At 60.3% G+C, this 57,671-nt stretch carries 47 protein-coding genes and 1 riboswitch (2 of these 48 only partly in view); of the genes, 24 read left to right on the plus strand and 23 right to left on the minus strand.

Going from position 1 to position 57,671, the window contains the following annotated elements; translation table 11 throughout:
* The 3 genes in view from HGP12_RS15395 to HGP12_RS15405 are tightly spaced (at most 21 nt apart) and all read left to right on the plus strand, a layout consistent with a single transcriptional unit that may run on beyond the window.
* On the plus strand, nt 1–1,047 hold the 3' portion of the coding sequence (locus HGP12_RS15395) for an aldehyde dehydrogenase family protein (protein ID WP_168841708.1). 417 nt of this gene lie to the left of the window's left edge; 1,047 of the gene's 1,464 nt are visible here — the last part of the coding sequence; the start codon falls outside the window, past its left edge; its stop codon occupies nt 1,045–1,047.
* An 11-nt stretch (nt 1,048–1,058) separates the two neighbouring features.
* Nucleotides 1,059–2,099: a tartrate dehydrogenase gene (locus HGP12_RS15400; RefSeq protein ID WP_168841707.1), complete on the plus strand. Its 1,041-nt coding sequence runs from the start codon at nt 1,059–1,061 to the stop codon at nt 2,097–2,099.
* Nucleotides 2,100–2,120: 21 nt separating this feature from the next.
* Nucleotides 2,121–3,578 (plus strand): NAD-dependent succinate-semialdehyde dehydrogenase, encoded by a 1,458-nt coding sequence (locus HGP12_RS15405; protein WP_168841706.1) that lies wholly within the window; start codon nt 2,121–2,123, stop codon nt 3,576–3,578.
* An 89-nt stretch (nt 3,579–3,667) separates the two neighbouring features.
* Here HGP12_RS15405 and HGP12_RS15410 read toward each other — a convergent pair whose 3' ends face one another.
* The gene (locus tag HGP12_RS15410) at nt 3,668–4,942 is read right to left on the minus strand and encodes an NAD(P)/FAD-dependent oxidoreductase (RefSeq protein WP_168841705.1); all 1,275 of its coding nucleotides are present in this window, start codon (nt 4,940–4,942) and stop codon (nt 3,668–3,670) included.
* 14 nt (nt 4,943–4,956) lie between these two features.
* A complete protein-coding gene (locus HGP12_RS15415; RefSeq protein WP_168841704.1) occupies nt 4,957–5,625 on the minus strand; it encodes a haloacid dehalogenase type II in 669 nt (222 codons plus the stop codon).
* A gap of 325 nt (nt 5,626–5,950) precedes the next feature.
* On the opposite strand from HGP12_RS15415, the gene HGP12_RS15420 reads away from it, so the two are divergent.
* The 7 genes from HGP12_RS15420 to HGP12_RS15450 all read left to right on the plus strand — a co-directional run bounded on the left by HGP12_RS15420 (nt 5,951) and on the right by HGP12_RS15450 (nt 14,352).
* Entirely contained in the window at nt 5,951–6,790 is an 840-nt protein-coding gene (locus HGP12_RS15420; protein WP_168841703.1) for a GNAT family N-acetyltransferase, read from the plus strand.
* Nucleotides 6,791–6,803: 13 nt separating this feature from the next.
* Nucleotides 6,804–8,180 (plus strand): aspartate aminotransferase family protein, encoded by a 1,377-nt coding sequence (locus HGP12_RS15425; protein WP_168841702.1) that lies wholly within the window; start codon nt 6,804–6,806, stop codon nt 8,178–8,180.
* Between the two features lie 230 nt (nt 8,181–8,410).
* Nucleotides 8,411–9,127, plus strand: coding sequence for an HAD-IA family hydrolase (locus tag HGP12_RS15430; RefSeq protein ID WP_168841701.1), 717 nt, complete (start codon nt 8,411–8,413; stop codon nt 9,125–9,127).
* A 63-nt stretch (nt 9,128–9,190) separates the two neighbouring features.
* The gene (locus HGP12_RS15435) at nt 9,191–10,801 is read left to right on the plus strand and encodes an ABC transporter substrate-binding protein (RefSeq protein WP_168841700.1); all 1,611 of its coding nucleotides are present in this window, start codon (nt 9,191–9,193) and stop codon (nt 10,799–10,801) included.
* A 94-nt stretch (nt 10,802–10,895) separates the two neighbouring features.
* Nucleotides 10,896–11,846 (plus strand): ABC transporter permease, encoded by a 951-nt coding sequence (locus HGP12_RS15440; RefSeq protein WP_168841699.1) that lies wholly within the window; start codon nt 10,896–10,898, stop codon nt 11,844–11,846.
* Nucleotides 11,843–12,694, plus strand: a complete 852-nt coding sequence (locus HGP12_RS15445; RefSeq protein WP_168841698.1) for an ABC transporter permease — start codon at nt 11,843–11,845, stop codon at nt 12,692–12,694. Before HGP12_RS15440 ends, HGP12_RS15445 begins: the two co-directional genes overlap by 4 nt.
* A gap of 2 nt (nt 12,695–12,696) precedes the next feature.
* Nucleotides 12,697–14,352, plus strand: coding sequence for an ABC transporter ATP-binding protein (locus tag HGP12_RS15450; RefSeq protein WP_168841697.1), 1,656 nt, complete (start codon nt 12,697–12,699; stop codon nt 14,350–14,352).
* Nucleotides 14,353–14,375: 23 nt separating this feature from the next.
* Here the strand turns inward: HGP12_RS15450 and HGP12_RS15455 are convergent, their stop codons facing one another.
* Nucleotides 14,376–14,852 carry an Lrp/AsnC family transcriptional regulator gene (locus HGP12_RS15455; protein WP_007536030.1) on the minus strand — a complete coding sequence of 159 codons (477 nt, stop codon included), beginning with the start codon at nt 14,850–14,852 and terminating at the stop codon, nt 14,376–14,378.
* Between the two features lie 225 nt (nt 14,853–15,077).
* Here HGP12_RS15455 and HGP12_RS15460 point away from each other — a divergent pair, with 225 nt between their 5' ends.
* Together HGP12_RS15460 and HGP12_RS15465 are read left to right on the plus strand one after the other, a co-directional pair.
* Nucleotides 15,078–16,403, plus strand: coding sequence for an FAD-binding oxidoreductase (locus HGP12_RS15460; RefSeq protein WP_168841696.1), 1,326 nt, complete (start codon nt 15,078–15,080; stop codon nt 16,401–16,403).
* A 59-nt stretch (nt 16,404–16,462) separates the two neighbouring features.
* Complete coding sequence (locus HGP12_RS15465) at nt 16,463–17,371, plus strand: LysR family transcriptional regulator (RefSeq protein ID WP_168841695.1); 909 nt, start codon at nt 16,463–16,465, stop codon at nt 17,369–17,371.
* 31 nt (nt 17,372–17,402) lie between these two features.
* Here HGP12_RS15465 and HGP12_RS15470 read toward each other — a convergent pair whose 3' ends face one another.
* From HGP12_RS15470 to HGP12_RS15485, 4 genes are read right to left on the minus strand one after another with little or no spacing between them, the layout of a single operon-like run.
* Nucleotides 17,403–18,773: an NAD(P)/FAD-dependent oxidoreductase gene (locus HGP12_RS15470; RefSeq protein WP_168841694.1), complete on the minus strand. Its 1,371-nt coding sequence runs from the start codon at nt 18,771–18,773 to the stop codon at nt 17,403–17,405.
* Nucleotides 18,770–19,093: a (2Fe-2S)-binding protein gene (locus tag HGP12_RS15475; protein WP_168841693.1), complete on the minus strand. Its 324-nt coding sequence runs from the start codon at nt 19,091–19,093 to the stop codon at nt 18,770–18,772. Before HGP12_RS15475 ends, HGP12_RS15470 begins: the two co-directional genes overlap by 4 nt.
* Nucleotides 19,090–21,078 (minus strand): hydantoinase B/oxoprolinase family protein, encoded by a 1,989-nt coding sequence (locus HGP12_RS15480; RefSeq protein ID WP_168879166.1) that lies wholly within the window; start codon nt 21,076–21,078, stop codon nt 19,090–19,092. The genes HGP12_RS15475 and HGP12_RS15480 overlap by 4 nt, the downstream gene beginning before the upstream one ends.
* 6 nt (nt 21,079–21,084) lie before the next feature.
* Nucleotides 21,085–23,166 (minus strand): hydantoinase/oxoprolinase family protein, encoded by a 2,082-nt coding sequence (locus HGP12_RS15485; protein ID WP_168841691.1) that lies wholly within the window; start codon nt 23,164–23,166, stop codon nt 21,085–21,087.
* Nucleotides 23,167–23,378: 212 nt separating this feature from the next.
* Between HGP12_RS15485 and HGP12_RS15490 the strand changes: the two genes are divergently transcribed.
* The 3 genes from HGP12_RS15490 to HGP12_RS15500 all read left to right on the plus strand — a co-directional run bounded on the left by HGP12_RS15490 (nt 23,379) and on the right by HGP12_RS15500 (nt 27,657).
* Entirely contained in the window at nt 23,379–24,515 is a 1,137-nt protein-coding gene (locus HGP12_RS15490; RefSeq protein ID WP_168841690.1) for an NAD(P)/FAD-dependent oxidoreductase, read from the plus strand.
* Nucleotides 24,516–24,809: 294 nt separating this feature from the next.
* A complete protein-coding gene (locus tag HGP12_RS15495; RefSeq protein ID WP_168841689.1) occupies nt 24,810–25,304 on the plus strand; it encodes a hypothetical protein in 495 nt (164 codons plus the stop codon).
* Entirely contained in the window at nt 25,267–27,657 is a 2,391-nt protein-coding gene (locus tag HGP12_RS15500) for a putative bifunctional diguanylate cyclase/phosphodiesterase (protein WP_246703401.1), read from the plus strand. Before HGP12_RS15495 ends, HGP12_RS15500 begins: the two co-directional genes overlap by 38 nt.
* A gap of 49 nt (nt 27,658–27,706) precedes the next feature.
* Here the strand turns inward: HGP12_RS15500 and HGP12_RS15505 are convergent, their stop codons facing one another.
* Complete coding sequence (locus HGP12_RS15505) at nt 27,707–28,738, minus strand: AraC family transcriptional regulator (protein ID WP_168841688.1); 1,032 nt, start codon at nt 28,736–28,738, stop codon at nt 27,707–27,709.
* 262 nt (nt 28,739–29,000) lie between these two features.
* Between HGP12_RS15505 and HGP12_RS15510 the strand changes: the two genes are divergently transcribed.
* Both HGP12_RS15510 and HGP12_RS15515 read left to right on the plus strand, forming a co-directional pair.
* Entirely contained in the window at nt 29,001–30,152 is a 1,152-nt protein-coding gene (locus HGP12_RS15510; protein ID WP_168841687.1) for an ROK family transcriptional regulator, read from the plus strand.
* A 220-nt stretch (nt 30,153–30,372) separates the two neighbouring features.
* Nucleotides 30,373–30,801 (plus strand): DoxX family protein, encoded by a 429-nt coding sequence (locus tag HGP12_RS15515; protein WP_312862895.1) that lies wholly within the window; start codon nt 30,373–30,375, stop codon nt 30,799–30,801.
* A 55-nt stretch (nt 30,802–30,856) separates the two neighbouring features.
* Here the strand turns inward: HGP12_RS15515 and ribB are convergent, their stop codons facing one another.
* From ribB to HGP12_RS15550, 7 genes are all read right to left on the minus strand, one after another.
* Nucleotides 30,857–31,483, minus strand: a complete 627-nt coding sequence (gene ribB, locus HGP12_RS15520) for a 3,4-dihydroxy-2-butanone-4-phosphate synthase (RefSeq protein WP_168841685.1) — start codon at nt 31,481–31,483, stop codon at nt 30,857–30,859.
* Nucleotides 31,484–31,596: 113 nt separating this feature from the next.
* A riboswitch (FMN riboswitch) is annotated at nt 31,597–31,742 on the minus strand.
* A gap of 105 nt (nt 31,743–31,847) precedes the next feature.
* The gene (locus tag HGP12_RS15525; protein ID WP_168841684.1) at nt 31,848–32,630 is read right to left on the minus strand and encodes a glucose 1-dehydrogenase; all 783 of its coding nucleotides are present in this window, start codon (nt 32,628–32,630) and stop codon (nt 31,848–31,850) included.
* A 76-nt stretch (nt 32,631–32,706) separates the two neighbouring features.
* A complete protein-coding gene (gene tpiA / locus HGP12_RS15530) occupies nt 32,707–33,444 on the minus strand; it encodes a triose-phosphate isomerase (protein WP_168841683.1) in 738 nt (245 codons plus the stop codon).
* 4 nt (nt 33,445–33,448) lie between these two features.
* Nucleotides 33,449–34,237 (minus strand): SDR family oxidoreductase, encoded by a 789-nt coding sequence (locus HGP12_RS15535; RefSeq protein ID WP_168841682.1) that lies wholly within the window; start codon nt 34,235–34,237, stop codon nt 33,449–33,451.
* A gap of 19 nt (nt 34,238–34,256) precedes the next feature.
* A complete protein-coding gene (locus tag HGP12_RS15540) occupies nt 34,257–35,735 on the minus strand; it encodes a sugar ABC transporter ATP-binding protein (RefSeq protein ID WP_168841681.1) in 1,479 nt (492 codons plus the stop codon).
* A 28-nt stretch (nt 35,736–35,763) separates the two neighbouring features.
* Complete coding sequence (locus HGP12_RS15545) at nt 35,764–36,693, minus strand: sugar ABC transporter substrate-binding protein (RefSeq protein ID WP_168841680.1); 930 nt, start codon at nt 36,691–36,693, stop codon at nt 35,764–35,766.
* A 117-nt stretch (nt 36,694–36,810) separates the two neighbouring features.
* Nucleotides 36,811–37,791 carry an ABC transporter permease gene (locus HGP12_RS15550; protein ID WP_168841679.1) on the minus strand — a complete coding sequence of 327 codons (981 nt, stop codon included), beginning with the start codon at nt 37,789–37,791 and terminating at the stop codon, nt 36,811–36,813.
* 212 nt (nt 37,792–38,003) lie between these two features.
* Between HGP12_RS15550 and HGP12_RS15555 the strand changes: the two genes are divergently transcribed.
* The 4 genes from HGP12_RS15555 to HGP12_RS15570 all read left to right on the plus strand — a co-directional run bounded on the left by HGP12_RS15555 (nt 38,004) and on the right by HGP12_RS15570 (nt 42,333).
* Nucleotides 38,004–38,813 carry a transketolase gene (locus tag HGP12_RS15555; RefSeq protein ID WP_168841678.1) on the plus strand — a complete coding sequence of 270 codons (810 nt, stop codon included), beginning with the start codon at nt 38,004–38,006 and terminating at the stop codon, nt 38,811–38,813.
* On the plus strand, nt 38,813–39,769 hold the full coding sequence (locus HGP12_RS15560) for a transketolase family protein (RefSeq protein WP_168841677.1): 957 nt from the start codon (nt 38,813–38,815) through the stop codon (nt 39,767–39,769). The genes HGP12_RS15555 and HGP12_RS15560 overlap by 1 nt, the downstream gene beginning before the upstream one ends.
* Nucleotides 39,770–39,891: 122 nt before the next feature.
* The gene (locus tag HGP12_RS15565) at nt 39,892–41,358 is read left to right on the plus strand and encodes an FGGY family carbohydrate kinase (RefSeq protein WP_168841676.1); all 1,467 of its coding nucleotides are present in this window, start codon (nt 39,892–39,894) and stop codon (nt 41,356–41,358) included.
* 21 nt (nt 41,359–41,379) lie between these two features.
* On the plus strand, nt 41,380–42,333 hold the full coding sequence (locus tag HGP12_RS15570) for a sugar-binding transcriptional regulator (RefSeq protein ID WP_168841675.1): 954 nt from the start codon (nt 41,380–41,382) through the stop codon (nt 42,331–42,333).
* A gap of 129 nt (nt 42,334–42,462) precedes the next feature.
* Here the strand turns inward: HGP12_RS15570 and HGP12_RS15575 are convergent, their stop codons facing one another.
* The 3 genes from HGP12_RS15575 to HGP12_RS15585 all read right to left on the minus strand — a co-directional run bounded on the left by HGP12_RS15575 (nt 42,463) and on the right by HGP12_RS15585 (nt 47,535).
* Nucleotides 42,463–43,182, minus strand: coding sequence for a response regulator (locus HGP12_RS15575; RefSeq protein WP_168841674.1), 720 nt, complete (start codon nt 43,180–43,182; stop codon nt 42,463–42,465).
* 133 nt (nt 43,183–43,315) lie between these two features.
* Nucleotides 43,316–46,465: an efflux RND transporter permease subunit gene (locus tag HGP12_RS15580; protein WP_168841673.1), complete on the minus strand. Its 3,150-nt coding sequence runs from the start codon at nt 46,463–46,465 to the stop codon at nt 43,316–43,318.
* Nucleotides 46,465–47,535, minus strand: coding sequence for an efflux RND transporter periplasmic adaptor subunit (locus HGP12_RS15585; RefSeq protein ID WP_246703418.1), 1,071 nt, complete (start codon nt 47,533–47,535; stop codon nt 46,465–46,467). The genes HGP12_RS15580 and HGP12_RS15585 overlap by 1 nt, the downstream gene beginning before the upstream one ends.
* A 231-nt stretch (nt 47,536–47,766) precedes the next feature.
* Here HGP12_RS15585 and HGP12_RS15590 point away from each other — a divergent pair, with 231 nt between their 5' ends.
* The gene (locus HGP12_RS15590; protein ID WP_168841671.1) at nt 47,767–48,450 is read left to right on the plus strand and encodes a response regulator; all 684 of its coding nucleotides are present in this window, start codon (nt 47,767–47,769) and stop codon (nt 48,448–48,450) included.
* Between the two features lie 2 nt (nt 48,451–48,452).
* The gene (locus HGP12_RS15595; protein ID WP_168841670.1) at nt 48,453–49,742 is read left to right on the plus strand and encodes a HAMP domain-containing sensor histidine kinase; all 1,290 of its coding nucleotides are present in this window, start codon (nt 48,453–48,455) and stop codon (nt 49,740–49,742) included.
* Nucleotides 49,743–49,764: 22 nt separating this feature from the next.
* Here HGP12_RS15595 and HGP12_RS15600 read toward each other — a convergent pair whose 3' ends face one another.
* The 4 genes from HGP12_RS15600 to HGP12_RS15615 are packed head-to-tail and all read right to left on the minus strand — an operon-like array spanning nt 49,765 to nt 56,203.
* Nucleotides 49,765–50,985 (minus strand): alpha/beta hydrolase, encoded by a 1,221-nt coding sequence (locus HGP12_RS15600; protein ID WP_246703402.1) that lies wholly within the window; start codon nt 50,983–50,985, stop codon nt 49,765–49,767.
* 12 nt (nt 50,986–50,997) lie between these two features.
* Entirely contained in the window at nt 50,998–54,048 is a 3,051-nt protein-coding gene (locus tag HGP12_RS15605) for an efflux RND transporter permease subunit (protein ID WP_168841669.1), read from the minus strand.
* 11 nt (nt 54,049–54,059) lie between these two features.
* Complete coding sequence (locus HGP12_RS15610; protein ID WP_168841668.1) at nt 54,060–55,130, minus strand: efflux RND transporter periplasmic adaptor subunit; 1,071 nt, start codon at nt 55,128–55,130, stop codon at nt 54,060–54,062.
* Nucleotides 55,127–56,203 (minus strand): efflux RND transporter periplasmic adaptor subunit, encoded by a 1,077-nt coding sequence (locus HGP12_RS15615; RefSeq protein ID WP_168841667.1) that lies wholly within the window; start codon nt 56,201–56,203, stop codon nt 55,127–55,129. The genes HGP12_RS15610 and HGP12_RS15615 overlap by 4 nt, the downstream gene beginning before the upstream one ends.
* A gap of 106 nt (nt 56,204–56,309) precedes the next feature.
* On the opposite strand from HGP12_RS15615, the gene HGP12_RS15620 reads away from it, so the two are divergent.
* On the plus strand, nt 56,310–56,927 hold the full coding sequence (locus HGP12_RS15620) for a TetR/AcrR family transcriptional regulator (RefSeq protein ID WP_168841666.1): 618 nt from the start codon (nt 56,310–56,312) through the stop codon (nt 56,925–56,927).
* Between the two features lie 102 nt (nt 56,928–57,029).
* Here the strand turns inward: HGP12_RS15620 and HGP12_RS15625 are convergent, their stop codons facing one another.
* A protein-coding gene (locus HGP12_RS15625; protein ID WP_246703403.1) for an ATP-binding protein crosses the window boundary here: on the minus strand, nt 57,030–57,671 show its 3' portion. Its footprint extends 423 nt past the window's final position; only the last 642 of its 1,065 coding nucleotides appear in the window; its start codon lies off the right edge, out of view; it ends in the stop codon at nt 57,030–57,032.

Consider the following 57,671-nt stretch of genomic DNA (forward strand, 5'->3'; position numbering starts at 1 on the left):
GGCAATATCGGCATGATCATGACGGAGCCCTATGGCGTGGTCGGCGCCATCACGCCTTGGAATTTTCCGATCAACATGGCCGCCTGGAAACTTGGCCCGGCGCTGGCCGCGGGAAACGCTGTTGTCCTGAAGCCGTCAGAAATGACGCCGTTTTCATCCATCTATCTGGCAGAACTCGCCGTGCGTGCCGGCCTTCCCGCCGGCCTGATCAATGTCGTGCTGGGTGACGGCATGACGACCGGCCAGGCGATCACCGGCCATCCCGACATCGCCAAGATCAGCTTTACCGGCTCGACCCGGGCTGGATCGGCGATCATGGAGAACATCGCCCGCACGGGTGTAAAGCCGATGACGCTTGAGCTTGGCGGGAAGAGCCCCCAGATCGTCTTTGCCGATGCGGACCTCGACAAGGCCGCGGCGGCCATTACCGCCAGTATCATCGGCAATGCCGGCCAGGCCTGCGTCGCCGGATCGCGGCTCATCCTGGAGAAGAAGATCGCGGCCGAACTGACCGAGGCCATCCGGAACCGGATGAAGGGCGTTGTCCCAGGTCCCACCTGGGATGCCGCAAGCCGGTACTCCCCCATCATTTCGGAAAAACAGAGACAGCGCATCGATGCGATCGTCTCCGCCACTATCGAAGCCGGCGGAGAATGCCTTGCCGGCGGCACGCGCATGGACGCACCGGGCTATTTCTACGCCCCGACACTGATGGCCGGCATCGATCAAAATTCTCCTGCCATCATCGAGGAGATCTTCGGTCCCGTGCTGACGCTCCAGACATTCGAGGACGAAGAGGAAGCCCTGCAACTCGCCGACCATCCATGCTACGGGCTCGCGGCGGGCCTCTTCACCCGCGACCTCTCGCGCGCCATCCGGCTGACCCGTCGTCTGCAAGCCGGCACCGTCTGGGTCAATCGCTATAACCGTTCGCGTGACCACATCCTGCCGACCGGCGGCTACAAGCAATCCGGTATCGGCAAGGATCTCGGCCGTGAGGCATTTCAGGCCAATCGCAAAAGCAAGAGCGTTTTGATCAGTCTTTGAGGACAGCGAACATGAAAGCCTACAAGATCGCATTGATACCGGGTGACGGCATCGGCCGCGACATGACCGCCGCGGCCTGGTCGGTTCTGCAAAAGGCGGCGAGCACCCGCGGCTTTACGCTCGACGGCACGGAATTTCCCTGGTCCTGCGCCTTCTACAAGGAAACCGGCGCCATGATGCCCGCCGATGGTATCGCAACGCTGCGCGGCTTCGATGCCATTCTGCTTGGAGCCGTCGGCTGGCCGGCCGAAGTGCCGGATGCGGTATCCCTGCACGGGCTGCTGCTGCCGATCCGCAAGAACTTCGTGCAATATGCGAATATTCGCCCTCACCGCCTGCTGCCGGGCGTCCAGGGGCCGCTCAAGGCGTCGGCCTTCGATATTCTCTGCATCCGCGAAAACACCGAGGGCGAATATTCCGGCGCCGGCGGCCGCATTCATCAAGGCACGCTCGACGAAGTCGCGGTCGAGACGTCGATCTTCACCCGCAAAGGCGTCGAGCGCATCCTGCGTTTCGCCTTCGAGCAGGCAAGAACTCGCCGCGGCAAGCTCGCCTCGGTGACGAAATCCAACGCCCAGAAGCATTCGATGGTCTTCTGGGACGAAATCACCCGGCAGCTCGCGCCGGACTATCCGGATGTCGAGGTCACGAGCTATCACATCGATGCCATGGCTGCCCGCATGGTCATGGCACCGGAAACCCTCGACGTGGTTGTCGCATCCAACCTCTTCGGCGACATCCTCACGGATCTCGGCGCAGCAATCCAGGGCGGCCTCGGTTTCGCGGCATCAGCCAATATCAACCCCGAGCGGAGTGCTCCGTCGATGTTCGAACCCGTGCACGGGTCCGCGCCCGATATTGCGCATCTCGGCATCGCCAACCCGATCGCAACGGTATGGTCCGGCGCTATGATGCTTGAACATCTGGGCGAGCAGGATGCGGCAAATGCCATCATGGCGGCGATCGAAGCGACGACCGCAAGCGGCATCGGCACGGTTCCGGGCAAAGACCGGACCGATGCGATCACAACCGCACTGCTTGCCGCAATCTGAAGTCTCATCGAGGATCCGAACATGCAAAATCTGAAAGTGCCATCCCTGTTCCGCCAGCAGGCGCTGATCGGGGGCGACTGGCTTCCCGCTCGCTCGGGCAAGACCGTCGCCGTCATCGATCCGGCAACGCAGGCCATCATCGGAACGGTGCCGGATATGGGCGGCGACGAGACCCGGGCCGCAATCGAGGCCGCCGAGGCGGCCTATGGCCCCTGGAGGAAGCGCACGCATGCCGAGCGCGCGGCGCGGCTCGAAGCCTGGCATGATCTGATGCTCGAGCATATCGACGATCTCGCGCTGATCCTGACGATCGAACAGGGCAAGCCGCTTGACGAAGCCCGTGGTGAAATCCGCTATGGCGCCTCCTTCGTCAAATGGTTCGCGGAAGAAGCGCGCCGCGTCGGCGGCCAGACCATTCCCTCGCCGACGCCCGACCGGCGCATTCTCGTGCTGAAGGAACCGGTCGGCGTTTGCGGCATCATCACGCCCTGGAATTTCCCGAATGCGATGATCACGCGCAAGCTCGCGCCGGCGCTCGCGGCCGGCTGCACGGTCGTGGTGAAGCCTTCCGAATTCACCCCCTACTCGGCTCTGGCGCTCGGCGTGCTTGCAGAGATGGCTGGCATCCCGGCCGGCGTCATCAATATCGTCACCGGCATGCCGTCCGAGATCGGCGCCGAGATCCTCGCCAACGCGACCGTGCGCAAGATTTCCTTCACCGGCTCTACGCCCGTCGGCTCGCTGCTGATGCGCGGTGCGGCGGCCAGCATCAAGCGCCTTTCCCTCGAGCTCGGCGGCAATGCTCCGTTCATCGTCTTCGATGACGCGGATCTCGACCTTGCCGTGGAGGGAGCGATCGTCTCCAAATTCCGCAACGGCGGCCAGACCTGCGTCTGCGCCAACCGTATCCTGGTCCAGGCTGGCGTCTACGAGGCTTTTGCCAAGAGGCTCGCCGACCGCGTCGATGCCATGAAGGTCGGTCCGGGCACCGAAGCCGGCGTTGCGATCGGTCCGATGATCAACGAAGCGGCGATCGCCAAGATCAACCGCCATGTCGAAGACGCGCTTTCGAAGGGCGCGACGATCATCACAGCCAAGCGGGACCTACCGGCCGGCCCGCAATATACCGCGCCGATCGTCCTGACGGGGGCCACCGCCGCCATGCAGCTCGCCGCCGAGGAGACCTTCGGACCGGTCGCGCCGCTCTTCCGCTTCGAGACGGAAGACGAGGCAATCACTATTGCCAATGGTACGCCCTACGGACTTGCGGCCTATTTCTATACCGAAAGCCTGAAGCGCGCATGGCGGGTGGGCGAAGCCCTTGAATTCGGCATGGTCGGGCTCAATACCGGCTTGATCTCCACGGAGGTCGCGCCGTTTGGCGGCGTCAAGCAATCGGGCCTCGGACGCGAAGGCTCGCAGCTCGGCATCGAGGAATATCTGGAAACAAAGGCCTTCCACATTGGTGGCCTCAGCTGAGCTCCGGCATGTGGGATTGAAAAGGGGGCGCAAGTGCGGCCCCTCTCTTTTGCGCTGATGATTTCGTCAAAACCCGCCACCGGCTGATATCACTGAAATTTGTCGAGCGTTTTGTAATACAAGCCGACCAGGGGCAGGAACCACGGCTTACCGAAATGGCCGGGAACAGCCGGCCAATCGAGCCCCTTGAGCGGATTGCGGTCCGGCCTTCCCAGCATCGCATCGGCAATCGTCATGCCGAGATGCGTGGAAAGCTGCGCGCCATGACCTGAATAGCCCATGGCGTACCAGATGCCGTCATGATAGCCGGCGCGCGGATAGCGGTCCTTGGTGATGTCGACGAGACCGCCCCAGCAATAGTCGATCTCAACCCCGGTGAGCTGAGGAAATATGCAGGCGAGGCTCTCGCGCAATATCGCACCGCTCCTGGCATCGGAACGCTGGTCCGACGTTGCGGAGAACCGGGCGCGCCCACCGAAAATCAGCCGGTTGTCGGGTGACAGGCGCCAGTAGTTGCCGATGTTCATCGTGTTCACGCAGGTGCGGTTGCCGGGCATTGCCGAGGCCACTTCCGCGTCCGTCAAGGGCCGGGTCGCGACGATGAAACTGCCGACCGCCATGATACGACGGCGGAAGTAACTGAAATTGGCCATCGTATAGGCCCCGGTCGCGATCAAGACCTGGTCCGCCGTGACGGTGCCCTTGGTGGTCTTGAGGACGTGCCTGCCGCCTGATTGGCTGCGTTCCGTCAGGACAGCGCCTTCCATGATGACCGCACCGCGGCGCCTGGCGGCCTCGGCCAGTCCGGCGACATAGCGCCCCATATGCATCATGGCGCTTTTCTTCGAAAGCATCGCGCCATGGAACGGCGAACCGATCTCGTCCTTGAGATCGGTCGCTGAAAGCAGCGCGGTGTCGGGATCGACCTCGGCATGCACTGCTTCGAAATTCCTGGCCAGGCCTTCGAAATGCTGCGGCTTGGAGGCAAGCTTCAGCTTGCCCGCACGACGGAAATTGCAGTCGATCCCTTCTTCCGCGATAATCGCTTCGAGCGTGTCGATCGACGCATCGAATGCGCGATAGAGCGCGATCGCCCGCTCCTTGCCCAATTGCGCCTTTGCCGCAATGTAACTATGCGCCAGACCATTGTTCAGATGGCCGCCATTGCGCCCGGACGCGCCGAAGCCGACGGTCTCGGCCTCCAGAACAAGAACCTTCGCACCCGCGATGGCGAGCTGGCGAGCAGCACCGAGCCCGGTGAAGCCGCCACCCACGACGACGACATCATAGTGTCCCTCGACGGGACCGATAGCCGCCCCGGTAAAGCGGGGCGCCGTATCGTGCCAATAAGAGGAATATTTCATCTGGTCGCCCTTTCTCAGAGCCCCACCACGCCCGGCAGGCCGGAAATGTCGGCGATTTCGACATAGCCATAATAGGGATTGGCCGGCTCGTGACCACGGTTGACCCAGACCTTGTTCTTGATGCCGAGATCGTGAGCCGACATGAGGTCATAGCGGAAGGAGGACGAGCAATGCAGAATATCTTCCGGGCCGCAGCCCAGCATGTCGAACATGTATTCGAAGGCCTGGAAGCGCGGTTTATAGGCATTGGCCTGCTCCGCCGTATAGACGGCGTGGAAGGGCGCCCCGAGCTTTGCGACATTTGACATGATCTGGCTATTCATCGCGTTCGAGAGGATGACGAGCGGAATATCCTTCGCGACCTTGGCGAGACCAGCCGGAACCTCGGCATGCGGACCCCAGGTGGGTACGCGCTCATAAACCATCCTGGCGTCTTCCTCCTTGAAGGCGACGCCGCTGCGCTTGCAGGTCCGCTCGAGCGAATTGTGCACCACGTCCGCATAAGGCTTCCAGTCGCCCATGATCTCGTCGAGCCGGTAAGCGGCAAAGTTGTTGATGAACTGCAGCATGGCCTGTTCATTCAGACGATCGCCATAGAGATCGCGGGCAGCTTCCGCCATCTGGAAATTGATCAGCGTTCCGTGGCAATCGAAGGTGATATATTTCGGGCGGAAGGTGGTCATGCGCTTCGTCCTTGCGTGCTGCCCCTCGAGGCGATTGGTGGATACCAAGATAATAGGATTGCTTTCGGCATTGGAGCCCACTGATTTTGCAAGGTTCGGAGCAGAAAGTTTCGTATAGCGGCGCTTGTTTGGCATTTGCTTGCAGGGACGACCGACAAAGGCGCCTTTCGCGGTCACTCTCGGGACCGCCATTAGCGAGGGTAACGGCATAAGATGCGGCAAGGGTGAGCAGCTACGGCGAAAGATACCGTCAAGGACATCGCCTTCAGATAATCTTCCGGCACCGACGCTCCGACACTTGGACAAAAGAAATACGAGGAGCGTCATGCAGGAGCGACAGATAGAAATCAGGCCTTTCGGTTCGGAACATTTGGATGCCGCGGTCCGCTTGTCGCAGGAGGCCGGCTGGCCTCATCGCCCGGATGACTGGAAAGTCGCCCTGGACCTCAGCAAAGGTGTCGTTGCCATTGGGGCTGACGATGACGTCGTCGGGACCACGCTCCTGACACCCTACGGAACCGACTGCGCTACGATCAATATGGTGATCGTCGCTGCGAGCATGCGCGGACGCGGGCTGGGGCGACGCCTCATGGAGGCCGCCTTGGCTCTCGCGGACGACCGCCCCTTGCGCCTCATCGCGACCGCCGATGGTCTGCCCCTCTATGAAAAGCTGGGGTTCCGCCAGACTGGTGCCGTCGTTCAACACCAAGGTCCTGTTACGGCAATTGCGAAACCGCGAAACACCGAAGCGGCGACCAAGGCCGATATCCTGGCAATTACAGCGCTCGACCGCGAGGCTTTCGGCGCCGATCGTTCCGCTCTCATTGCGCGGTTTGCCGATCTGGGTGAATTCGCGATCATCCGCCGCAACGGCAAAGTCGCCGCCTTCGCCTGCCTTCGTCCCTTCGGCAGAGGCGAGGTCGTGGGGCCGGTCGTCGCACCAAATGTCGAAGACGCGAAATCGCTCCTGTCCCACTTCATGAGCCGGAAAACCGGCGCGTTCCTGCGCGTCGACACCGGCGCGGAAACTGGTCTTGGACCATGGCTGGCCAGCCATTCGCTTGTCCATGTCGGTGGCGGCATCACCATGGCGAACCCCGTTATCAAGCGCAGCAATTCCTCGACCGTCACCACTTTCGCCCTCGCCAATCAGGCGCTCGGCTGATCCGGAGAAGACCATGTACAGCAATTCCCTCATCGAGCTCGATCGCGCCCATCTGGTCCATCCGGTAGCCTCCTATCGCGGCCATGAGCAGCAAGGCGTGCGGGTGCTTTCATCCGCCAAGGGAGCGACGATCACCGATGCTCAAGGCCGCCAGCTGGTGGATGGTTTCGCGGGTCTTTGGTGCGTCAACGCCGGCTACGGTCACGAAACGATCGTGGAGGCGGCGGCTCGCCAGATGCGCGAGCTTCCCTATGCGACAGCCTATTTCGGTCTTGGCTGCGAATCGGCCATCCGCCTTGCCGCCGAGCTCGCCGAACGCGCGCCCGGCGACCTCAACCACATCTATTTCACACTGGGCGGCTCGGATGCTATCGACAGTACCGTCCGCTTCATCCGGTACTACTGGTATGCGCGCGGCCAACCGCAACGCGATCAGTTCATCTCGATCCAGCAGGGCTATCACGGCTCTTCGACGGTCGGTGCCGGGCTGACCGCCCTCCCCAACTTCCATGCCGGCTTCGGCGTTCCCCTCGACTGGCAGCACAAGATTCCGTCACCCTATCCCTATCGCAATCCCGTCGGGCAGGATGCGAACGCCATCATCCAGGCGTCTCTCGCCGCACTCAGGACGAAGGTCGACGCGATTGGAGCAAACCGCGTCGCCGCGTTCTACGCCGAACCGATCCAGGGCTCGGGCGGGGTGATCGTCCCGCCGAAGGGATGGATGAAGGCCATGCGGGGCCTCTGCAAGGAGCTCGACATTCTCTTCGTCGCCGACGAAGTGATCACAGGCTTCGGCCGGACAGGCCCGCTTTTCGCCTGCTCCGAAGACGAGATCGTTCCCGACTTCATCACCACGGCGAAAGGGCTCACCTCCGGCTACGTTCCAATGGGCGCCGTCTTCATGGCGGATCACGTCTATCAGGTCATTGCCGACGGAGCGGGAGCTTCCGCCGTGGGGCATGGCTACACCTATTCCGCCCATCCGGTCAGTGCCGCCGTCGGCCTGGAGGTATTGAAACTTTACGAAGGCGGACTGCTCGAAAACGGCAGAAAAGCCGGCGCGAGGCTGATGGCCGGCCTTGAAAGCCTGAGAGATCATCCCCTGGTGGGCGACGTCCGCGGCCGAGGCATGCTGGCTGCGATCGAGCTGGTCGTGGACAAGGCCGCAAAGACGCCGCTGCCCGTTGAGACCCAGCCGTCACGACGGATTTTCGACCGAGCCTGGGAAAACGGCCTGGTGGTCCGCGCCTTCAACAACGGCGTGCTGGGGTATGCTCCGCCGCTTTGCTGCACGGATGCCGATATCGACGCGATCATCGAACGAACGGAAAGAACGCTTGATCAGACACTCGAAGATCCCGACGTCCGTCGGGCGCTCAGGGACTGAACCCGCCAAGACCCGGGACCGATATACCGCGAGCAGGCGTTTTTCAGAATTTTGTGCCGCATCACTAGTCCGATTCGGCGCAAACGGCGCGGTCGAAGTGCCAAACTTGTCCTTAATGAAGGTCCATCCCGGCAAATTCGGGAACGTCAGAAAACAAGTGGGCCTGGGAACAGCATAACCTTCCGCAAGGCGGCCGCCCGGTGCCGCCAGCAAGCAGACTGGGGTAAGACATGACTAAGTCATTGGCAGAATTCAAATATATGAGCTTCGACGTTGTCGGAACGCTGATCGACTTCGAAGGCGGCCTGAAAGCCTGCTTCAACGAAATTGCAGCTGAGGCGAAGGTGACGATCGACGGTGAGGAGGCGCTCGCTCTCTATCGCGCCGCCCGCTACGCCGAGGATGCGGATCTGTTTCCCGATGATCTCGTGCGTGTCTATCTCGCCATCGCCCCGAAACTCGGTTTGCCGGCCGACGAGACCTATGGTGAGCGCCTGCGCGATTCCGCCAGACTATGGAAAGCCTTTCCCGACAGTGCCGAAGCTTTGGCGCAGCTTGCCCACAAATATCGGCTTATCGCCATGACGAACGCCCGCCGTTGGGCCTTCGAACATTTCTCGGCGGAACTTGGACATCCCTTTCACGCTGCCTTTACCGCCGACGACACCGGCACCGAAAAACCCGACCCGGCCTTCTTTCACAAGGTTTTCGACTTCGTGGCCGGCGAGAATGCCGGCAAGGACGACATTCTCCACGTAGCGCAGAGCCAGTACCACGATATCGGCGTATCCCGGCAATTGGGGATGACGAATTGCTGGATCCAGCGCCGGCACGCGCAGCGCGGATATGGCGGCACCATCGAACCGGCCGAATTCACCACGCCGGATTTCCACTTCAAATCCATGGCCGAACTCGCCGAAGCCGTGAGGGCGCTGCAGGCAGCCTGACCGGCCGTCACCATCGTCGCATCCAATAAAAAGCAGACTGCCAACCAGAAAAAGGGGAATGACATGAACGACAAGATCATGAACTGGACTGCCTCGGATGACGCAATGGTCGAGAATGCCATTCGTCGGGGCGCCACCCGCCGCGAACTTCTCACCATGCTTCTGGCGGGCGGCGTCGCCATGTCGGCGGGTGGCCTGGTGCTCGGCCGCGCGTCGAATGCCGTCGCGGCCACGCCCAAATCCGGCGGCCATCTGAAAGCGGCCGGCTGGTCGTCCTCGACCGCCGATACGCTCGATCCTGCCAAGGCCTCGCTGTCCACGGATTATGTGCGCTGCTGTTCCCTCTACAATCGCCTGACCCTCATCGATAAAGCCGGCGTGACGCAGATGGAGCTTGCCGAAAGCATCGAAAGCAAGGACGCCAAGACCTGGACGGTCAAGCTGCGCAAGGGCGTGACGTTCCATGACGGCAAGGAGCTGACGGCCGACGACGTCGTCTTCTCGCTCAAACGCCATCTCGACCCCGGCGTCGGCTCGAAAGTCGCCAAGATTGCCGCGCAGATGAGCGGCTTCAAGGCTGTCGACAAGTCGACGGTCGAGATCACCCTGGCCGACCCGAACGCCGACCTGCCGACCATTCTCGCCCTGCATCACTTCATGATCGTCGCCGACGGCACGACCGACTTCTCGAAAGGCAATGGCACCGGGGCGTTCGTTCTCAAAACCTTCGATCCGGGCAATCGCTCGGTCGTGGAGAAGAACAAGAACTACTGGAAATCCGGCCAGCCCTATCTCGATTCCTTTGAATTCTTTGCGATCAGCGACGACAATGCCCGCGTCAATGCACTGCTTTCGGGCGACATTCACTACGCCGCTTCGATCAATCCACGCGCCATGAAGCTGATCGACGGCCAGTCGGGCTTTACGCTGTCGAAAACGACCAGCGGCAATTATACCAATCTCAACATGCGCCTCGACATGACGCCGGGCAACAAGAAGGACTTCATCGATGGCATGAAGTCCCTGGTCAATCGCGAGCAGATCGTCAAGTCGGCCTTGCGCGGCCTTGGCGAAGTTGCCAATGATCAGCCCGTTTCCCCCGCCAACATCTATCATAACAACGATCTGAAGCCGAAGGCCTTCGATCCGGACAAGGCCAAGTTCCATTTCCAGAAGGCAGGCGTGCTCGGGCAATCCATTCCAGTGATAGCCTCGGACGCGGCAACCTCGTCGATCGACATGGCGATGATCATCCAGGCGGCCGGCGCCAACATCGGCATGAAGCTCGACGTCCAGCGCGTTCCCTCCGATGGCTATTGGGATAATTATTGGCTGAAGGCGCCGATCCATTTCGGCAATATCAATCCGCGCCCGACGCCCGACATCCTGTTTTCGCTTCTCTATGCTTCGAACGCACCGTGGAACGAGAGCCAGTACAAGTCGGAAAAATTCGACAAGATGCTTATCGAAGCCCGCGGCTTGCTGGATCAGGCCAAGCGCAAGCAGATCTACGCCGAAATGCAGGTGATGGTCGCTGAAGAAGCAGGGACCATCATCCCGGCCTATATTTCGAATGTGGACGCACTTTCGAGCAAGGTGAACGGATTGGAAGCCAACCCGCTCGGTGGCATGATGGGTTACGCAATGGCGGAGTATCTATGGCTCGATGCCTAGCGGCCGTTGAACCTCCCCGGACGGCGCAAAGCCGCCCGGGGACCTCCGCTCACGAACGCCGTTCGTTTCGTAGATCGCCGCAGGAGCATTGCCTTTGAGATCCGAGGTCTCCATTCTTGTCCTAAACCGGCTCTTCATCGCGGTCATCACCTTGCTGATCGTGTCGTTCGCCGTCTTTTTCGCAACCAGCATGCTGCCGGGAGACACGGCCTCCATCCTGCTCGGCCAGGCGGCGACGCCCGAAGCGGTTGCCGGCCTGCGCAAGGCAATGCATCTCGACGATCCTGCGATCCTGCGATTCCTGGAATGGCTGATGGGCCTGATGAAGGGCGACCTCGGCACCTCTTATGCAAACAATATGCCCGTTGCGGAGCTGATCGGACGCCGCCTGACGGCGACGCTGGAGCTTGCCGCCATCACGACGCTCGTCTCGGTCCCGCTTGCACTCCTGCTTGGCATTACTTCGGCCATGCTTCGCGGCTCCTATTACGATCGGGCCGTCACGATCATTTCCATCGGCGTCATATCAGTACCCGAATTCATGGTCGCGACGCTTGCCGTGCTGTTGTTCGCCGTTTATCTGCGCTGGCTACCGGCACTGTCTTCGATCAGCGAAGCACATAGCGTCTTCGACCTTCTGAAGATCTATGCCATGCCGGTCATTTCGCTGACCTTCGTCATATCGGCCCAGATGATCCGCATGACCCGGGCGGCGCTGATCGAGACGCTAAAGACACCCTACGTGGAAATGGCCCTGCTCAAGGGCGCCTCGCGCGGTCGCATGGTGTTCAAACACGCATTGCCCAATGCGCTCGGGCCGATCGTCAACGCGATCGCGCTTTCGCTCTCTTATCTCGTTGGCGGCGTAATCATCGTCGAGACCATCTTCAACTATCCGGGTATCGCCAAATTGATGGTGGACGCAGTCGCGACCCGCGATCTCCCGCTCATCCAGAGCTGCGCGATGATCTTTTGCCTTGGTTATCTCCTGCTGATCACCGCCGCCGATATCGTCGCAATCCTGTCAAACCCGAGGCTGCGATGACCACGAATAGCTTGCTTCGCCGCACCCCCTCCCTTCTTGGCTATAATGTCAGCCTCGTTGGCATCGTGGCCTTCGCCGTCATCCTTGGCTGGACGATCGTTGCATTGTTCGCACCCTATATGCTTCCGTATTCCGTCGGCGACATCGTCGATACGGACTATTTCGGCCCGATAAGCCGACAATTGTGGCTTGGTTCGGACTATCTCGGCCGTGACATGTTCTCGCGCGTGCTGATGGGCGCACGCTATACGGTCGGCATTTCATTGGCTGCGGTCGCGCTATGCTGCTTTTGCGGCGTGACGCTCGGCATGATTGCCGCGGTTATCGGTGGATGGTTCGACACGATCCTCAGCCGGTTTCTCGATGCCCTGAATTCCATTCCAAGCAAGCTTTTCGGCCTGGTCGTCGTTGCCGCCGTCGGCTCGTCCATTCCGGTGCTGATCATCACACTCGCGGTCATCTACACGCCCGGTGCCTATCGCTTTGCCCGTGCGCTTGCCGTCAACATCAACACGATGGACTTCATCACGGTTGCACGCACCCGCGGTGAGAGGGTCGGCTACATCATCGGCTCGGAAATTCTGCCGAACATTATTCGCCCTGTTCTGGCGGATTTCGGCCTGCGCTTCGTCTTTGTCGTGCTCCTGTTGTCCGGTCTTTCCTTTCTCGGCCTCGGCCTGCAGCCGCCCTATGCCGACTGGGGTGCGCTGGTTCGCGAAAATATCGGCGGACTGCCCTTCGCCGCCCCGGCCGTGCTCGTGCCCTCTTTTGCCATTGCCAGCCTCACCATCAGCGTCAACCTGCTGATCGACAACCTGCCGCGCAGGATCAGAGACAGGAACGCATGACGATGGCCAATCTCGTAGAAATCAACAATCTGAAGGTCGAGGCTACGACCGATTCCGGTCGCATTATCGAGATCATCAAGGGCGTCAGCTTCGATATTGCCAAAGGCGAGATCGTCGCGCTCATCGGCGAAAGCGGCTCGGGCAAGACGACGATCGCGCTGACGCTCATGGGGCATGCGCGGGAGGGCTGTCGCATCTCCGGCGGCGAGGTCCATGTCGATGGACAGGACATGGCTGCCCTTTCCGAAAGCGAACGCTCGAAGGTCCGCGGTACCACGGTCGCCTATATTCCGCAGAGCGCGGCGGCGGCCTTCAATCCGGCCACGAAGATCATCGAGCAGGTGATCGAGGTCACCCGCATTCACCGGCTGATGCCTCCCGACCAAGCGCGCCAGCGCGCCATCGAGCTCTTCCGGGCGCTGTCGCTGCCGGATCCGGAGACGATCGGCGAACGATATCCGCATCAGGTCTCCGGCGGCCAGTTGCAGCGCCTGGCGGCGGCCATGGCCCTGATCGGCGAGCCCAAGCTTGTCATTTTCGATGAGCCGACCACCGCACTCGACGTCACGACGCAGATCGATGTGCTGAAGGCGTTCAAATCCGTCATCCGTGCCGGCGACATTGCCGGCGTCTATGTTTCACACGATCTGGCGGTCGTGGCGCAGATCGCCGATCGTATCGCCGTACTCAAGGGCGGCGAAATCCAGGAACTGGCAGCGACGGACGCACTCCTTGCCCGGCCGAGCCACCCCTATACGCGCGAGCTGCTGGCCGCCGTCGAGCCGAAACAGGCCTTCCGTAGCAGCAGCGTGAACGGCTCGATAACGCCTGTGCTGAGAATCGACGGCCTGGTAGCGGGCTATGGCGATATCCAGGCCAACGGCCTGCCGGCGGTCTGCGCGGTTCAATCCGTGAGCCTGGAGGTGGAGAAGGGCAGAAATCTCGGCATTATCGGCGAATCCGGATGCGGAAAGTCGACGCTGGCGCGTGCAATCGCCGGCATATTGCCCGCCATATCAGGCAGCATCGGCTTCAATGGTAGCGAGATGAACCGCGCCGCGAAATTGCGCTCGCGCGATCAGCTGCGGGAGATGCAGATCGTCTTTCAATATGCCGACACGGCGCTCAATCCGGCAAAATCGATCGCCGATATTCTCGAGCGGCCTCTGGCCTTCTATCACGGGATGGACCGCAAGGCTCGGGAGGCAAGAGTCGACGAATTGCTCGACATGGTGCGACTGCCCCGCGCGCTTCGCTATCGCTATCCGTCGGAATTGTCAGGCGGACAGAAGCAGCGCGTGAATTTCGCCCGCGCGCTTGCCGCCGAGCCGCGCCTGATCATCTGCGATGAAATCACATCCGCTCTCGACACCGTCGTTGCGGCGGCGATCATCGACCTGCTCAAGGAACTGCAGCGTGAACTGCATTTGTCCTACATCTTCATCAGCCACGATCTGTCGGTGGTCGAGGCGATCTGCGACGAGATCGTCGTGATGTATGGCGGCAGAAAAGTCGAACAAATCACACGCGAAACCGCGAACGCGCCTCGCCACCCCTACTCCCAGCTGCTGTTCGGGTCTGTTCCGAAGCTCGATCCGACCTGGCTGGACAATCTTGTCCAGGATCCGGAACTCAAGCGTGAATATGGCCATGGCTAGCCGGACCCATCACCGGCGTGCCTCTACATGGGAAACAGGCTGGTCAACGGCATATGCGCCTTGACGATCGGCGACTTGAGCACCACGAAGCTGAAATACTTGTCGATGCCGATATCCATGTCGGTCAGGCGCTCCATGATCGTCTGATATTCTCCGATGCCGGCCGTTACGAACTTCAGCATATAATCGTAGCCACCTGAGACGAGATGGCATTCGACGACTTGATCGACCTTCTCCACCGCCGAGAGGAAACGCGCGAAGTCGATCTGCCGATGGTTCTTGAGTGTGACTTCCGTAAACACAGTGAGTGTCTGGCCTAGTTTTCCGATATTGATCTGGGCCGAATATCCCTCGATGTAGCCTTCCTGCTGCAGCTTCTTCACTCGCATCAGACAGGGGCTCGGCGACAGGTTGACCAGTTCCGCCAGTTCGACATTGGTGATGCGGCCGTTCTTCTGAAGTTCGTACAGGATCTTGATGTCGATGCGGTCGAGCTTCATCGCCAAATCTTTCCCACATGAGGCAGCATTTTATGCTGCGAATTTTCCAAGATCGAGCATAACACCATGGCCTATCTTGTCTATTTCATTCTGCATGAATCGGCCCGGCACAATAAGCCGCTTGGTTCGCCATGAGCAGAATCTTATGCCGCATGGCGCGGTTGTGCGGCAGCTTCATGTCCGATCATTTCGTTATGCTGTCGGCTCGATAGGAGACCCGCATCCATGCCCGCACCGCTTACACTTGTCGAAAACTCTGCCGAATTGCCGACCTCTGCCGACGTCGTCGTCATCGGGGCAGGTATCGTCGGCGTTTTTACGGCCTATTATCTGGCCAAGCGGGGCCTCTCGGTCGTTCTCCTTGAGAAAGGACGCGTCGGCGCCGAACAATCCAGCCGCAACTGGGGCTGGTGCAGACAGCAGAACCGCGATGCCCGCGAGCTGCCGATGGCAACAAAGAGCCTCGAGCTCTGGGACCAATTCGCCGCGGAAACAGGAGAGAATACGGGATTTCGCCGCTGCGGCCTCTTCTATCTAAGCAACAGCGAGGAGGAGCTTGCCGGATGGGCCCGCTGGCGCGACTTTGCGCGCGGTGTCGGCGTGACCACGCATATGCTCGACAGCGCTGAAGCCAGCACGCGCGGTAAGGCGACCGGCCGCAGCTGGAAGGGCGGCGTCTTTTCCCCGACCGATGGCATTGCCGATCCGTCCAATGCCGCGCCGGCGGTCGCTCGCGCCCTGATGAAACTGGGGGGGTGCCTCCGCCAGAACTGCGCAGCGCGCGGCATAGAAACCGAAGGCGGAAAACTCTCCGCGGTCGTTACCGAGCAAGGCACGATCAAGACCCGGATTGCCGTCCTGTCCGGTGGTGCCTGGGCGTCGTCCTTCTGCCGCCAGCTCGGCGTCCGTTTCCCGCAGGCATCGATCCGCTCATCGATCCTTTCCGTCAGCGCCGGCGACGGCGAACTTCCAGATGCTCTTCATACCGCATATGTTTCGGTCACACGCAGAGGCGATGGCGGCCATACGCTCGCGATCAGCGGGCGGGGCCGCGTCGATCCCACGCCGCAGAACATTCGGTTTGGGGCACAGTTTCTGCCGATGTTCGTTCGCCGCTGGCGCGCGCTTTCGCTCGGCGGCGTCGAGGGCTTTCGCAGCGGCCACGAAAACTTGTCGCGCTGGCGCCTGGATCGGCCGTCGCCAATGGAGCGGATGCGCATCCTCGATCCGGCCGTCGACAAGGGCACGATCCAGCTGACCTATGACCGCGCGGTCGAATTGCTGCCTGCGATCGCAAGCCGCCGCATCACCGCAAGCTGGGCCGGCTACATCGATTCGACGCCGGACGGCGTGCCCGGCATAGGCGAAGTCACAACCATACCAGGCTTGGTGCTGGCTGCCGGTTTCAGTGGCCACGGCTTCGGGATCGGACCGGGAGCCGGCCACCTGATCGCCGACATCGTCACTGGTGCCACGCCGATCGTCGATCTGAAACCCTATCACCCCGACCGCTTCCTGCAATCCGCATGGGGCAAGGTGGCGGACTTCTGAAATGGTTCGTCCGTGCTAGACTTCGCCGGCAACCAAACCAGACAACACGGAATTTCCTCATGCAGGCCCGTCAGCTCGAAGTCTTCTGCATGCTCATGCGATCCGGGACGGTGACCGGCGCTGCCGCCATGCTCAACATCACGCAGCCGGCGCTGAGCCAGATCCTGCTGCATGCCGAAGACCAGCTGGGGTTCAAACTCTTCAACCGCGTGCGCGGCAAGCTGGTCCCCACACGGGAAGCCGAAGAACTATATCCGGAGGCCGAACGCATCTTTTCCGAGCTCGGAGCGCTTCGGCGCCGAACGACCGACATGCGCTTTGGCCGGACCGGGCTGATTAGGATCGCCGCAACGACGCCACCGGCCATGTCGATCGTTCCCAAGGCGCTTCTTGCCTTCAGGACCACCTATCCGGATATCGTCGTCCGTTCGCTGATCGCACCGCTGGTCAACGTCGTCGATATGATCCGCAATGGCGACGCCCCGCTCGGCATCGTCATGAACAACATCGCGCGGCCCGGCATCGATGTCGAAACGCTCGGATATGCCGAGCTCATCTGCATTGTGCCGGAAGGGCACCATCTCGCCGCGCGCGACAGCATCACCTTTGCCGATCTTCAGAACGAAACCCTGATTTCCTACCGCGCCGACACTTTTCCCGGCCAGCTGCTCGCCAATGCCGCAGCGATGGAAAATCAGTCGTTCAATCCCGCGATCGAGATCGATATTTCCATTACCGCCTTGCCCTTTGTCCGCAACGGCTTTGGTGTCGCGATCGTGGATGGTCTCCTGCCATGGGAACAGTTTCCGGGCCTCGTGCGCCGGCCGCTCATCCCACGAAAGACAGTCCCGATCGCCGTGCTGACCAGCCGGGACCGTCCCTTGACGGGCAGCCACCTTACGATGCGCGACTATCTGCGCCGGGCCTGTGCCGGCGTATTGAAGGATGGCGACGCTGTGTCGGAGTAAAATCGCGCTCATACAGTCACAGCGAGCCTGCTCAGCTCTCGTTGATCCAGGATCCGATCGGCAGCGGGCGAACCGGCGCCTGCTCGCGCAGACGACCGACATCACAGACCGGGATTCCCGCACGCTCCGCAATCAGCTCGGCGCCGGCGAGCTGACAAAACCGTCCCTGACACCGTCCCATGCCCACCCGCACGATTGATTTTACCCGATTTGCTTCACCTCCGGCATAGTCGACACTCTGACGCAGATCGCCGGCGCGGATGCCTTCGCAGCGACAGACCATCGTTTCATCGGGAACGGATCGGACCATGCAGGCGGGCCAGGGAAAGGCGCGGGCGATGCTGCGAGCAAAGCGTTCGTAGCGGGCAAGCCGGCGGAGATCCCGTGCCGGATTAGGATAAGGCAGCCCCATGTCGGCAAGGCAGGCACTCGCGGCAAGCCGTCCGGCAACTTCCGCGCCATCGGCGCCAAGTATCCGCAGGCCATCGCCGGCAAGATAGACACCATCGGCAGACCGGCCCATTCGATCCGCCTGCGGCAGCCATTGGCCCCAGCCCTGATCGTATTCGAACCTGCATTGAGCCAGGCCGGCAAGTTGCGTTTCGGCTCTCAGGTGCCAGCCGATGCCGACCATATCGCATTCGGTGCGATGGTCGTGCCCGCCAGCATCCCGCCACCGAACGGCCACCGGTCCCTTCTCGCCGCTGATGATGTCCGTCAGCGTCACGCCCGCGCGATATAACCGGCTAAGTTTCATCCGCATTGCCAGGCCCCGCAGGACCAGGGCCGGCCTTGCCATCATGCCCGGAATGGCAAGGATCTGGTTTCGAACCGAGGAGGTATCGAGGACGGCCGCAACATTCGCTCCAGCCTTTAGAAGCTGGACGGCAACGAGGGTCAGCAGTGGCCCGGAGCCCGCCAGAACGATCCTTCGCCCCAAGGCGATGCCTTGCGCCTTCAGCGCGATCTGCGTAGCACCGAGACTGTAGACGCCAGGCGCTTGCCAGCCGGGTACCGGCACCAGCCGGTCGGTCGCGCCGGTCGCCAGTATCAGCCGGTCATAGGCGAACTCCCGGCGGCCGGCGGGCGTCAGCACCTGCAGCACATTGGCGGCGAGCGCCATTGCCGAGCTTCGAGGATGGTATTCGACCTCGCCGCGAGCGACCATGCGATCGAAGAGGGAATGAAGGGAAAGGGCTTTGCCAGCCTCTGATCCATAGAGCTGCTCGGCCGACCGCGTAAAACCCTCCGGTGGACGGCGATATATCTGGCCACCCGCCCTCATCCCCTCATCGATGACGACGGGCCGGACACCGGCGGCCACCAGCAGCTCGGCTGCGCGTATGCCCGCCGGACCAGCCCCGACGATCACCGTTGCCTTCCGGTCATTCACCACCGTCATGGCCAATCTCCCGGCGCCTGGGTTGACAGGGACATGCCGTTGCCGACAAGGGTCGAACAGGCACGCATGCGGGTTCCGTCCTGTTGCCAGACCCAGCAGTCCTGGCAGGCGCCCATCAGGCAGAAGCCCGCCCGCCCTTCCGGCCCGAATTCGGATTGCCGAAGAACCGGTGAGAATGTCAGCATGGCCGTCAGCACCGTGTCGCCGGCCAAGGCTTGGCGTTCGATGCCGTCAAGCAGGAATCGGACGGGTGGCCGGCCCTGTTCGGCGAGACGGACGATGCGCCCCGTTTCTCCGACAGGATGCGGACCCTTGCTCATTCGGCCGCCTCTTTGATTTGAAGCCGTACCTCGGGCATTTCCGGGAACCGGGCGCGGACATCGGCAAAAGCGGCGGCAACGCCCTCATGCCCGGCGCGTCCCTTCATTCGGCGAAAAATCTCCGTCTTGGTGAAAAACCGCCAGTGGATCGGGAGGCAGGCAAGGATATCCGTGAGCAGGTTGTAAGCAGCTGATGTCCACTGCGCCTCGTAACCGTCTCGCTCCTCGCCGTAGTGGAAGTGGGCAGTTGGAACCGTGCGCGATGCCCTGAGACGGGAGGTTTCGGCCTCCTGCACCTTGCCATCGCGGATAACCACGCCGTAATCGCGCTCGGCCGCTTCAAGCGAAACATAGCCGCGCTCAACATCCTGCAGCACACGCCAGACCTCGCGCTCCAAGGGGTTTCCGCGGCCGCCGCCACCGGCCGAGCGGATCTCCAGCACATCTCCGGGCTGCAGGACGGCCGTATCGATATTGCCGAGCCGGCGATAATCCTCGCGCCCGGGGTTCAATACCATGTCGGAGAGCCCCGCCGCCTTGCCGCCAAGCACACCCCAGGGCCGGAAGAAGCTGCGGTCGCGGTTGCGGGCCGTAATACGGCTTTCGGGCGAGAACACGCGGAACGCCATTTCGGTCGCCAGCCCCCCACGCCAACGGCCGGCACCGCCGCTGTCCCTGGCAAGCCCGTATTTGACGAACTCGATCGGCACTTCGGTTTCCGTGATTTCGATCGGCGTATTCTTCAGATAGGCAGCATCGGCACCCGAACCGTTGGTCCCGTCACGATGCGGCATCCCGCCGCCGCCGCCGACCACCGGATTGACGGCGGCGATCACGCTGCGGCCGGTCCGTTCGTCCGTGGTCATGACGTTGACGATGCAATTATTGCCGGCCGGCGCGGCAGGCAATAACTCGGGAACCGCCTGGCAGAAGGCTCCGAAGATCACGGACCGCAAGCGTGCACAGGTGAGCGAACGCATGCCGACCGCCGCCGGTGACACTGGATTGAGAACGCTGCCCTGTGGTGTAATGCAGGTGAAGGGGCGGGTTAGCCCGGTGTTGAGCAGGATCTTGGGGTTCAGCGTATAGAGAATGTAATAGACGCCGACCAGCAGCAAGGTGTGGCGCGGATCGCCGCCCGAGGGAACGTTGAGCGACGAGCCGAGCTGCGGATCGGATCCGGTAAAATCGAGGATCGCCTCGTCGCCCTTGATCGTCAGCGTCAGCTTCAGGCGGCACGGATTGGCCTCGACGGAATCCTCGTCGGCATAATCGACGAATTCCCAAGTGCCATCCGGCATCGACCGCAGGAGATCGCGCGCCTGCGCTTCGGCGTGATCCAGAAGCACGTCGGTGCCTTCGAGAAAGGCCCGCTTGCCGAATTTCTCGACCATGGCCAGGATCTTGCGCTCACCGGTGTTGAGCGCCCCGACCAGCGCCTTGATGTCGCCGATGTTGAGATCGGGTTTGCGGACATTCGTGGCCATGATTTTCAGGATGTCTTCGTCGAAGACACCTTCGTTGACCAGCTTCATCGGCGGAAAGCGAATGCCTTCCTGATGGATCTCCGTCAACGCGCGCGACAGAGAGGCCGGCACGGCGCCGCCCATGTCGGTATTGTGGATATGCCCGCCGGTCCAGGCGATGATCTCGCCGTCATGGAACACCGGCTTCCACAGATGCGTGTCCGGTGCGTGCGTGGCCACGAAGCAGGAATAGGGATCGTTGGTAAAGGCAACGTCGCCCGGCTTGTAATCCTCGATCATTTCAATGGCCCGGGTGTAGGTAAGCCCGGGATACCATGTTGCACCGAGGCCCATCGGGACGCCGAAGGTTTCCCCCTTGCGATTGATCAGCATGACGGTGAAATCCTCCGTCTCCTTGACGAAGGCCGAATGGGCCGTCCGCTGCAGCGTATAGGCCATGTTTTCGGCGGCAGCCCGGGTATGGTTGGCAAACACTTGAAGGTTCGAACGGTCGAACATGGGCCGCTACTCCGAAAAGGTGAGATGAAGGTTCAGGTGGCGATCGATCGTCACCTGCGTGCCCGCCGGAATGGCGAAGGTCGTATCGTCCTGGGCTACGACGGCAGGGCCGCTGAAGCGGCCGCCTGGACGCAATTGGTCCCGCCGGTATAGTCCGATCCATTCGAATGCCTTGCCGGTATAGACCGGTATTTCGCGTTCCGGTTCGGCCATGCCGTCAATCTCTTCGAGGTCGACGGTCGTTTGCAGCCTCGGTCCGGCGCCGATGGCAGACAGACGAAGATTGACGATTTCGATCCTGCCGTCCGGGTCGGCAAAATCATAAAGACGGGCGTGCGTGGCATGGAACGCCTCTTCCATTGCGGCGAGATCGCCTTCCGCCACCCAGGCCGCCCGCAGCGGAACCTCGATTTCAAAGCTTTGGCCGACATAGCGCATGTCGGCGGAAATCCGCAGTTCAGCAGACCCTTCATGGCCCTGCTTGATGAGCCAGGTTCGCCCTTCGGCCGACAGCGCCTCCGAAGAGCCGCGCAGCAACGGCACGGCCTCCGGCGACAGATGCGTGAAAACCGTCTTGATGAAGTCGCCGCGCAGATCCGCGACCAGACCGCCGAGAGCCGACACCACGCCCGGACGCGGCGGCCCGATGACCTTGGCCATACGGAATTCGCGGGCCAGGAACGCGCCCAGCATGGGTCCGCCACCGCCGAACGGCATGAGGGTAAACTCCCGCAGGTCGACCCCCGCCCGCGATGCCAGCTTCTCCACCTCGACGAACATCTCCGAGATAGCGATATCGAGAATAGCCTGGGACACCTCTTCAACCGAGCGACCGATACGCTCGGCAAGCGTCGAGACGGCTGCGCGCGCCAGCCCGACATCGACCTGCAACTGACCGTAGGCCATTTCGCTGTGCCCCAGCCAACCGCAGACGGCCATGGCATCGGTCACGGTCGCTTGCGTGCCGCCGCGGCCATAACAGGCGGGACCGGGTGTGGAGCCGGCCGATTCCGGCCCCACCCGCAAGACACCATGGGCGTCGATGCTGGCAATGGAGCCTCCGCCGACGCCAATGGAGCTGACGGAGACCGAGGGAATGTGAAGCGGAAACTCGCCGATCAATTCGCCTGTCCCGAATTGCGGCTCGCCGTCGATGATCAACGCGAAGTCTGCCGAGGTGCCGCCGATGTCAAGGGTGAGGACATGTTTCTCACCGGCGAGACGCGCCAGCCAGGCGGCGCCGATCACGCCCGAGGCCGTGCCGGAAAGCAGCATCTGGACGCAGGAACGCTTTCCTTCCGCCGCGTTCATCACGCCGCCGTTCGATTTCGTCAGCAGGGCCGGCGCCTTCACTCCGCGCGATGCAAGCTTGTCTTCAAGAGCCGTCAGGTAACCCGAAACCCGCGGATGGACGTAGCCATTGAGGATCGCCGTCGTCGTCCGCTCGTATTCACGAATGACCGGCCACACTTCCGAGGATGTGAAGACGAAGAGATCGGGTGCGAGCTTTTCGATTTCGTTTTTGACCGCCGTTTCCTGGGCATCGTCCCGCCAGGAATGCAGAAAGGATATGATGATGCCCGCCGCATCTTTGGCCCTTGCGGCTGCCACGGCGGCGGTAACCGCCTTCATGTCCGGCGCCTGCGCTTCGCTGCCATCCGCCCGCAACCGCGCAGGAATGCCGAAGATCATGTCGCGTGCAATGAGCTGTTCCGGCCGCGAGCAGAAGAGAGAATAGACATCAGGCATTCTGAGCCGCGCCAGCTCGATGACATCCTCGAAACCGGCATTCGTCATAAGCGCGAGCGACACACCGCGCCTCTGGATGACGGTGTTGATGCCGACCGTGGTGCCATGAACGAAGCGACTGATTGCCTCCGGCTCCAATCCCTCCCGCTCGGCAAGCAAGGAAAGCCCGGTCATCAATTCCGCACCCGGATCATCGGGCGTCGTCAGCACCTTTAGCGAAGCGACGCGACCGGAGCGGCTTTCCAGCGCGCAGAAATCGATGAAGGTGCCGCCGATATCGACGCCGATCTTCCAATCCTGCTGCGAAGCCTCTCGAGCTTGCCCTGTCGCATCCGCCATATCAGTTCCTTTCCTTTGCCTGCCATGAAACTGGCATGGACGGATCAGCAACGTCCAAGAGCGAAAATGCCAAAGGTCATAAGCCGGACTTATGCTCTGACGATGGGCAAAAACCATAGGCCGGACTTATGGGCGCAGCGTGATCCCGACTTTGACAGTGCCAAGCCGGGTCGGACAAGGTGGGGGTTGTTTTCAGCCTCTGGAGAACCTCGATGGATGCTATCGTGTTGGGCGGCGGGCTCATGGGAGCCGCCTCCGCCTTCTTTCTCGCCCGGCGCGGCATCCGTGTGACGCTTATCGAACGCAATCGGGTCGGGAGCGGCGCGACGGTGGCGTCATTCGGCAACATCAGGCGAAGCGGCCGATATATTCCGCAATTGCCGCTTGCTCACCGCTCGCTTGCCCTGTGGGGGCAGGCGGAGGCCATGCTCGGACGCGACGTGGAATTCCGCGCAACCGGCCATCTGCGGCTGGTGTTCAGCCAGGAAGGGCTGGCGGCGATGCGGGCCTTCGTCAAGGATGCCCGGCCATGGGGACTGGGCCTGGAAGAGTTGACCGCGAAGGACGTGCGGTCGCGCTTTCCCGGCCTTGGTCCCGATGCGATTGCGGCCTCCTTTTCCCCGAACGATGGAAGCGGCAACCCGCGTCTCATTGCACCGGCCTTCGCGGACGCAGCCCGAAAATTGGGGGCCGACATCGTCGAAAATGTCGAGATCAGGGCCGTCAGAACAAGTGACTACGGATTTCAGGTCGAAACGTCGAAAGGCTTGCACGAAGCCTCGATGCTGCTCAACGCGACGGGCGCCTGGGGTGCGCGCGTCGCGGGCCTGTTCGGAGAGACCGTTCCGATCGTTGCCAAGGGTCCGCAAATGGGCGTGACGGAACCGCTTCCCCATCGCATTCTCCCGGTCGTCGGCGTATGGGCGCATGATCACGGCGGCGGTTATCTGCGGCAGGTGGAAAGAGGCAACATCGTCTTCGGTGGCGGCGCCGATCGCACCGACGTTTCACTCGACACGGGATACGCCAAGGCGGACCCCGCTCGCTTGCCTGGCCAGCTTCGGTCATTGCTGCCGATTTTACCGGCGTTGAGAAACGTTGCCGTGATACGCACCTGGTCGGGTTGCGAGGGCTACGTCGAAGACGGCCTCCCGGTGATGGGCCGGTCATCGACGACGGCGGGGCTTTTCCACGCATTCGGCTTTTCCGGCCACGGTTTTCAACTCGGACCCGGCGTTGGCGACGTTATGGCCGAAATCATGGCAACGGGGAAAACGGACATCCCATTGCAGGACTTCCGCATCGAGCGCTTCGCAAAGCCGAATTGCGGGTGCACACCTTTGACTTAGATGGAGATTTCATGACTAGGTCGGACGATGCGTAGTTTTCTGCATCATCTGGATCGGACGCGCATTGTGGATATCACTATACAACAAAATCGTTCTCGAAATTCAACTAGTACCGGCCTAGGCCCACATTTTGCGAAATAGATATCCAAGTAACGCAACAATCCGACCGAGTGACAACGCTGCGCTATCGGTTCGGGAAACACCAACAGATCATTAACATTTCACAACCACTCTAAAAGCTATCGGAAGGGATGATCACGTAACAACAAGCATTTACAACCATCGGGGAAGCACTTGAAGAGCGTAGATAAGAATGCGGAAGTATTGCTATCGGAAGTTGATTACTCGAATAGTTTGACAAGCATCCTGTCTACATCGCCGTTGAGCGCGACCCTCATATTTCTTGGGCCTATTGCAGCCGCCGCCTTATTGATGGCTTGCTTTCCACATGCATTCTCCCCCTCATGGACGCCCTTCGTCTTGATGGGCGCAAGCATTCCCGTCATCAGCTTTGTTCTTTTGCAGCGGCGGGAAGAACAGCGAAAGAAAATCGGGTTCATGTTCAATCTGTCATGGATTGCTTGGGTCGTGATGAGTTTGGCGACCGTCTCATATTGCCTGAACGCTGGAACCCGAGAATTCGGCAACTCGCTGGTGCAGCTCAATCCGGGATGGCTGACGCTTATCTTCGGGTGGTTCTTCGCAACCGCCTGCGTCGTGTGGCTCTATCAATCAATAAATTGCTGCATCCATGACCGTCCCGCAGCGCATGGGCGAGATGGCGCATAGACAATTTGGAATGCATGGAAAGGGCGCCTCCATGTGGCGGATGTTCGACAGCGTTCTGCGATTTATGGCGGTATCGGTCGACAATCCCGAGCTGTTGAAAGCGCAATACCGTGCTTTTTCACGCCAGATGCCGATGATGTATTTCATCCTGATGTCGAGCACCTGGGCGGTTGCCACGACGCACATGACGATCGCGCCGACTTGGCTGACGATTGGAGCTCCTGTTGTCCTCACATTGGCATCCCTATTCCGTGTCCACCATTGGTGGCGGTCGCGTCACATGGATCCAACTCCGGAAGTGGCGCTGCATGCCCTGAGGCGGACCAATCGGCTTGCTTTCGCAATTGCTTTTACCTTTACAGCCTGGTCGTTCCTGCTCTTTCCCTATGGTGACGCATATACCCGTTCGCACCTGGCCTTTTACATGGCCATCACGGTGATCTCCTGCATCTTCTGCCTGACGCATCTTCGCTCCGCAGCCATCACCGTAACCGCAATCGTCAACGGCGCCTTCATCATCTTCTTCTGCGCGACCGGACAGCCAACCTTCATTGCGACTGCGATCAACATCGCATTGGTATCGATTGGCATGCTCGTTATCCTCAACATCAATTATCGCGACTTTGCGCACATGGTGAATACGCAGACGGAGGCGTATCGACGCGAGGAGGCGCGGAGCCGTTTGCTGCGGATGATCGATGACATGCCCGTTGCTGTGATGACGGTTGAGCCCGAAACATTGATCATCAACTACGCCAACGAGACCTCGAAAGACCTCATACGCAAGATCGAGCATCTGCTGCCGATCAAGGCAGATGAGCTGCTTGGCACCTCGATCGATGTTTTCCATAGGAATCCGGAACACCAGCGCCGCATTCTCGCGGATCCGGCAAATCTGCCCCACAATGCCCGCATCAAGCTCGGGCCGGAAGTGCTCGATCTCAGGATTTCGGCAATTACCGCCGATGACGGGAGTTTTCTGGGGCCGATGCTCAGCTGGGCGATCGTCACCAAGGAAGTGGAGGCTGAGGGACGCATACGCCAGCTCGCGCATTACGACACGCTGACGGGGCTGGCAAACCGCACCGCGTTCAATGCGCAATTTGACGCGAGCCTCGGCAAGGCGGAGCATGATTCCTCGCTATTATTCATAGATCTCGACGGCTTCAAGCTGGTCAACGATACCAAAGGCCATCGTATCGGCGATGCCCTGCTGAAGGCGGTCGCCGATCGGCTGCGAGCCATTTGCGCAGCACCGGCCATGACGATTGGACGGCTCGGCGGTGACGAATTTGCCGTGCTTGCTCCATATGCCGAACCCTTGCCGGCGGCGATCCTGGCCGGCCGGATCATAGATGCGCTCTCCATGCCGTTCGACCTTGACCAGGCGAGCCAGGTTCAAATCGGCGCATCGATCGGCATCGTACACGCACCGATTCATGGGGAAACGGGAGAAGCTCTGCTCGCACGAGCCGATATCGCGCTTTACGCGGCAAAGGCCGCCGGCAAGGGCGTATATAAGGTGTTTTCCGCAGAGATGGAAAATCGCATCCAGGAAAGCATACGGCTTCAAACAACGCTGCGGGCATGCTTGCGGGACGGCCGCGGATTGTTCGTCTTCTATCAGCCGATCGTCGATATCCGCAGCAACAAGGTCACGGCACGGGAAGCATTGATCCGCTGGCACCACCCACAAAGGGGCTGGATCCCACCTGCCGAGTTCATTCCCATCGCAGAGCAGAACGGATTGATCGAACAACTTGGCGACTTCGTCTTGAATACAGCATGTCGGGATGCCGTCCAATGGGAGGATGGTGCGCGCGTGGCCGTCAACGTATCGGCCGCTCAGCTCGGCAAGGGGAGGATTGCCTCCACGGTATTATCGGCGCTGGCGTCTTCCGGGCTGTCGCCGGATCGGCTTGAAATTGAGGTGACCGAAACTGCGATCTTCGACGATGAGCATGGGGGCATTGGAGATCTGCGGCGCATACATGACTTGGGGGTCCGCGTGGCCCTGGACGATTTTGGAACCGGCTACTCGTCCCTCACCCATCTTCGCGCCTTCCCCTTCGACAAGATCAAGATCGATGGTTCATTCGTAAGGGATGCCGTGAGGCGGCCGGAATCCGCCGCCGTCGTCCGGGCGATTGCCGATCTGGGCAAGCGGCTTGGTGTCACGACCGTCGCCGAGGGCGTGGAGACGGAAGCGCATCTTCAATGCGTTCTGACCGAAGGATGCAGCGAGGTCCAGGGCTATTTCTTTGGTCATCCCGAGCCGAGCCGGAAGGATGCCGATGCAGTCATGGCTCTCAATGCGATCGCGGCAGTCGCAAAAGTCTTCTCGGATGCCTAGCCCTTCCGCCAAAAAGGGAACGACAAGCGTCCGCCGTCAGATATAGCTATTAACGCAGTCCCACCGCTTTCGCACGCGTGTCGCTTGGGCTTTCTCCGAAGGTGCTGCGATAGATGATGGAGAACCTTCCCGGATGAAAGAAACCCCATGTCGCGCAGACTTCGCGAACGGATTGCCGGTTCAATGGGTCTCGCAATTGATCGCGCGCAGCTTTCAGCCTGATTGTGCGTAGATAGGCACCCGGCGATGTTTTTCTGAATGCCTTGAACCCCATCTGCAGGGCACGAAGCGAAACTCCGACATCGTCAGCCACCATCGATATGGTGAAGGGCTCGGTGATATTGGCGTGCATATAGTCTATGGCACGGCGCACATGCCACGGCGCAACCATCGACACCTTCTCCTTACCCAAATGGCAGGAAAGACGATGCTGGCCAAATCTGATGACAAGGTCGGCAAGCGTTTCGCTCATCGCCGATACGGCAAGTGGGGAGGATAAGAGCGGCCCGTCATTGCGCATGCCTTGGATGATCGTTTGTGCCAGGTTGCCGATGAGCTGACCGGCGGGTGTTGCAAGATCGAGAACGGGCTCCAGATCCAACGATTCGAGGATCGGCCTTTCCAGGAGCGAGGCCAGCATTCTCTTTATGATTTTCCAGTCCAGCAAGAGGGCGTCCAGGCTATTCGGCTCGCCCTGAAGCGAGCGATCGCGGGCCTCATGATTGTTCGCCATGAGAATGTGCCCGGCACCACCTTCCGCGACCCTTCTTCCTATGGCCAGCCGCAGCGAACCCGCGCGAGGTATGTAAAGCCCAAGATGTTGCGGAGTTTCATCGAGCGTCCGGACTTCCCAGGGACTTTCATAGGCCGAATGGACCGCCGTAAGAGACCCGCTTCTTCTAAAATCCGCCGCCCAGGTGAAAGCCCGGTCCTTGCCCAATGGCTTGGCAGCAAAGACGCCATAGGCTCCTGAAAACGCCTCGACCATCGACTCGAAATCGCGGCCCTTGTGGGTTGGCGCGAAATCATAAGGTGACGCGTCGTGACGGCGCGCAACATTGTCGAAGCTCAACGATACCATGCAGCTTGGCTCTTACTCCCCTTGCCTACTTGTCATTCGCGTACCGCACCTCGCCTGAGATTGTCGCAACACCGATATGACCTCCCGAATGCTCCAATGCTGCCTCCTTTGACGGGCTGGGATTGGCGCGATCTCCGCTGGCCGGGCCGATCTTGATGAAGTAAGCAGGATCGGCACATCAGGGACCGGGTTTCTCAGCTTGAGAAAAACAAAGCGTCCTCGAAAGATTCACACTTATAGTGTAAATTAAAATGGTCAGAAAATGAAGTATAATCCGCTCGACCATGTTGCAGTCCATTTTTTGCGGGATCTTCAACCTTCACGCGTGGCTTCCCGGAACGAGCGGGACCTGCTGCGGCTGATCTGGAAGTCTCCCGGCATCGAGCGCTCCGACCTGACCGAGCCGCTGGACCTCACGCAGCAGTCCCTGCATCGAATTGTCGGGCGGCTGCATGACCGAGGTATGGTCGTCTTTTCCGCGTCGGAAACCCGGCGCCCCGGACCGCCAAGCCCTGGACTGACGCTGTGCAGAGACTGGTGCTTGACGCTCGGAATCTCGGTGAATGTCGGCTCGATCGGCCTTTGCCTCATGGGTTTCGGAGAGCCTCTGGAAAACGTGGAAATCCCGCAGGCGGGATCTTCGCTTCCGGTAGAATTGGACCGGATCGAAGCCGCGCTCGAAGACCTTCTTATTCGCCGACGCGCCAAGCGCGGCGATATCCTCGGTGTCGGCTTGGCAGTCTCCGGGCACCGCATGCTGGAAACAGCCTTCAATTGTCCGCTGCCGCTCGCTCACTGGTCACTGATCGACCTGGCGCCGATCGTCGGCAAGCGGCTTGGCTTGCCGGTTTGGGCTGATAATGTCGCAAGGACCGCGGCCTTGGCGGAGGCGATCTTCGGCGTCGGTCGCGATGCTCCGGACTTCGCCTATATCGCCCATCTTCACGGTTATGGCGGCGGTCTGGTTTCCGGCGGCATGCCGTTTCGCGGCAGTTTCGGCAATGCCGGCGAGTTTTCGGTTCTCTTCGAGCGTCAAGACTATGGCGATCGACCGGCACTCGGTGTCTTGCTCGAACATCTTCGCGCCAAAGGATACCCGGATCTGACGCTGCGGGATCTCAAACGCGAAGAGCTATTGAATTGGGATGACGTCACCGAATGGGTCGATCGTGTGATGCCGGCGCATAATCGCGCCATCAACGCGATCTGTGCGGTATTCGACCCTGCCTTGATCGTCCTTGGCGGTGAGCTTCCGCATCGGCTGGCGAAGATGATGATCGAACGGACTGAGATTAACAATCTGCCTCGTCACGGCGCATTACGAGACGTGCCTGAGCTGACGGTAGCAGAGATGACCGATTCCCCCGGTGCGATCGGCGCGGCATTGGTCCCCTTGTTCGAGACGGTGTTGTGATGGCCTTCGCTCGCGGCGACATCGCACGATATTCAAAGCGATCCGCCGGAATATTGCGCAATATCCTAAGTGCGCAACCCAATCTCAGTAGTTTACCGGCGCTCATGAAGCGAAGTGCCTCCGACGATGGATGACCTCAAAAAAATTTCTGACCTCTGTCGGAATTTCCTTTCGCCGGCCGTCCTTGGAGCATCAACCGCTTTCAAACCGGAGGTACATCGTGGAAAACATTCAATCGACCTGGCAGACCGCCGCCATTCTCATCGCCCGTCTAATCTTCGCGGCCGTCTTCCTGATGGCTGTCTCATTCAAACTCATGGACATGGGCGCGACCGCCAGCTACATCGCCGCCGCCGGCTTCCCGTTACCGCTGTTCCTGGCCTGGTGTGCAGCGGCTCTCGAGGCGCTGCTGGTCATCGCCTTCCTCAGCGGTGCCTTCTTCATCCCGGCGGCGATCATTGCAGCCCTCTATGTCATCTTTCTTGCATTCTCATTCCACGGTCCATCACACTGGACGGGTAATCAGGCCGAATTCGGCTTCTTCGTCGATCACTTTACTTTCGTGGCTGGCCTGCTCTTCGCCGCCGTGCATGGGCCGGGCAGCGTGCTTGTCGCCACGGTGGGCCGGCCGAGCGCAGAAACCGAGTAATATCCTTCGTGCCAAACGATGAATAGCATGCCGGCTTGCGAAGCGACCCCAATCATCAGGCTGCTTTTTCCGGCATGTTCGCCAATCGATAGGCTATCAAATCCTCGATCGTAACCAAAAGCAGGCCATGGCGTTCTGCAAATATTTCGAGTTCCGGCAGCCGAGCCATCGTGCCGTCATCATTCGCCACTTCACAGATCACGCCGGAAGGCGACAAGCCGGCAAGCCTGGCGAGATCCACAGCCGCTTCGGTATGGCCGGGACGCGACAAGACGCCATTCGGATGCGCGCGGAGAGGGAAAATATGACCGGGCCGGGCAAATTCCTCCGGACGTGAGCCATCCCTGACGAGGGCCTGAACGGTTGCCGCCCTGTCGGCGGCGGATATTCCGGTGGTCGTTCCCGGGATGTAATCCACGGAGACGGTGAAGGCGGTCTTCAAAACCTCGGTATTGCGCGGCACCATCAACGGAATTTCGAGCTCGTCGAGCCTTTCGCCTTCCATCGGAACGCAGATAAGACCGCGGGCATGGCTCATCATGAACGCGATCGCCTGTGGCGTGACCGCGTCGGACGCAATCACGAGATCGCCTTCGTTTTCGCGGTCACGATCATCGACGACCACAACGATCTCACCCCGCGCAATCGCCGCGATCGCATCTTCAATTTTCGAAATTGCCATTTTCCTGCCTTTCAAGGGTTGCCGTTCAAAACGGCGCGCATGGCCTGTCAAAGCCACCATTTTCCCTTGGGCGAACAAGCATGTGAACGCCACCATTGAAGCGGCGTCTCCTGCGTTGCTCTCTTCCATCCGGACTATGACCGTCGGCTCCGGCATCTCACCGGATCTGCTGACCCTTCCGAAATTCGGAAGGCGCTCGCGGGCTCCGAGTTGCCTCGATACCGCCGGTGGGGAATTACACCCCGCCCTGAGAACATCTCTAAGATAGATGATGATTGTTTCGTTCTGCAAGAGGCTGACCGCACTTCCGCTTTCGAAAAGCTGGTTTTGCGGTGAAAGCACAGTTCCTCTTTATTGAACGAAGCTAGGACATAATCAAACCACCATCGACATTGATCGTCTGGCCGGTGATGTAGGCCGCATCGTCGCTGGCCAGAAAAGTGACGAGACCTGCAACATCCTCCCCCGATCCGGCCCGTTTCATCGGAATGCCCTCGACCCATTCCTTCATGAGTTCACCAGGACCGTAATTGCCGAGCAGCTTGCCCCATGCCTGGTCGTTATAAGCCCACATGTCGGTTTCGATGATGCCGGGGCAAAAGGCGTTCACGGTAATGCCCTCGATCGCGACTTCCTTCGCAAGGCTCTGGGTTATGCCGACGACGCCCATCTTCGATGCCGCATAATGCGGCGTATAGATAAACCCGTCACGCGCCTGGCCGGAGGCGGTATTGATGATGCGGCCGCCGCGTCCATGCTTGCGCATGCGGGCAATCGCCTGTTGCGCGCAGAGGAAGACGCCCTTCGTGTTGACGGCCATGACCTTGTCCCATTCGCCTTCGGTCATATCCTCGACGCGGGCGATGGTGATGACGCCGGCATTCTGGATCGAAACGTCGACAGCCCCGAAGGCCGTCTCGGCCGCGTCGTAGAGACCCTTTACGCTGGCCTTGTCCGTCACGTCGCCGACGAAGGAAATCGCCTTTCCGCCGCCAGCCTTGATCTCATCGGCGACCGCATGAACGGATTCCTCGTTGGCGGAGACCACCAGATTGGCGCCTTCGCGCGCGAAGCGCCTGGCGATCGCGGCGCCGATGCCACGGCTCGCGCCGGTGATGACGACGGTCTTGTTTTCGAAGCGATGCATTTCCTATTCCTTTTGCAGTGACAGCCATGCCGGGCGCTGATCCTGAGGCCGATCGCCCTGCCTGTTGCTGGCGACTTCAAACAGCTGCCGAGATAATCCCGGCAAACTCCGATGCCTTCAGGGACGCGCCTCCGACCAGGGCGCCGTCGACATTGGAGACGCCGAAGATCGCCCTTGCGTTCGATGCCTTGACCGAACCGCCGTAGAGGATCCTGACACGGGGGCCATCTTCTCCCAGCCGCGCCTCAAGCGTTTGCCGGATGGACGAATGTACCTCCTCGATCTGCTCGAGGGTCGGAACCAGTCCTGTCCCGATCGCCCAGACGGGTTCATAGGCGATCGTCATGTTCGAACTGGTTGCGGCATCGGGAATTGATCCTTCAAGCTGGGCGCGAACGACCTCGATCGCTCTGCCGTCATCCCGTTCTGCGCGCGTCTCCCCGACGCATATGATGCTCGTCAGCCCCGCGTTGTGGACTGCTGCCGCCTTGGCCGCGACTGCAGAATCCGCCTCCCTATAGGCGGAGCGGCGCTCTGAATGTCCCAGAATCACGAAGCGCGCGCCGATTTCGGTAAGCATCTCCGCGGAAACATCTCCGGTATAGGCGCCTGACGCCTGCGCGTGGCAATCCTGTGCCCCGATGGCAATCCTTGAGCCCCGCGTCCGTTCGGCCGCCTTTTCCACCAGCGTGAAGGGCGGGCAGACGACGATATCGCACGCCGCCTCGCCCGTTATCCCCGTCAGCGCCTCGATCTCAGCCAGGGAGGAAGCGAGACCGTTCATTTTCCAGTTGCCGGCAATCAGTTTCTTCATCACATCACCAGCAGCAGAAGCCGCCGTCGACGAGCAGGTCGACGCCCGTCACGAAGCTTGCGGCATTCGACAGCAGGAAGACGGCCGGGCCGACCATCTCATCGACCGTTGCCATACGCTGCATCGGCGTCTGCTCCTCGAAAAGTTTGGTCTGGTGGACCATTTCCGGGCGCGTGTTCATCGGCGTCGCCGTGTATCCCGGCGAGATGGTGTTGACGCGGATGCCGCGGCCGACCCACTCCATCGCCAGCGACTTCGACATGTGGATTACGCCGGCCTTGGAGGCATTGTAATGGGCCTGGCTCAAGCCGCGATTGACGATGACGCCGGACATGGAGGCGATGTTGACGATCGATCCGCGTCCATGTTTCAGCATGGCGCGCGCTTCCGCTTGGCACGACAGGAAAACGCCCTTCAGGTTGATGTCCATCAGCGTCTGGTACTGGTCTTCCTCCATCTCCTCCGCAGGATTGGCGTTGGCGATACCCGCGGCGTTGACCGCAAGCGTCAGAGGCCCAAGCTCCGCCTCGGTGCGGGCGACCGCATCCCCAAGCGAGGATTTGCTGGTGACATCGGCCGCGATCTGGATGGAGCGGCGACCGGCCGCCTCGATATGCGACGCCGTGTTGGCCAAACCGTCGTCGGATCGACGGTCAAGGAGCGCGACGTCGGCGCCGCACTGCGCGAGGCCGATTGCGATACGCTGCCCGATCCCGCTTCCGGCCCCGGTCACGATGGCGACCTGTCCCTTGAGATCGAAAAGCTTTGGGGCGTTGAGAGTGATGTCGGACACCGCTCTTCCTTTCTGTTATCTAAATTGTCGCCAGTTCCATGACCGAGACGTCGTTCGCCTCGTCACGACTGAGAATGCCTGCCTGCTTGCCCTGGGCGAGCACGAGAATGCGGTTCGACACGCCGAGAACCTCCTCGAGATCGGAGCTGACGACGATGACCGCGACCCCCTGTTTCGCCAGGTTCACGATGATGTCGTAGATGCTTGCCCGCGCGCCGACATCGATGCCTCGTGTGGGTTCATCGAGCACCACGACCTTGGGATCGCGCATCAGCCACTTGGCGATGACGACCTTTTGCTGGTTGCCGCCCGAAAGGTCGGAGGCATATTGCTCGGCGCGACCCTTGACGCCGAATTTCGCCACCGCTTTTTCGGCGAAGGCACGCTTGACGCGCGATGTGATCCAACGACCGCCGAGTTTGTCGAGATTGGCGTAGATGATATTTTCACTGATGCGGTGACCGACGACGAGGCCCTGTTCCTTGCGATCCTCGGGCACCATCACGATACCCTTTGCGATCGCATCCGCCGGATCGCGAAGCTTGAGCTCTTCTTCTTCCAGCCTGATCGAACCGACGCTGATCGGATCTGCGCCGGAAATGGCACGCACGAGTTCCGTGCGACCGGCACCGACCAGCCCGGCGATACCGAGGATTTCACCCGCATGAACATCGAACGTCACGTCCCGGAAGGAGCCGTCAGGCGAGCTTAACCCGCTGACCTGTAGCACCGCACGATCCGTCGGTTCTGGAAGAGCAGGAAACAGGCGGTCGAGCGAGCGGCCGACCATGCTTTCGACGATGGTGCGAACGGGTGTCGCGCTGTCGGCGAACTCCTGGACACGCTCGCCATCGCGCAGGACGACGATGCGATCGGTGATCTGCCTGATCTCCTCCATGCGATGCGAAATGTAGACAATGCCGACGCCTTCGGACCGAAGTTTCCTCACCTGTTCGAACAGCGCTTCCGTCTCCGCCCCGCCAAGAGCGGCGGTCGGTTCGTCGAGGATCAGCAACTTGGCGTTGAGCGCCAGCGCCTTGGCGATTTCGATGAGCTGCTGATTGGCCGTCGACAGACCCGCGACCTTTCGCGTCGCCGGTATATGCAGATTGAGGCGGGCGAGCTGCTCCTGCGCGCGCCGGATCATCTGGGGGCGATCGACAGCTCCGTTCTTCATCGGCCATCGCCCGATGAAGACATTCTCGGCGATCGAAAGATGCGGCAGGAGCTGCAATTCCTGATGGATGAGAACGACGCCCTTATCGATCGCCTCGCGTGGGGTAGCCGGGGCATAGGGCTGCCCCAGCCATGTCATTGTTCCCTCGGAGGGCGTCCGTGATCCGGCGATGATGCCGGACAATGTCGACTTGCCGGCCCCGTTCTCCCCAAGAAGCGCGACCACCTCGCCGGGATGGACATCCAGGCTGACATTCTTCAGCACCTGAAGCGGTCCATAGCGCTTGGATATGCCCCTCAGGGAAAGAACGGGCTCAGTCACGGCACACCTCCTCAAGACTTCGGCACGATTACGGATGGTTGGCGATGAAGCCGGCCACGTTTTCCTTGGTCGTCAGCGTGGCGTCCATGAGCTGCACTGGAGGGACCTTCTCGCCGGCGACGAGCTTGACCGCATTGGCGACGGCATCGCGGCCCATTTTCTGCGTCTGCTGTGTCGCAGTGACGTCGAAGACAGCCTTGCTGAGCGCTTCAAGAGCCGCCGTATCGCCGTCGAAGCCGCCGACAACGATCTTCTGGGATGGGTTTGCCACCTTGATCGCCTGCGCGGCGCCGAGTGCGAGCGCGTCTGCCTGAGCAAACACGATCGATACGTCGGGATTTGCCTGCAGCATGTTCTGCATGATCTGGAAGCCCTCGTCCTGAGCCCACATGTTGGAATATTGCTCGGCGACGACCTTCACGCCGGGATTTGCCTTCAGTGATTCAGCACAACCCTTGCTGCGGTCGACTTCGGGCGTCGTGCCCTTCTGACCGTGAATGATCACCATCTTGCCCTTGCCGCCAGCCTGCTTGAGGATGTAGTCGCAAACGGCCTTGGCGGACGCGACGGAATCCGTGGCGAGGAAAGTGTCACCGGGGGCACTATCGGCATTGCGGTCGACGTTGACAACCGGAATACCGGCATTCTTGGCGAGCTTGACGGGAACGCTTGCCGCCGCAGCACCGGCCGGAATGTAGATCAGTGCATCGATATTCTGGGTCAGCAGGTCCTGGATCTGGTTGATCTGGGTCGGACCGTCGCCCTTGGCATCCACCGTTACGACCTGAAGGCCACGCTTCTTGGCTTCATCCTCGACGGACTGCTTGATTTGGTTGAAGAAGTTTGCCTGCAGGTTTGCGACGGCCAGGCCGATCTTCTTGGCCTCCTTTGCCTGAACCGAGCCCAACGACATCGCCAGCACGGCGGCCGAGGCCAGAAGAATGCGCGCAAGTTTCATTTTATTTCCTCCTTTTTGTAGTGAACCCTTGGGTACATCCTCCCCCTCGGGCAAGTGATCCGCTCCAAACCTCTCGGAGAGGAACTCGTTAGGGTCCGCCGGGCGCGGACCTGAATGTCAGGCCCGCCGCCTGCGGATCGTTTCAGCACCCACCGCAAGCACGATGACGATGCCGATGATGACCTGCTGCAGGAATGGCGAGACGTTGAGCAAGTTGAGCCCGTTGCGCAGGACACCGATGATCAGGACACCGATGAGCGTGCCGCCAATGCCGCCGGATCCGCCGGAGAGCGAAGTTCCACCGATGACGACAGCCGCAATCGTGTCCAGCTCATAGCCGAAGCCGCTGGACGGCTGAACGGAGTCGAGGCGCGCCGCCAGCACGATGCCCGCCAGACCGGCAAGAACCGCGCTTACGACATAGACCGCAATCGTCACCAGCTGGACATTGATGCCGGCAAGACGAGCAACTTCCGGATTGCCGCCCACTGCATAGAGCATGCGACCCTCGGAGCGGAAATGCAGGAATACCCAGGCCACGGCGACGACCGCCAGCATCAGGAAGACCGTCGCCGTCAGCACGCCGAAATGGCGATCGATCGCGAGCATCATGAACCAGTCGGGAAACCCGACGATCTGCTGTCCGTCCGTAATCATGTTCGCGACGCCGCGTGCTGCCGACATCATCGCCAATGTCGCGATGAAGGCCGGGACCCTGAACAGGGTGACGAGAAGTCCGACGATCAATCCGCTGACAGCTGAGGCAAGGAGCGCCACGGCAATCCCCGCGACAAGCGGCAGGCCGGCAATATTTGCCGTCCAGCCCATGACCATCATGGCAAGCGCCAGGACCGAACCGACCGAGAGGTCGATGCCGCCGATCAGGATGACAAAGGTCATGCCCACGGCCATGATTCCAAGCACGGTGATCTGATCGAGAATGTTGAGACCGTTGCGGAGCGAAAGAAACGCATCGGTGCCGAGGCTCAGGAAAACGCAAAGAGCAAGCAATCCGACGAGCGGTCCGGTCGCACCGGCGAGCTTGCTCAGCCATATCGCGGACGGATGTTTTTCTTCGCTGACGTTGATCGCCACCATTATTCCTCCCGGAGATTAGGGCCAGCGGCCAATATTTCCTCAAGCTAGAATATTTATTCATGCTTGCCGGAAAATTCATTATCAACTCAATTTAGGCCTGTCAACCGAGTTTTCTGGACCATGTTTTGCAACTTGTCCCTCGCCGGGGCTTGACTAACTGCCTTCATGTGCAAAAATATAAACGGATGAATATTTATTCACACGAGGAAACGATGGAGCCTTCCGAACTTGAACGTGTTGCTCGCCAGATACGCCTGCGAGATCTCCAGGCCGTCTATGAGGCAGGGGCGGGACACATTGGCGGCGAGATGTCCGTGATCGACCTCCTGGCCGCGCTGTACTTTCGCGTGCTGCGTGTCTGGCCGGACCAGCCGAAACATCCCGATCGGGACAGGTTTGTGCTTTCGAAGGGGCATACCGCATGTGCGCTCTATGTCACCCTAGCGAAACGCGGCTTCATTCCGGAAGAGGAAATCTCGACATTCCTGAAGCCGCATTCGAGGCTCAATGGCCATCCCAATTGCAACAAGGTGCCGGGCGTCGAGACCAACACAGGTCCTCTTGGGCATGGTCTGCCGGTGTCGGTCGGCATGGCCAAGGCGGCGAAACTATCGGGCGCCGGCTACCATACTTATGTGATTACCGGCGACGGCGAGATGCAGGAGGGCTCCAACTGGGAAGCGATCATGGCCGCGGCGCAGTTCCGGCTTGATAACCTCACCCTGATTGTCGACCATAACCGGTTCCAGCAGGGTGCAGCACTTTCGGATACGAACGATATCGCTCCGCTTCGTCCGAAGCTCGAAGCCTTTGGCTGGGAGGTCAGCGAAATCGACGGCAACAGTATGCGCGAGGTCGTCCCAGCGCTCGAACATCGAAGCGTCCGCCCCCATTGCATCGTGGCCCACACCAACAAGGGACACGGAATCTCTTTCATGCAGGACCGTGTCGACTGGCACCACAAGGTTCCGAGCAAGGAACAATACGAAGTCGCATTGGCAGAACTGTCGGAGGCACTCTAATGAACGCGCCTGTGAATGCACCCAAGCTCCATGACTGCCGCGACGCCTTCGCATCGACTCTCGAACGCCTTGCCGCCGAGAACGAAACGATCGTGGCGGTCTGCAACGATTCTGTGGGATCTTCGAAGCTCGGTGGCTTCAAGTCCAGATTTCCCGATCGCCTGGTCAATGTCGGCATCGCCGAGCAGAACATGGTCGGCGTCGGCGCGGGCCTCGCCAATGGCGGACGCCTTCCCTATGTCTGCGGCGCGGCGCCGTTTCTCACAGGCAGATCGCTCGAGCAGATCAAGGCCGACATTTCCTACTCGAATGCCAACGTCAAGCTCGTCGGCATTTCGTCTGGAATGGCCTATGGCGAGCTTGGCCCGACCCATCATTCGATCGAGGATTTCGCCTGGACGCGCGTTCTGCCCAACCTGCCGGTCATCGCGCCATGCGACCGCATCGAAACGGCGGCGGCAGTGGAATGGGCGGCGAGCTACAATGGCCCCTGCTTCCTGCGCCTGTCGCGTGTCGGCGTGCCCGACCTCCTGCCAGAGGGGCACAGGTTCGAACTTGGAAAGGCCAATCTGCTGCGCGAAGGTTCCGATGTCACGCTCATCGCAAACGGGACGCTGACCCATCGCATGGTGAAAGCCGCCGACATCCTTGCGCAACGTGGCATAAGCGCCAGGGTGCTCAATCTCGCCACGGTTCGCCCGATCGACGAAGATGCCATTATTGCGGCCGCCAAGGAAACCGGCGCGATCGTGACGGCGGAAGAGCACTCGATCTTCGGTGGGCTGGGGTCGGCCGTGGCCGAGGTTGTCGTCGACAACGCTCCGGTCCCGATGACGCGCCTCGGCGTTCCCGGCATCTACGCGCCGACCGGCTCGGCCGAGTTCCTGCTCGATGAATTCGGCATGGCGCCCTCGGCCATTGCAGACGCCGCACAGGCACTTATCAAGCGCAAGTAGACAAGCGGCGCGCATTCGAGCCGGGGCGGATTGCCGCCCCGCTCTGAAATCAAAGAAGTAGAGCATAATGTCGCCCGAAAACCGCTCACACTTTTCGGCATCATGCTCTGGTGGAGGATATGATGCGGGCCATTCTGGCAATCGACCAGGGGACGACCAACTCGAAGGCGGCTCTCGTCTCTGAGGGCGGCGACATTATTGCCAGAGGCTCGGCGCCGGTTGGTATCTCCTATCCGAAGCCCGGCTGGGTCGAGCAGGATCCGGATCGGCTCTATGCATCCGTCTGCGAAGCGATCGAACTCTGCCTGCAAAGCGCGCAAGGCTCGACGATCGAAGCGGTGGCGATCTCCAACCAGCGGGAGTCCGTCACCGTTTGGGACGCCGAAACGGGCAAGGCGCTTGGACCGGTGCTGAGCTGGCAGTGCAGACGCACGGCGCCGGATTGCGAGCGTCTCATCGCCGACGGGCATCTGGAGCGCGTCGAAGCGCTGACCGGCCTTCCTCTCGATCCGATGTTTCCAGGCCCGAAGTTCCGCTGGCTCCTTGAGCGGGTTCCCTATGGGCGAAAGGTCCGCATCGGCACGATCGACAGCTGGCTCATCCATTGCCTGACCGATGGCCGCAGGCATGTCTGCGACGCCTCGAATGCTGCGCGAAGCCAGCTGTTCGACCTTGAGGCTCAAGCCTGGAGCGAAGAACTGGGTACGATTTTCGGCGTGGATATCCGCCTCCTGCCGGAGGTGCTCGACAGCTCCGCGGACTTCGGGACCACGCATGGCCTTCCCGGTGTTCCGGACGGCACGCCGATCAGATCGGCCATCGGGGACAGCCATGCGGCTTTGTTCGGCCACGGCGCCTTCAATCCCGGCGATGGCAAGGCGACCTTCGGAACGGGGTCTTCGGTCATGACCACCCTGCCGCGCTTCATTGCGCCGCGCAATGGCATCACCACGACAGTCGCCTGGCGCATCGCCGGCCAGCCGACCTTCGCGTTCGAAGGCAACATCCTTGTTTGCGCCGCGAGCCTGCCATGGATGGCCGGCATTCTGGGCCTTCCGGACGTTGCATCGCTTGTCGATCTTGCCGCGACGGCGGAACCGGGCGGTCCGGGATTCGTGCCCGCCTTCGTCGGATTGGGTGCTCCCCACTGGAATTCCGACGCTCGCGCTCTCTTCTCGCAGATCAATTTCAGCACCACCCGCGCGCAGATGGCGCGCTCGGTCACCGACTCGATCGCTTTCCAGGTCTATGACGTGATCATGGCGATGCGGGCACAGAGCGGCGGCGAGCTCGGCAGGCTTTATGTGGACGGCGGGCCGAGCCGGAACAGTTTCCTCATGCAGTGCGTCTCGAACCTCGTAAACCACGCCATCATCCAATGCGAGGCACCGGAAGCATCCGCGCTCGGCGCGGCCTATCTCGCGGGGCTTTCGATCGGCCTGTGGCGGGATCTTGATGCCATCGCGGCGCTTCCGAGAAATACCGAGGTCATCAAGCCGGAAAGCATCGACGACACGGCTCTCCTGAATAGATGGAATGATGCGCTGGCCCGCTCGACCTTGCGCCCAACTCCGGTTAAAGGTGAATAAAAATTCACCTCGGGATCAACGATGGCTCGCCTTAACGAACTCCGCCTCATCTCAAGAGTTGCCCAGATGTACCACATAGAGGGCAAGCGCCAGGCGGATATCGCACAGCACCTTCGTCTATCGCAGGCAACCGTATCGCGAATGCTGAAGCGAGCCGAGGCGGAAGACATCGTCCGCACGAGCGTCATCCCGCCCGTGGGTACCTATAGCGAACTCGAAGGAGCGCTGCGCGCAAAATACGGTCTGCCCGAAGCCATCGTCGTCGAATGCACCGAAGACCGTGATGGCGCCATCATGGCTCGGATCGGCGAAGCTGCTGCTCATCTTCTGGAGGTCACGCTTGCGCCTGGCGAGATCATCGGCGTCTCCAGCTGGAGCCAGACGATCTTCAAGATGGTGGAAAATATTCATCCCCAGAAGAGCGCCCAGGCCAAGTATGTCGTTCAGACGCTTGGCGGCATGGGCGATCCGTCGGTGCAAACGCATGCTACCCAGCTGACCACCCGCCTTGCACGACTGACCGGCGCCGAGCCGAAACTTCTTCCGGTGCAGGGCGTGACCACCTCGCGCGAGGCCAAGCTTTTGATGCAGTCGGACCCGTTCGTGCGGGAGACGATGGATCTCTTCGGCAGCATCACGCTCGCCATCGTCGGCATCGGGGCCGTCGAGCCATCGGAATTGCTTGCAAGGTCCGGCAATATCTTTTCGTCGCGCGAGCTTGCCGACCTTGCCGAGGCAGGTGCCGTCGGCGATATATCGCTGCGTTTTTTCAACAAGGACGGCAGGCCTGTAAAGACGCCGCTCGACGAGCGCGTCATCGGCTTCCCGCTTGAAGATCTCGAACGAGTCGATCGGGTCATCGCGCTTGCCGGCGGCACGAAGAAGACCGCCGCGATCGCCGGTGCCTTGCGTATCGGCGTTATCGATACGCTGATTACGGACAAGTTCAGCGCCGAGCGCCTCATCGAGTTATAGGCGACGGTTGCAGTAACCTATAATCGACCGCAATTGCCGCCTATCTGGCCATGCAAAGAAACGTCTGAAGACGCCGCAATCTTTCAGATTCGCTTCCCACGCTTTAGGTCTTTGATTTTGCGCATGTCGTTATGCCGTCGCCACCGGGACCACAAGCTGATAACCGCCATTGCGGATCGTCCTGAATATCGGCTCCTCAGGCGTTTCACCGAGCTTGCGACGCAGCCGGCTGACGAGGACATCAATCGAACGATCCGCAGGATCGCGGCCGCGCTTCTGCGTCAGATTGAGCAGTTGATCGCGCGACAGCAATCGGCCAGCACGCTCCAGAAACGCCTTGAGCAGATCAAATTCGGCTCCAGTCAGCAAGATCAGCTCGCCGTTACTCCTGGTCACGCGGCAAAGCTGCGGATCAAGTGCGATGTCAGCGAACCTAAACCGTTTTGCCTCGGATTCTGGAGGCGTCTTATTGCTCGTTCGACGCAGGACGGCACGAATGCGCGCTGCCAGCTCACGCGGATTGAATGGCTTGCCAAGATAATCGTCCGCGCCGATCTCAAGACCGAGAATCCGGTCGATGTCCTCCGTCAGGTTAGTCAGCAAAATGACCGGAACGCGGGAGCGGCGATTTCGCAGGTCGCGGCAGAAATCGAGGCCCGATCCGTCGGGCAGCATAACCTCCAAAATTATAAGATCGGGAGGACGCAGAGTGATGGCCTCATTGCACCCGAGGAGATTGCTTGCCGTTCTCACGTGAAAGCCTTGCTCGCCAAGATATTGGCTGAGGAGAGAGCGAACCTTGCCGTCGCCATCTACAACCAGAATATCGGGGATGATGGTCAGAAACATGGATCTCCTTTATCTCTCCAATTCTGTGTTGCGGTCGGGGGCGAAGGCGTCGGCACAAACCGCGATCCATGGCAGCCGAAAGGCGACGAACATTAACCGGCGGCGGGGCTGACCACTCTCCAAAACGGGAGGATTAACCGTGACCATGTCCTCGCCGTGTACGATCAGAGTTGAAGGCGATAGCCTCGTGACCATCGGATGCCAGAGTTTCCGTGGCGGTTTCATGGGTCAGGCCGACGCGACGCAGGAGACGCTTGAGGACTGTTTCCAAATCATCGACGAAGGTGAAGATAACGGGGATGACAATGAGGCTCAGCAAGGTCGACGTTGTCACGCCGCCGATCACCACGATAGCCATCGGCTGACGGAAGCTCGAATCGCCGCCAGTCAGGCTAAGGGCAACGGGAAGCATGCCTGACGCCATGGCAATGGTGGTCATGACGATCGGCCGCGCGCGTTTGTGACATGCATCGATGAGCGCGTCGAACCTGGACATGCCTTGCCGTCGCGACATGATCGCATATTCGATGAGCAGGATCGAGTTCTTCGTCACCACGCCCATCAGCATGAGCAGCCCGATGACTGCCGCCATCGAGAAGCTCGTTCCGGTCATCACGAGCGGCAGCAGCGCGCCGCCAAGCGAAAGCGGCAGGGCCATCAGAAGCGTAAGAGGCTGCAGAAAATCCTGGAACAACAGGACGAGGACGGCATAGATGCAGAAGATGCCGATCGCCATCGCAAGACCGAAGCTCTGGAACAGCTCCGAGCTGCGCTGCAATTCTCCCTGTTCCACAAGCGTTACACCCTGCGGCAGATGCCGGAGCGCCGGCAGCGCCTTCGCCTCGCGATTGACATCGCCCAGGATGCGGCCGTTGAGTTCGACCGAGACCGTGACATTGCGCATGCGATCGATGCGGTCGATCTCGGAAGGACTGCCGCCGATATGGATGTCGGCAATCGAACCGAGGTCGACATTGCCGTTCGTTCCCGCCACCCGCACATTCTTGATATCGACAAGACTGGCGCGCGTTTCAGGCGAAAAGCGAACCACGATCGGGATCTGCCGCTGTGGCAGCGTAAGCTTTGGCAGATCCGAGGAATATTCTCCGTTTGTCGCCACGCGCACGGCACTGGCAATCGCATTGGATGTTATGCCGAGCGCCGCGGCGCGGGCAAAATCGGGCGTGATCTGGATCTCAGGCGCCTGCCTGGCTGCTGTCGATGTGACCGCGCCGATCCCCTGAACCGTTCGAAGCTGCTCCTCCAGTGCCGTGCTTGCGCTGTCGAGCGCATCGGCGTCGTCGCTGGCAAGGGTAATCTCGAGCTTGGTGCCGTTGCCGCCATTCCCGACTTCCACGCGCATTCCCGGCAGGACGGAGAGTGCCTGACGAATATCGTTTTCGATCTCCGCCTGCTTTCGATTGCGCTCGGAAATGGGTGTGAGGACGACCACGATCGTGGCGGAGCCGACATCACTCGTGGAACTGCTATCTACACCGCTGCTGGAGGATGACGAACCAACCGAGGAGAATACACGTGTGACGTCGTGCAGCTTGCCGACAATGTCGGCCGCCTTGCGCGTCATTGCATCAGTCTGGAGGATTGTGGAGCCGGGTTGCATCGTGAGCGTGATTTGTGTGCGGGCATCATCGGAGGCGGGCAGAAAGCCCGATTTCAGGAAGGGAATGGTGGAAAGCGAAAGCGCCACGATGACAGCCGTTGTCGTAACCGTGGTCATCCTGTGATTCAGGGCGGCCTTCGCGACGGCCAGATAGGTGCGCATGATGCGGCCGTCCTTCTCCTCGGACGGATAGGCCTTCATGAAATAGGCCGCCATCATCGGCGTCAGGAGACGCGCCACCACAAGCGAGGCGAGGACCGCGACGGCGGCGGTGACGCCGAACTGCCGAAACAGAAGGCCCGGTATACCGCCCATGAAAGCCGTCGGCAAAAAGACGGCAACCAGCGTAAAGGTCGTTGCAATGACGGCAAGCCCGATTTCATCGGCGGCTTCAAGCGCGGCGTCGATCGGCCGTTTGCCCATCTTCAGATGGCGAGCGATGTTCTCGATCTCGACGATGGCGTCATCCACGAGTATGCCGATCACCAATGACAGGGAAAGCAGTGTAAGGATATTCAGACTGAAGCCTGCAAAATACATGGCAAGAAATGTCGGGATGACCGACAGAGGCAGCGCCACCGCGGACAGGATTGTCGCGCGCCAGTCGCGAAGGAATAACCAGACGACGATGATTGCGAGAATGGCACCCTCATACAGCATGTGCAACGAGCCATGGTAGTTATCCATGATCGGCCCGATCGTGCTGTAGGCTTGGTCGATTTGCACATTGGGGTGAGCGGCAGCGAACGTCTTGATTGCCGCATCGACATCTTCAGCGACACCGCTATCCGAAAAGCCTTTCGAACGCTTGATCTCGACGGCAATCACAGGCTTGCCGTCGAGATAGGCGATCGACGTGCGATCCGCGAAACTGTCCTGGACCGATGCGACATCGTCGAGACGCGCCTGCTGGCCATTCGCCAGTGGAATTCTAAGTCCCTTCAGCGCCTCGGCCGACGGGAGGTTGCCAAGGGTACGCAATGTTTGCCGCGTCCCCCCGATTTCGCCGAGCCCGCCCGACGTGTCGGCCTGCACCGCTTTGAGCTGCGAGGATACGGTGGCCGCGGTGACGCCGAGCGATGCCATGGTCGCGGGATCGAGATCGACATGAACCTCGCGATCGACACCGCCGATACGATTGACCTGTCCGACACCCGGGACCGATAGCAACGCCTTGGTCAGATCGTTGTCGATGAACCAGGACAATTCCGTCTCGTCGAGGCTGGTCGAGCGCACGGCATAGGCAACCAACGCGGAGCTCTGCACGGTATCTTTGGTAACGCTCGGCGTCTCCATCTGTGCCGGCAGATCGGCCTTTACGCTATCGACGGCATTGCGGACTTCGTTCAGTGCCGCTTCGCTGTCCTTGTCGAGTTTGAAGGAAACCTTGATCGAGACGCTGCCGTCGGTGATCGTCGTCGTGATGTGATCGAGATAGCTGAGGGAGGCGAGACTGTCCTCGATGGTGCGGGCGACTTCCGTCTCGAGCTGGGTCGGCGCCGCGCCATCGAGCGTGGCGGAGATTTTGATCGTTGGCAGATCCATGTCCGGGAAGTTCTGGATCGCCAGCTGCTTGAAGGCCAGGAGCCCGCCAAAACCGAGCATCGCGAACAGCAAAATCGCAGGCACGGGATTGCGAATAGACCACGCCGAGAAATTCATCAGTGCGTCTCCGCAATCTTTACGACGTCGTTATCAGACAGAAATGCACCGCCCGACGTTACAATCTTCGTTGTCCGGTCTATGCCGGAAAGAATTTCGACCTCGCCATTGTTGCGACGCCCGGTTTCCACCCGAACCCGTCGCACCCGGCTGTCGTCGCCCCCGGTGAAAACGTAACTAAGGCCGTCGCGGAAAACGATCGCCGGTTCGGGAACAGTCAAGGCTGGCGTCGTCCGCAGCTCTATGCTTCCAGTGACGTAGAACCCGATCCGCGGCCGCACATCCGTCGGCAGCGCGACATAGATAATCGCGCGGCTGGTATCCGTGCTCACCGACGGTCCAACCAGCCGCACCTTGCCTTCGATCCGGCGGCCGTCGGGGCCGTTGATGGTGGCTTTCAAACCCTCCGAGATGCTTAGAAGATAGCGGGCCGATACTTCCGCCTGCCATTCCACGCGCTGCTGGCGAACCATGCGAAACAGCTCGGTGCCGGTGGAGACGACCGCACCGAGATTGGCGGAGCGCGAGGTTATCAGGCCGTCGTCTACGGCGGTAATCGTCGTCTGCGCAAGCTTGATCTTTTCGCTGTCGAGTGCCGCCTCCTCGGATGCGAGGCTCGCAGTTGCGGTTTGCTCGTCGGCGAAATACTCGGTGATTTTCTCGGCGGAGAGTGCGCCGGAAGACTGAAGCTGCCGTGCCCGATCTGCGTTGGCCTTGGCTTTGGCGAGACTTGCCTTGGCGGTCACGACGGCCGCTTCCTGTTTGCGAAGCTCCGCCAAAACGCTGTCCTGCGACAGCTGCACCAGCGTCTGCCCTTTCTTCACCACGGAACCGACATCGACCAGAACGTCCGTGATGCGAAGGCCGCTCGTTTCCGAGGCGATGACTGCGTCCTGCCATGATTTCAGCCAGCCGCTCGCCGGAACGGCTTCGGGCCAGTTCCGCTGCTCTGGCGCGGTCAGAGAAACGGTAAGAGCGGACGCTGCGGTCTGTTCCGCCGCGGCATTTCGAACGGAAAAGGGAAAGAGAAGCGTAGCCACAACGAATGCGACTGCGAACCTTGGAGACAGCTTTTTCAACAATGCATTCCTTGCAGTTTCTGGCCTTGCAGTTTCTGGCCTTGCGGCTTCTGGCAGGAGCGCGAGCTATTCCAATCGAGCAACCGATCACAGCTCACCGATAGCAATCAGTAGCCGGACGAATGTTAAGTGCGGTCAAGTGAGTGTTAAGTTATGTAAAACTTGGTCCGACCTTCGGCTTTATATTGTATGGATCGCCGATACGAATGATGGACAGGGTGAATGAGCAGGGTTCTTCTCATCGACGATGATGTCGAGCTAACGGTACTTTTGCAGGAATACCTCACTGAAGAAGGATATGACGTCGCAACCGACACGGATGGGCGCGCGGCCATTGCGGCGGCCGCCGGAAATACGGTCGACATCATCGTCCTGGATATCATGATGCCCCGGATGAACGGGATCGAGGTTCTGCAGAGAATCCGCAAGCTCAGCCAGATCCCCGTGCTGATGCTGACGGCAAGAGGCGATGACGTCGACACAATATCCGGTCTAAACCTTGGCGCTGACGATTATGTTCCGAAGCCGTGCTCGCCGGGCGAACTTGCCGCGAGGTTGCGTGCGATCTTGCGCCGGACGCATCAGCCCGCAGGCGCATCGATCGATGTCGTCAAGGCAGGTCGGCTCGTGATCCATCCGGGCAAAAGAAGCGCTGAATGGTGCGGCGAACCGTTGGAGCTGACCGGCACCGAGTTCGGTCTGCTCGAAGTCCTTGCCCGCAACGCCGGCCAGCTGGTGTCAAAACAGGACATTTCCAAACAGGCTTTTGGAAAGCCACTTACGCCCTTCGATCGCCGCATCGATGTTCATATCAGCAGCGTTCGCCAGAAACTTGGGCTGCGAGAGGACGGGCAATCATGGATCCAATCCGTGCGAGGTTTCGGCTATCAGTTGCTCGTGGATTGACCATGCCCAAGCTCTTCTGGAAGTTCTTCACGATTATCTGGCTGACGCTCGCAGCAACTGTCGGCGTCGTCATTATTACCGTCAAGCTCATTCAAGCAGTCCCCTTCGCACATGAACTGGAACAGGACAGGCGGACACTCCTCATCAATCTTGCCGCAAACGTCCTGATTGAGGATGGCGAGGACGCCGCCAGACATTTCGTGTTGACGAGCGAAAAGACGCGACCGGTTGGCCTTTCCCTGTCGAAGTCCGCCAGCGTCAATGCATGCCCGCAGGAGAACGCGACCGATGCACGTTCCGTCTCAAGGGATGGGAGTTGCTACCGCATTTTCGCGGCGGCGCCGATGAGTTTTACCTTTGAGAACCTCGCCCCATTCCTGCCATGGCTCACGATCCTGATATCGAGCACGATATCGGCGGGCGCGCTCGCGCGATATCTCATTCGCCCCGTCGTCCATCTGCGTGACGGCCTGAGCGCGCTTGCGCATGGCCGCTTCGACTTCCGCATCGGCGACAAGATGGCGGGACGCACGGACGAAGTTACGGCGCTCGCGCACGACTTCGATTCCAGCGCGGCGCGACTGCAGAAATTTCAAGATGCGCAACAGCAGTTGTTTCACGACGTCTCCCATGAATTGCGCTCGCCGCTGTCCCGCCTGCAGGCCGTCGTGGGTGTTCTGCGGCAAAGCCCGGCGAAACTCGACGCCATGCTCGACCGTGTGGATCGAGAGGTCGAGCGCATCGATGTGCTGGTGGGCGAAATCCTGACGCTTGCCAGGCTGACGGCCGGCTCCAGCATGCCACTGAAAACCCAATCCCTCGATATCGTCGAACTTCTGAACGAAATCCTGGGCGATGCAGATTTCGAAGCGCAGTCGCGGGAGATCTCGATCACCACCAGTGTCGGCGGCACGTTCCTCGCGGAAGTCGAGGGCGAATTGATCTACAGGGCACTTGAAAACGTGGTGAGGAACGCTGTCAAATATACTGCTGCGCAAAGCCGTATAGCCGTGTTTTGCGAAGCGAAACCCGACCTGCTTACCATCTGCGTCACCGATCAGGGGCCGGGGGTCGGGCGGGACGAGCTGGAGCGCATCTTCCAGCCTTTTTCGCGCGGCAACGACGCCGTGAGCAGAGATGGATACGGCCTTGGCCTTGCGATCACCCGGCAGGCGATCGAGCGCCACGGCGGACGCGTGTTTGCGTCGCTGCCGGCTGCCGGCGGCCTTGCCATCACACTCGAAATCCCCCGAAAGCCACCCGGGTACGGCAGGACGGATGAGCGAGCCTAGAAATTTCAAACAATAAAGGAATTTAGTAGGAGATACGCCCGTCGACGATGGGCGACGGTCCCGAGGAAAATTGCTGCTTCAGCACCTGCCTTGCATCATCGCTGACGATCGACATGGGCGCTGCGACTGCGACTTTCGCTGCCGATCCCGCCAGATCCGCCGTTCGGACGGCCGCCATGCCGACGCGGTCCGCAAGCGAGACCCGTCCGGTATCCAGCGACTGTCCCGCCAGCCGCCGTCCAAGCAGCTGGACCATATCCCGATTATCCGCAAACGTATTGTGGCCGAGCGCATCGTCCGGCTTGACGGAACTCGTGTCGATGACCGTGATCCCGAGCTTAGCCAAATCCGCGGCATAGGGCGTCGAATCGAAGCCGCCGACGCGACTGACGCCGCCGGAGAGCCATTGCGAAACCTGCAGCGCCTTATCTTTGGTCGAGGAAAAGATCGTGAAGTGCGGACGTTGCGGCCCCATCTCGATCATCTGCCGGCGAAATACGTCGATATCGATGTCAGGCGATGCCAGGATGACATTCTTCACCTTCGCCGGAATTGTCTTGTTACGCATGGCAACGCCACGCAACGCTTCCGCCGTCAGCCAGGATCCCATCGAATGGGCGAGGATCGTCACCTCTCCGACGTCAGGACTTTTCGCGGCTTGCAGGATCAGATCTTCCAGCGCTCGCCGTGAGAAATTCGTGCTCTCCTTATCGTAGAGGTAGTCGAAGACATTGCCGCGCGAGGGCCAGGTAAAGAGGATCGGCGCGGCATCCGTTCCGGAATCATGCATGATCTGCGCGAAGCGAAAGACGGCATCGGAATAGGTATTGTTGAAGCCGTGCACGAAAATGACGACCTGCCGCTTGGCGTTGCGGTTCTTGCTGAACCATTCAAAAACATTGCGCTCGGATGTGACCCCTGCGACCTTCTGGACGGCGAATTCCTTCGCGGGATTGGCGGGCACATGCGATGGCCATTGCACCTCGCCGATTTTACGATTTCGATCCGGAGGAATGGAAACGACGATATCGTTGAACGAGATCGCCGTTCCGCGCTCGCCGGAATAAAGCTCGCCTGGCTTGTCGGTCGGCCGACGGGTAGTGGCCACCATCATGTCCACGGTGCTCGTGCCTGGCGTGGCCGCTGCAAGCGGCTGGAGAACATTCTCCAGCCGCCCCGCACAACCCGCCAATACCGATAGGGTCATCAGCACGACAAAACCCGTTCTTCCAGCCTTTGACATCGGATCCCCTCTTCAGTGTTGCGCGCTGTCGCGGGGAATTCGGAACCAGGCAACATACAAGGCGGGGAGGAAGAGCAGCGTCAGAACCGTACCGACGACAATGCCGCCCATCATCGCGTAGGCCATGGGTCCCCAGAATATCTCCCTGGAGATCGGGATCAGCGCGAGCGTTGCGGCAGCCGCCGTCAGCATGATGGGTCGCATCCGGTGCTCCGTCGCCTCGATGACGGCTTGCCAAGGCGGCATGCCCTCGCTTCGAAGGTGCTCGATCTGCACGATGAGGATCACCGAGTTGCGGATCAGAATGCCGATCAGTGCCAAGACACCCAGGATCGCGACAAATCCGAGCGGTGCATTGCTGAGCAACAAAGCTCCGACGACGCCGATCAATGCCAATGGTGCGACGGCGAAGACCAGGAACAGCCTGCTGAAGCTTTGCAGCTGGATCATCAGGATCGTCGCCATGATGAACAGCATGAGCGGTGCAACGGCGATGATCGGCCCCTGCGCTTTTGCGCTTTCCTCAACCGAACCGCCATCGACGATGTGGTAGCCGCTCGGAAGGCTCTTGCGGAACTCTTCGACTTTCGGCTGCAGTTCGTTGACGATCGTCGCCGGCTGTGTCGATCCGACGACTGCGGCCTTGATGGTGATGGTCGGTATGCGCGTCCGCCGCCAGATCGTCGGCTGCTCCAATTCGTAGTGAAAATTCGCAACCGCAGACAACGGCACCGACTTGCCATTGGAGCCGCCAAGCTGAAGGTTCTGCAGCGTTTCGATCGAACCTCGCTCGGAGGTTTCGGCCCGGCCGATCACATCGACAAGATAGATGTCGTCCCGGATCTGGGTCGCCGCCGATCCCTCGACGATGCTGTTCAGAGCCGTTGCAATGTCCTGCGACGAGACACCCAGTTGCCGTGCCTTATCCTGAAGGACATCGACCTTGACCACTCGCGAAGGCTCGTTCCAGTCGAATGTCATGTTGGACAGCAGGGGATGCTGGCCGACGATGCCTGCGAATTGCTGGGCAATGTCCCGGACTTTCTGGATATTCGGCCCGCTGACCCGATATTGCACCGGCTTGCCGACCGGAGGGCCGATGTCGAGCAGCTTCACGAACGCGTCGGTTCCGGGGAAGGTCTTCGTCAGATATTCCTGCAGTTCGGCTTTGACCTTGTCGCGAACGTCGAGCCCCTTGGTGACGATCACCGTCTGCCCGAAGGAGACATCGGGGGTCTGCACGTCAAAGGACAGGATGAAGCGAGGCGCCCCCTGGCCGACATAGCTCGTCCAGTGGTCGATGTCCTTGTTGTTCGCCAGCATCTCGCGTTCGAACCTGGCCATCTGCTGGTTCGTCTCGGAGATCGAGCTGTTCTGCGGCAGGTTCCAGTCGACGATCAGCTCCGGTCTGTCGGAGGAAGGGAAAAACTGCTGTTGCACGAGGCTCATCCCGCCGATGGAAAGAGCGAAGGCCGCAACGGTGGCGGCAATCGTGATCCAGCGCCAACGCATAGCCACGCGCAGGAGCCATGCGAAGGCCCGCGTAAAACGCCCCTTCTGCTCATGATGCGATTTCATGGATTTCGGAAGGATCGTGACGCCGAGCAACGGCGTGAACAACACCGCAACCACCCACGAAACCAGAAGCGAAACGGCGATGACCACGAAGAGAGTGAAGGTGAATTCGCCGGCAGCGCTGGTATTGAGGCCGACGGGGATAAAGCCTGCGACCGTCACCAGCGTGCCTGTTAGCATCGGAAAGGCGGTCGAGGTGTAGACGTATGTCGCGGCTTTTCTCAGATCATCGCCCACCTCCAGTCGGGCAACCATCATCTCCACGGCAATCATGGCGTCATCGACAAGGAGGCCAAGGGCGATGATCAGCGCCCCAAGCGAAATACGCTGCATGGAAATGCCAGAATAGGCCATGACGAGAAAGGTAATCGCCAGCACCAGCGGAATGGAGATGGCGACCACGAGCCCCGCCCGAACGCCGAGGCTGATGAAGCTGATCGCCAGCACGATGACGATCGCCTCGAACAGTGCACGCGTGAAGCCCGACACGGCCTCGTCGACGACGGCGGGCTGATCGGAAACCCGCTGGACGTCCACGCCGATGGGAAGATCGGCCGTGACCTGTTCAATCTCCTTGTCGAGCGCCTCGCCGAATTCGAGCAGATTTGCCCCGGTCTTCATGCCGATGGCAAGCCCGATAGCCGGCTGGCCGTTGAATCTGAACAGCGACGAGGGAGGATCGACGTAGCCACGTTTGATCGTTGCGACATCGGTCAACGGAAAGAAGCGGTCATTAACACGAAGATTGATCGACCGGAGACTTTCCTCGGACGTGAACTGGCCGCTGACCCGCAAGGCGATGCGCTCGGGACCGGCATCGACGAAACCGGACTGGGTGACGGCATTCTGCGCCTGCAGCGTATCGATGACGGACTGCTGGTTAAGCCCCAGCGCCGCAATCTTTCGCGTTGAAAATTCGAGATAGATGGCCTCGTCCTGCGCGCCGATAATGTCCACCTTGCCGATATTTGGGACCGTCAGCACTTTTGCGCGCGCATCCTCGACCAGATCGCGAAGCTGGCGCTGTGTCAGCCCATCGCTGGTAAAGGCGTAAATATTGCCGTAGACGTCGCCGAAGTTGTCGTTGAAAAACGGCCCGACGACACCGCTCGGAAAATCTCCCTTGATGTCGCCAATCATGTTGCGGACCCGCATCCAGATGGCATTGACATCCTTGGCCTTGGTCGTCGGCAGAAGTTCGACGAAAATGGTCGTCTGGCCGGCAACCGTCTCGCTCTTGGTATAATCGAGCGAATCCAGTTCCTCGAGCTTCTTTTCGATACGGTCGGTGACCTGCTTCGTCACTTCCTCGGCCGAAGCACCAGGCCATTGCGCCTGAATGATCATCGTCTTGATGGTGAAAGCGGGATCTTCCTCGCGGCCGAGACCGATATAGGAAAACGCGCCGGCCAGAATGAAGACGATCATGAAGTACCAGACGAGCGAACGATGCTCGAGCGCCCAGTCGGACAGGTTGAATTTTTTCACGGGGGCTTTCCTTAATCTACTCTGACGGCCTGGCCGTCGGCAAGCTTGTGAACTCCGGCAACGACGATGCGTTCGCCGGCGCTGATGCCTTCTGCGATCTTCACGGAACCGCCCTCGACGAGATCCCCGTCGATCTTGATCGCGCGAATGAAGACCTTGCGAGCCGTGGTATCGACCACCCAGACGTTCGGCTTTCCATCCTTCATCAGGATGGATGAAGAGGGCAGCAGGATCATCGGATCCGCAACGACGGTCGCCGTTGCGGTGACGACAGAACCGAGGCGAAACGCTGCTGGCGGATCGATGAGCGTGATTTTCGTGCGTCGCGTGCGCGTCGTAGCTTCGGCTTCCGGTGCGATCTCCCTGACGACACCGCTCGCGCGGATGGTCGGATCCAGCTGGAGAGCGACTTCAAAGGGCGACCCCACCTTGAGCCCATCGAAACTCGCGACGGGTATGTCGATCACCGCATCCCGCTGATCGGGTCGGGCCACGGTGGCGATGCTTTGGCCCGCGGACACGACCTGGCCCACTTCCGCCGAAGTAGCCGTCACGACGCCGTCGAACTCCGCTGCAAGCTGTGTGTATCCCAATTGCTCTTCGGCCTTGTCCAAATTGGCCTGTGCCTTGGCAACCGCGGCACTGGCGCTTCTGCGCCCAAGTTCCGCCTCTTCGTAGGCTGCTTCACTTCCCGATCTGCTTTCAAGCAAGGACCGCTGGCGCTCTTCGGTGGATGCGGCATTTGCCAGCTGAGCCTGGGCGTTGGAAAGCTCGGATTGCGAGCTTTTGACCGCAAGTTCCAGCGACAGCGGATCGATGGCGGCAACGACATCGCCCTTCTTGACGATGTCGCCGACGCTGACTTTGCGCGCGATGACCCGTCCCAGGACCCGAAATGCGAGCTGGGTTTCGATCTTGGCCTCGACCGTTCCCGGCAGGGTCAGCGCGGAGGCCGCGGTTGATTTGACGACAACGGAAAGCACGGGGCGCGCCGGCTCATGGTAAGCTTCATCCTGTTTCTGGCAGGACGTCAGCAGCAATGAGCCAAGGATCGCAAGGCCGGCTGTGATACGGATATTCATTTTGCAGCTCCCTTGTCGTATGTGACGGCCTGGCCTGATCGCAAGAATTTCGTGCCGTCGACGACGACGATCTCGCCCGGAGACACGCCCGTCCGCACTGCGAAGCGACCGGTCTCATAGCCGGAGACGTCGATCTGGCGCAGCGACACGCTCGATGACGCGGGATCGATGATCCAAACGGCCGGCTTGCCGCTTTTTGAGGCCATTGCCGACCACGGCAATTCGATTGCGTCCCGCACGGTGGACCGGAACAAGCCGACGACCGGAGCGCCAAGCTGCATGTCCGATGCGCCTTCGAGACCCACCTTGACCCTGATCGTTCCAGTCGACGCATCGATCGTGGGCGAGATTTCGCGCACGGAAGCTTCTATCTTGTGAGATGGCGCCGAAAGGAGGCTGACGGCGACCTTGTTTTCAAGGTTGCGACCCAAAAAGAGGGACTCGAAGACGTTAAAGACAGCGTCCCTGGGGCCGTCATGCGCAAGCGTAAAGACCAACTGCGCGGCTTGCGCGACCTGCCCCACTTCGGCGTTTCTGGCGGTGATGACGCCATCGGCATCAGCGCGCAACTCCGTATAGGAGAGCGCATCCTGTGCCGTGTCGAGTTGAGCTTGGGCCGACTTCGCGCTTCCCTGGGCAGTCAGCAGCGTTTCCTGGGCCTGATCGAGTGCAGCGCGCGTCGTCACCTGCGTCTTGAAGAGATTCTGCTGGCGGTCGAAGGCCAATTGGGCCTGGGTTTGCTGCGCGAGCGCCGATTGCAGGTTCGCGGTGGCAACATCGAGATCCGCCTTCTGTTCTTCGGCGTCCATGCGCGCAAGCACCTGCCCGGCCTTCACCGACGTCCCGACGTCAACAAGGCGCTCGACGATACGTCCGCTTACCCTGAAGGAGAGGTCGCTTTCGACGCGGGCACTCACCTCGCCGGTAATGGCATTGCTTTCGACGACCGGCGTGACCTTGGCCACGACAGCCTCCACGTTCTTTGGCTTTGTCTCACTCTCGGCCTGCTTTTCGCACGAGGACAGCGCGACCGCGCTCGCACCCAGCCATGCGATGACAAGGATAGTTTTCATGATTTGACCTCTTGCATCCGTTGGCGCGACGAATATTATTGACTGACCCATTAGTCAATAGAATTTGTGTTGACGTCGAACCGTCAATAACGCTCAAGGTGGAATCATGACCGACCTAAAAAAGCCGACGCGCGCGGAGCAAAAGGCCCGCCGCCCCGTACAGATCCTGGATGCCGCATTTGAAGAATTCGTCGAGCGCGGCTATGTCGCGACACGCGTCGAAGATATTGCCAGCAGGGTCGGCGTTACGAAGGGAACCGTCTATGTTTACTTCGAGACCAAGGAACAGCTTTTCGAGGCGATGATCAGGCATATTTCAGGGCCTCTCGAAAATCTGCTGGCAAGCGCAAACGAACTGAAAGGGACCGCCACGGAGCGGCTTCAGGGAAATATCGAGCTCATCTACGACCTCATAATCAAGGATCGCAAATTGCGGGAGCTGATGCGGTTCGTCATTGCCGAAGGTTCGCGCTTCCCGCAGATCGTCGATCGGCACCACGACATATTTATCGATCCCCTCGAGCGTCAAATGCAGTCGCTTATCGACGAAGGGGTAAAACTCGGGGAGTTCCGGCCGGCGCCGGCGGCGTTCTGCGACGCAGTCGTGGCGCCCGCCATCGCCTTTCTATTCTTCAAGCTCCTTTTTGACGAGCGCCGGGCTCTGGACAAAAGCGTCTATCTAAAAGCGCATATTGATCTTGTCATGCACGGGCTGCTGACCTGATCCATCGCTCTTGCCGAAGAAAAAGCTGACAAACTTGAGCCTTGAATGACAGGAGATCGCTATTTGCACACGGTGGTGAGCGCGGCCATCATATGGAACGCTCTATGTTTGGACATGTCTCAATGGCAACCGAATTTCGACCGCCAATCCAGGACCCTGCTGATCGACGATAAGCGCCTCGCCGCCATGTGCTCTAGCTATTCCGCGCACAACAGAAAGACCCAGTCCCGAACCGCCTAAAGCGCGTGTCCGGGATTCATCAGCTCGCCAAAATCGCTCGAAGGCACGCTCGCGGCCTGTATCCTTCAACCCTGGCCCATTATCCGCGATCCGTATGAAAGCGTGATCCGACGTCTGCCCGGTGTGCAATTCGACCTTGCTGCCTGGCGCATAGCGGCGACAGTTTTCCAGCAATGCCAACACGGCTTGGCGGATCTTGGTCCGATCAGCCATCGAGACCGCCGGCGCGAAATATCCGTCCAATGTTATTCCAGCACGCCTCAGTTCCTCCGCGATGGATTCGAGGATGCCCCTCACCTCGCTTGCCAGATCAATCGTATCGAGTTCGAGATCCAGCTTTCCGGCGCTGCTCAGCGCCAGCGTGCGCAGTTCCTCGACGATCGTGGACAAATCGTCGACATGTGCAATCAGCCGAACATAAAGATCCGAGCTCGGCTCGAATGTACCATCAAGTAAGCCTTGCAGTCGGCCGCGGAGAATGGTCAGCGGCGTGCGCAGTTCGTG

The sequence above is a fragment of the Rhizobium sp. P28RR-XV genome (assembly GCF_012641385.1).
Lineage (GTDB): Bacteria > Pseudomonadota > Alphaproteobacteria > Rhizobiales > Rhizobiaceae > Rhizobium.

Coding starts and splice junctions, on each gene's coding strand:
- HGP12_RS15400 (WP_168841707.1), top strand. CDS start 1,059: ATGAAAGCCTACAAGATCGCATTGATACCGGGTGACGGCATCGGCCGC.
- HGP12_RS15405 (WP_168841706.1), top strand. CDS start 2,121: ATGCAAAATCTGAAAGTGCCATCCCTGTTCCGCCAGCAGGCGCTGATC.
- HGP12_RS15410 (WP_168841705.1), bottom strand. CDS start 4,942: ATGAAATATTCCTCTTATTGGCACGATACGGCGCCCCGCTTTACCGGG.
- HGP12_RS15415 (WP_168841704.1), bottom strand. CDS start 5,625: ATGACCACCTTCCGCCCGAAATATATCACCTTCGATTGCCACGGAACG.
- HGP12_RS15420 (WP_168841703.1), top strand. CDS start 5,951: ATGCAGGAGCGACAGATAGAAATCAGGCCTTTCGGTTCGGAACATTTG.
- HGP12_RS15425 (WP_168841702.1), top strand. CDS start 6,804: ATGTACAGCAATTCCCTCATCGAGCTCGATCGCGCCCATCTGGTCCAT.
- HGP12_RS15430 (WP_168841701.1), top strand. CDS start 8,411: ATGACTAAGTCATTGGCAGAATTCAAATATATGAGCTTCGACGTTGTC.
- HGP12_RS15435 (WP_168841700.1), top strand. CDS start 9,191: ATGAACGACAAGATCATGAACTGGACTGCCTCGGATGACGCAATGGTC.
- HGP12_RS15445 (WP_168841698.1), top strand. CDS start 11,843: ATGACCACGAATAGCTTGCTTCGCCGCACCCCCTCCCTTCTTGGCTAT.
- HGP12_RS15450 (WP_168841697.1), top strand. CDS start 12,697: ATGGCCAATCTCGTAGAAATCAACAATCTGAAGGTCGAGGCTACGACC.
- HGP12_RS15455 (WP_007536030.1), bottom strand. CDS start 14,852: ATGAAGCTCGACCGCATCGACATCAAGATCCTGTACGAACTTCAGAAG.
- HGP12_RS15460 (WP_168841696.1), top strand. CDS start 15,078: ATGCCCGCACCGCTTACACTTGTCGAAAACTCTGCCGAATTGCCGACC.
- HGP12_RS15465 (WP_168841695.1), top strand. CDS start 16,463: ATGCAGGCCCGTCAGCTCGAAGTCTTCTGCATGCTCATGCGATCCGGG.
- HGP12_RS15470 (WP_168841694.1), bottom strand. CDS start 18,773: ATGACGGTGGTGAATGACCGGAAGGCAACGGTGATCGTCGGGGCTGGT.
- HGP12_RS15475 (WP_168841693.1), bottom strand. CDS start 19,093: ATGAGCAAGGGTCCGCATCCTGTCGGAGAAACGGGGCGCATCGTCCGT.
- HGP12_RS15480 (WP_168879166.1), bottom strand. CDS start 21,078: ATGTTCGACCGTTCGAACCTTCAAGTGTTTGCCAACCATACCCGGGCT.
- HGP12_RS15485 (WP_168841691.1), bottom strand. CDS start 23,166: ATGGCGGATGCGACAGGGCAAGCTCGAGAGGCTTCGCAGCAGGATTGG.
- HGP12_RS15490 (WP_168841690.1), top strand. CDS start 23,379: ATGGATGCTATCGTGTTGGGCGGCGGGCTCATGGGAGCCGCCTCCGCC.
- HGP12_RS15500 (WP_246703401.1), top strand. CDS start 25,267: ATGACCGTCCCGCAGCGCATGGGCGAGATGGCGCATAGACAATTTGGA.
- HGP12_RS15505 (WP_168841688.1), bottom strand. CDS start 28,738: ATGGTATCGTTGAGCTTCGACAATGTTGCGCGCCGTCACGACGCGTCA.
- HGP12_RS15510 (WP_168841687.1), top strand. CDS start 29,001: ATGAAGTATAATCCGCTCGACCATGTTGCAGTCCATTTTTTGCGGGAT.
- ribB (WP_168841685.1), bottom strand. CDS start 31,483: ATGGCAATTTCGAAAATTGAAGATGCGATCGCGGCGATTGCGCGGGGT.
- HGP12_RS15525 (WP_168841684.1), bottom strand. CDS start 32,630: ATGCATCGCTTCGAAAACAAGACCGTCGTCATCACCGGCGCGAGCCGT.
- tpiA (WP_168841683.1), bottom strand. CDS start 33,444: ATGAAGAAACTGATTGCCGGCAACTGGAAAATGAACGGTCTCGCTTCC.
- HGP12_RS15545 (WP_168841680.1), bottom strand. CDS start 36,693: ATGAAACTTGCGCGCATTCTTCTGGCCTCGGCCGCCGTGCTGGCGATG.
- HGP12_RS15550 (WP_168841679.1), bottom strand. CDS start 37,791: ATGGTGGCGATCAACGTCAGCGAAGAAAAACATCCGTCCGCGATATGG.
- HGP12_RS15555 (WP_168841678.1), top strand. CDS start 38,004: ATGGAGCCTTCCGAACTTGAACGTGTTGCTCGCCAGATACGCCTGCGA.
- HGP12_RS15560 (WP_168841677.1), top strand. CDS start 38,813: ATGAACGCGCCTGTGAATGCACCCAAGCTCCATGACTGCCGCGACGCC.
- HGP12_RS15565 (WP_168841676.1), top strand. CDS start 39,892: ATGCGGGCCATTCTGGCAATCGACCAGGGGACGACCAACTCGAAGGCG.
- HGP12_RS15570 (WP_168841675.1), top strand. CDS start 41,380: ATGGCTCGCCTTAACGAACTCCGCCTCATCTCAAGAGTTGCCCAGATG.
- HGP12_RS15575 (WP_168841674.1), bottom strand. CDS start 43,182: ATGTTTCTGACCATCATCCCCGATATTCTGGTTGTAGATGGCGACGGC.
- HGP12_RS15580 (WP_168841673.1), bottom strand. CDS start 46,465: ATGAATTTCTCGGCGTGGTCTATTCGCAATCCCGTGCCTGCGATTTTG.
- HGP12_RS15590 (WP_168841671.1), top strand. CDS start 47,767: ATGAGCAGGGTTCTTCTCATCGACGATGATGTCGAGCTAACGGTACTT.
- HGP12_RS15595 (WP_168841670.1), top strand. CDS start 48,453: ATGCCCAAGCTCTTCTGGAAGTTCTTCACGATTATCTGGCTGACGCTC.
- HGP12_RS15600 (WP_246703402.1), bottom strand. CDS start 50,985: ATGTCAAAGGCTGGAAGAACGGGTTTTGTCGTGCTGATGACCCTATCG.
- HGP12_RS15610 (WP_168841668.1), bottom strand. CDS start 55,130: ATGAATATCCGTATCACAGCCGGCCTTGCGATCCTTGGCTCATTGCTG.
- HGP12_RS15615 (WP_168841667.1), bottom strand. CDS start 56,203: ATGAAAACTATCCTTGTCATCGCATGGCTGGGTGCGAGCGCGGTCGCG.
- HGP12_RS15620 (WP_168841666.1), top strand. CDS start 56,310: ATGACCGACCTAAAAAAGCCGACGCGCGCGGAGCAAAAGGCCCGCCGC.